Genomic DNA, 44448 nt, shown 5'->3' with positions numbered 1-44448 from the left:
CGGCCCGGCAACAGCGGCGCAATCCGCGCCCACTGCGCGTCCGTCAGTAAATAGTCCATGCTCAAACATAACTCCTACTGTTAACACTTCCTAGTCCTACCTACCGTTTCAGCCTCCTGAACGACCCCGACGATAATAAATTCGTGGATTGCGCCATTGCCGCCAATGCCGTGTGCATCGTCAGCCACGACCGCGACTTCCTACCGCTTCAGCATATTGAGTTTCCGAAGGTGGCGGTGGTGGATACAGAGGCGTTTCGTGAATTACTACAATTATAATTCGTCCTGCCATGAGATGCTTTCTGCTAGCCAGTTTCCTGCTTTTCATGCAACTGGTCGCCCAAAGCCAACCGCAACCAGCCTTGACTGTGACGGCGGAAGTTATAGGTGTAGGTCCTTATCAGTGTAACTATGGTGTAGACGGCTATGCAATTAAACTGTCTGTAAAAAACAATACACAAAATAGCCGACGGTTTTTCGTATACAATTGCTCTTGGCAAACTTCTTGGTCTACCGACACAGAAGATTGGTATTTATGGAGCGCAGGGTGCGATAAAAATATTCCGGAGGAAATTACACTGCTTGCGTCGCAGCAGATGATATTCCATGGTTTTCTTGCTGCTAGAAAATCGTTTGAAAGAGAGGCGAAAGGTATTGTTTCTGCCAAAGTGAAGTTTGCCTTTACTGAACTGTCTGATATGCTGGACTTGACTGACTTTAATAAAACTGATGAAAAGATAAAAAAAGGAACTTTGATAATGTATTGGAGCGAGGATATCCCCCTAATCTTCCACAATAATTCTTATCAGATACTGGCTCCGACTGTCAAATAAACTGCTCCTACTCATGCCCGAACGTCCCTACACCTACTACGATTTCACCATCAGCCTCTGCCCGCAGTGCTTGCGGCGCATCGAGGCCAAAATCGTCTTCGAAGACGGGAACGTGTACATGCTCAAGCGGTGCCCGGAGCACGGGCGGCAGAAGGTGCGGATTGCCACCGATGTGGAGTACTACAAGAGTATCCGCAACTACGTGAAGCCCAGCGAAACGCCGCTGCGCTTCGGTACGCCCACGCACTACGGCTGCCCCTACGACTGCGGCCTCTGCACCGACCACGAGCAGCACAGCTGCCTGACGGTGATTGAGATAACCGACCGCTGCAACCTCACCTGCCCCACGTGCTACGCCGAATCGAGCCCCACCCACGGCCGGCACCGCACCCTGGAGGAGGTGGAGGCCATGGTGGACCTGGTGGTGGCCAACGAGGGCGAGCCCGACGTGGTGCAAATCTCGGGCGGCGAGCCCACGCTGCACCCGCAGTTCTGGGAGATTTTGGACATGTGCAAGCGCAAGCCCATCAAGCACTTGATGGTGAATACCAACGGCGTGCGCCTGGCCAAAGACGAGGCTTTCGTGGCGCGGCTGGCTACCTATTCGGGGGCCTTCGAGGTGTACCTGCAGTTCGACTCGTTCCGCGAGCACGTGCTGCTGGCCATGCGCGGGCGCGACCTGCGCGAGGTGCGCCAGCAGGCCCTGGCCAATTTAAATAAATACAACCTGAGCACCACGCTGGTCGTGACGCTGCAAAAGGGCCTGAACGACGACGAGATGGGCGACATCATCGACTTCGCCCTGAAGCAGCGCTGCATCCGCGGCGTCACGTTTCAGCCCACCCAGGCCGCCGGCCGGCTCGACAATTTTAATCCCGAGACCGACTCGTTTTCGCTCACCGAAGTGCGTCAGGGCATCATCGCCCAAAGCCCGGTATTCACGGCCGCCGACCTGCTGCCCGTGCCCTGCAACCCCGACGCACTGGCCATGGCCTACGCTCTGAAAATCGACGGCGAAGTCATCCCCCTCACCCGCTACGTGGACCCCGCCGACCTGCTCACCAACGGCGGCAACACCATCGTGTACGAGCGCGACCCGCGCCTGCGCCAGCACATGCTCAAGCTGTTCAGCACGGCCAACACCGTGGATGCGGTGGTGCCCGAAATCAACCAGCTGCTGTGCTGCCTGCCCCAGGTATCGGCCCCCAATCTGGGCTACGATAATTTGTTCCGGATAATTATTCTGCAATTCATGGACGCCTGGAATTTCGACGTGCGGGCCGTGAAGAAATCCTGCGTGCACATCGTGAGCAAGGACCTGAAAATTATCCCGTTTGAGACCATGAACATCTTCTACCGCGACCCTGAGAAGCTGGCGCGGCTGGAAGAATTGCGGGCCGAGCGCACGGGTATTGTCTGATGCTGCGCCCGGGAGTTATCGCCGGAATTTAATTAATCAACCCAGCGCAAACCCGCCCAATGACCGAGCCCCAACCCCCAGCGCCTAATGGAAAATCGTCCAAAACGTGGCCAATAGCCGTTAATTTAGGCTTGTTGCTGCTCGTGGCGGTGCTGTCGCAGGGCGAGCCGGTGGTGATTTTTGGGGCCGTGGTGGGGCTGGCCGTAATCAACGGCATTGCGGCGCTTCTAATGGCCATGTCCGGTAAATTAAACTGGGTAGCGGCGTTCTTGCTGTCGGCGCTGCTGGTGTTTATAATCGGCCTGGGTATTTGCGGCCTGATGCTGTCGGGCTTGGGCAGTATGCATTAATTAATGCAGGTGTTGCGGGGCCCTGAATGAATACCGCGACGGTAAAAATTATCTTTTATTGCATCCATGCTAAATCCTGGCGCTGATCCTAGATTACCGGAATATGAACCCAACCGGCCTGATTCTACTAACCACATTCTACGCAATAATCTGTTAGGCGTATTAGCTGCCGCTGTGCTCTTAGGTTCTATGGCACGTAGCACGCAGGGTAGCAGTGCACTATTGTTTGCTGGTATGTATGGTGTGCAAGTGGTAGTAAACGCCCTTTTGGGGCTCAGACACTGGGATAAGCAACCGGCTCCCTATTTCTTGAGCGCGCTACTGGTGCTGCTTATTGGTTTTGGGGCGTGCAGCTTCATGCTTACGACCATCATCGGGTAATAGCCCCGCAGGCGCCGGCTGGCACTTGGGGCAAGTATAGGTGGCGCGGCCGCCCACGTAGGTTTTCTCGATCTTGGTTTTGGGGTGGCGCGGGCAAAAGGTGTGGGCATCAGAGCCCGGCGTGGCCGATTCGTCCCATTCGCGGGCGTGGATGAGGAAGGACTTGGGAAACAGCCGGTAGTTGGCTTCGTGGTTGATGGCGGTGGTTAACACGAGTTGAATGGCGGCGTGCAGGGCCCCCGCTTCCTTTTCGCTCAGTGAGCTGCCAATGCGCTCGGGGTGAATTTTGGCCTGGAACAGCACCTCGTCCACAATCCAGTTGCCGAGGCCGGCGGTGAGGCCCTGGTCGAGCAGCAGCGGCTTGACGAACACCCGGCGGCGGCTGAGTTTCTGGTGCAGCTCGGCGGCGGTGATTTGCAGCGCGTCGGGGCCGATTTTCTTGGCTTGCTGGTAGGCGGCCACGCTGTCGGCCAGGCGGATGCGGCCGAACTTGCGCGGGTCGATGAAGGCCAGCGTCAGGCCCGAGTCGCTCAGGTGCCAGGCCACGCGGGTGAAGCGCGGGGCGTCGGGGGCGTCGCGGTAGGCCCCGATGTCGCCGGTCATGCCGAAGTGCAGGGCCAGCACGCGGCCGTTGTCCAGCTCCAGGAAGCAGTTTTTGCCCAGACGGCGGGTGCCGGTGATGGTGCGGCCCAGCAGGCCGGCCCGCAGCTCGGCTTCGGGCAGGGCCAGCACGTGGGCGTCGTTCACGGCGAGGCCGGTAATGGTCTGGCCCACGGCCACTTCGTCGATGAAGCGGCGGTAGGTTTCGACTTCGGGTAGTTCGGGCATCTATTTCAATCGACAATTAACAATGAGCAATGAACAGGGAAGGCACCGCATTGTCTGAAACGAGGGTCTGCTGGCCCTTTGCCTATTATTCTTGGGAGGGGCCGTGCAGCTTGGCCACGCGCTGGCCCTGCTGGTTGTACACGTCGCCGCCGGCGGTGATGAACAGGCGGCGCTGCTGGCCGTCCACCAGTACGTAGGGAAAATCGGGGCTGTCGGTTCGGGTGAGGCGGCCCACCACTTCGGTGGTGTCGTCGGGGCCCGCGCGCACCACGTTCAGGCCGGTGGTGAGGTAGTAGCGCTGGCTGGGGTCGTTGCGGAAGGTGAGCTGGCCCACCAGGCGCACCGGCGTGGCGGGGGCCGCCGTTTCTTCAGCGGCTTCGTCGGCATTGCCTTCGCTTTCAGTCGAGCGGGCGGGGGCCGGGCGCGGGGCGGCCAGGGCCAGGGCCACGGGCGCGGCCGACGGGTCGGCGGCGGTGCGGCTGGCGGCAATCTGGGTTTCGGCGCGGGCCCAGCCCTTGCCGATGGCCGCCAGGCGCGGGGCCCGGCCGGGGTGGGTTTCCGAACCCTCTTCGTCGGCCACGGCCGCCAGGGCGGCCTGGGCCTGCGCCAGGCTGGCCCCGAGCTTGCGCAGCACGAAGCCCGAAAACTCGTCGGCTTCCAGCTCGTCGGCGGGGTTGGAGCCGCCGGCGCGCAGGGTGTGGCCGTTGAGGTGGTGGCCCATTTCGTGGGCCAGGATGCTGATACCGGCCCAGTCGGTGCGGCCGGCGCGGTTCACTTCGGCCAGGAAGGCGGGGTTGTAGAGCAGGTAGCGCTTGCCGCCGTACACCACGGCGGCGGCGTTGGCTACTTCCGCGGTGGCCCGCAGCTCGAAGCGCGGCTGCAGGCCCACCACGTCGGTGATTTCGCGGATGATGCCGGTGGGGGCGGGGGCCGCCGCCTGGGCCCGCGCCGGGCCGGACAGGGGCAGCGTCGCCGCCAGCAGCCCCAGGGCCGCGCGACGAAAAAAACGGGGAAGAAGCGTCATGGCGGAAAGAGAGAAAACCAAAGGATAAGCGCCTGCAACGGGGCAAATGCTGGGCCGAAAATGCCCGGCGCTGCCGGCCGGCCGGCCGGGCCCCGGGGCCCACTGCGCTAACGCAAACCGAGGGGCTTTTCGTTTATTTTCTGGCAGGAGAACCCGGGACGCGGCGGTGCGGGTAACATTTCCGTAATAGACCCCATGAAGTATCCCAAAACCCCCGCTATTTTCGTCAAAGGCAAGGATTTCCGGCTGGCCGACGTGGACCCCGACGCCAACGGCCCGTTTGCCGATAAATACGTGGACAAGGACGCGGCCGGGCCCCGCGTGGCGGCGCTGCGCCAGCGCCTGGCCGAACTCCAGGAAAAGCTGTACGCAGAGCACCGGCGCAGCCTGCTGCTGGTGTTCCAGGCGATGGACACGGGGGGCAAGGACGGGGCCATCGGCAACCTGCTCGCGGGCGTGAACCCGGCGGGCGTGCAGGTAGCGGCCTTCAAAGCGCCCACGCCCAAGGAGCTGGCCCACGATTTTCTGTGGCGCATCCACGCCCAAACCCCGGAGCAGGGCCACATCGGCGTGTTCAACCGCTCGCACTACGAGGACGTGCTGGTGACGCGCGTGCACGGCCTGGTCGATAAAAAAAAGGCCCACCAGCGCTTCGAGGCCATCAACAACTTCGAGCAGCTGCTGGTGCGCAACGGCACGGTCATCCTCAAGTTCTTCCTGCACATCTCCAAGAAAGAGCAGGCCGAGCGCCTCCAGGCCCGCCTCGACGACCCGGACAAGCGCTGGAAATTCGAGCCCGGCGACCTAAAAGAGCGCGCTCGCTGGGGCGATTACCAGGACGTGTACGAAGACGCCCTGCGCCACTGCTCCTCGCCCGAGGCACCGTGGTTTGCCGTGCCCGCCAACCACAAGTGGAGCCGCGACCTGGCCATTGCCGAAATCGTGGTGGCCACGCTGGAAGAAATGCACCCCGAGCCGCCCGCGGCCGACTTTGACGTGAAGGCCCAGGTAATCAAGTAGCCAGCGGGCCGCCCTGCTGGGCGCGACAAAGCACGACGGCCCGCCAGTGGTACCGCTTACCCGGTCACGCTCAGCGCCTCCTTGCGCTCGCCAATCTGCTGGCGCCACATGGCGTAGTACAGGCCCTTGCGGGCCACCAGCTCGTCGTGGCGGCCGGCTTCGGCCACGCGGCCGCGCTCCAGCACGAAGATGCGGTCGGCGTGCAGGACGGTGCTGAGGCGGTGGGCGATGAGCACGGTGATGTGCTGCTGCGAGCCCGACAGCTCGCGCACCGTGCGGCCGATTTCTTCTTCCGTGAGCGAGTCCAGGGCCGAGGTGGCCTCGTCGAACACGAGCAGGGTGGGGCGGCGCAGCAGGGCCCGGGCGATGCTGAGGCGCTGCTTCTCGCCGCCGCTCACTTTCACGCCGCCCTCGCCGAGCACCGTGTCGAGGCCCTGGGGGGCGCGGGCCAGCAGCGAGTCGGCCGCCGCTTCGTGCAGGGCTTTCAGGCATTCTTCGTCGGTGGCGTGGGGGGCCACGAAGCGCAGGTTCTCGCGGATGGTGCCGGCGAAGAGCTGGGTATCCTGCGTGACGAAACCGATTTGCTCGCGCAGCTCGTCAAGGTCCACCGCTGTGCTGGGCACGCCGTTGTAGCGGATGCGGCCGGTGAGGGGCGGGTAGAGGCCCACGAGCAGCTTCACGAGCGTGGTTTTGCCCGAGCCGCTGGGGCCCACGAAGGCAATGGTTTCGCCCAGCTTCACGCCGAAGGAGATGCCGTCGAGGGCCGGCACGTCGGCCGTGAGGTGCTTGAAGCGCACGTCCTCAAAGGCCAAGGTTTCAATCTTGTGGATTTCGACCGGGTGCAGGGGCTTCACGTCGCGCGGCGTGTCGAGAATCTTCTGGAAATTCACCAGCGAGGCCTCCGTTTCGCGGTACGTGCCGATGATGTTGCCCAGCTCTTGCAGGGGCCCAAAAATGGAGAACGAGTAGATGAAGAACGAGAAAAACTCGCCCAGCGTGATGCGCTGCTGCACCACCAAAAACAAGAGCATCAGCAGAATCACGTTGCGCAGCAGGTTCACGAACGTGCCCTGCACGAACGAGAGCGAGCGCAGGTAGCGCACCTTGCGCAGCTCGAGCTTCAGGATTTTCTCTGTGATGCCGTTCAGGCGCTGCGTTTCCTGCTGGGCCAGGCCGAGGCTTTTGATGAGCTCGATGTTGCGCAGGCTTTCGGTAGTGGAGCCGGCCAGGGCCGTGGTTTCGGCCACGATGGTCTTCTGAATCACCTTGATGCGCTTGCTCAGCACAAAGCTGAGGATGCCCAGCAGCGGAATGGTGAGGAAGTACCCGGCCGCGATGGGCCAGTACACGCTGGCCGCGTACCAGATGACGAACACGATGCCCACCAGGGCCGTGAACAGCACGTTGACGAAGCTCTGGATGAGCTTCTCGACGTCGGTGCGCACTTTTTGCAGCTTGCCCAGCGTCTCGCCCGAGCGCTGGTCCTCGAACACCTGGTAGGGCAGGTCGAGCGAGTGGCGCAGGCCGTCGGAGTACAAGTTGGCCCCCAGCCGCTGGGTGATGACGTTGACGTAGTAGTCCTGGAAGTTCTTGGCGATGCGCGACACCATGGCCACGCCCATGGCCGCCAAAATGAGGGGCCCCGCCAGGCGCATAAACGGCCCGAAGGCAAACGCCACGTGCGGCGCGCCGGCCTTGGGCACCACCCGGTCCACAATCTGGCGGAAAATGTAGGGGTCGAGCAGCGAGAAAACCTGGTTGACGGCGGCCAGCGCCAGGGCCAGGGCCAACAGGCCCCAGTAGCGCCGGAGGTAGCTAAAAAGTAATTGCATTCGGAATGGCCAGTGTCGCCCAGCGGCTTGCGGACGGTGAAAAGTGAGGGCCCCGGGGCGGGGCGGGATGCCCCCGCAAGGTACAATGCGGGCAAGGGCTCCGGGGCCCCAAGGCGGCGGCCCGGGTCAATGGTTCAGATGGGGCTACACGGGTGAGCTCTACCAACAACGTATTCAGGGAGCAAGTTTAAATATAATTAATCTAATAAAACTGTTCCTGGTGTTTCAGAATGCCGTGCCCCGGGGCAAGCGCTTTAAATATAGCATAAGCTGCTGACTTGAGGCAGGATACGGGATTAGTTTTAAATAGTGTTCTATTACGAAATAGAATCGCAGAAATAGTCTTAAGGCATTTTATTTATTACTATTTCGATTTTAGTTTAGGGCCTGGGTAGTAGCTTTGCCTGCCGCGAGCGGGTTCTGTCTCTGTTGTTTATTCGCCGGTCGGTTTAGCTAATCTTCTACAACCCTACCTATTCTTTCTTATGCAAAATTGTACTTATAAGGTGCCAGCTCGATCATTCAAAACGGCGCTGCTGCTGGCGGCCTTGCTGCCGGCGCTGGCCCAGGCGGAGGGCTCGAAGGACATCACGCCGGGCACCGGCAGCCGCGGCACGGCCGCGGGCGTAAACAACTACATCGGCTACTTGCAGCACGACGACAACGGCATCTCGGGCAACTTCCTCAAGCCCGAGGCCACGGCCGCCACCCTTGAGCGCCTCTACGTGCACCTGGAGCCCGGCGAAAAGCTGTACTATGGCCTGCGCCGCATCAACGCCGGCAACGCCAACGGCCGCCTGCGGCTGCAAGTGAAGTACGGCGCGGGCACTGGTACCCTGGGGGCCTCCACCATCCTCGAGCCGGCCACCGGCACCAACGCCAACGGCGCCACCCTGGCGGCGGCCCGGGGCGTGATTGCCACGCCCGAGCAGGCCGCGGTGGGGCCCATGTACACCGACGTGGCCGGCGCGGCCACGGCCCCCGTCGGCGGCTACAACCCGCTCGTGTTCGAAAACACCACCGGCGCCGCGCAGGAGGTGTGGGTCGAGTTTGAGCAGGTGAACGCGGCCGGCACCGTGGCTAAAAGCAAGGCGTGGTACGACTGCTGGGACTTCACGGTGCGCGACGACGCGAATGCCACCGTGGCCCGGCGCGGCGAGAAAAAAGGGCGGCTGTACTCGTCGGCGTGGTCGTTCACGGGGGCCGACTTCAACAACCAGTTTGCCACCACGTTCGTCCTCTACCCGCTCATCCCCAACCCGAACTTCAACAACGCCAACTTCTTCGTGAAGCAGGTGAGCTACTCGCGCATCAGCCCGTACGGCACGCTGCTGACGGCCAACGAGTTTGGCACCAGCGTAACCGGCGACTACAAGGCCCGGCGCAAGAGCCAGCCCGCCAGCGGGGCCAGCCTGGGCTACGCACAGTACAAGATGTTCGTGAACGACCCGGACAACACCGTGTACCCCTCAACGACGGCCCCCAACTCGCCGACCGTCACCACCGCCTGCTCGGGTACGGCCCCGAACCAGACCACTACCTTCACGCTGGCCATGGACCAGGCCGGGTTCGGCATCGTGTTCATCGACGGCAACAACAACCAGACCTATGAGGCGGCCGCCGACCGCGTGCTGGAACGCCAAACCACGGCTTCGGCCACGGCCAACACCTTCGTGTGGGACGGCACCACCGACACCGGTGCCCGGATGCCGGCGGGTACCATCAACCTGACGTTTTCCAGCGGGGTGGGGCCCGTCAACTTCCCGATGTACGACTGCGAGGTGGCCGCCGCCGCCGGCATCACGGTGCGCTCGGTGCGGCCAGGCAACAACAACGGCTTCATCGATTACCTGTTCTACGACGACACCAACCTGGACGCCAGCTTCTCCACGCCCATCCGCAACCCCATCGGCAACAACAGCGCCTCGGGGGCCCACAAGTGGGGCACCGCGGGCGTGTCGACGGGGGCCCTGTCGGGCGATACCAAAACGGTGAACTCCTACGCCGTGGGGCTGCTGGCCCAGGGCCATGCCTACAACGTGGCCTACAACGGCAGCGGGTGCGTGGCCGTGAGCGCCGTCGTGCTCGTTCAGCCGCTGCCCGTGGAGCTGGCCCGCTTCGGGGCGGCCCTGCAAAAGGGCGGGGTGCGCGTGAGCTGGGAAACCGCCTCGGAGCGCGACTGCGCCTACTTCGCCGTGGAGCGCAGCGCCGATGGCCGCGATTTTGCCGCCGTGGGCCAGGTGCCCGGCAGCGGCACCAGCGCCCAGCGGCGCGCCTACGCCTACCTCGACCCCGCGCCGCTGGCTGGCCAGTCGTACTACCGCCTGCGGCAGGTAGACTACAACGGCACCGCGCACCTGAGCCCCGTCGAAGCTGTGCTGAATACGACCCCCGGCGTGGCTACCCTCTACCCCAACCCCGCCACTGCCGCCGTAACCCTGCGCTTCGCCCAGCCCCTGGCGGGCCCCGTGGAGCTGCGGGTGCTCGACGGCACCGGCCGCGTGGTGTGGCACGAGCGCCGCGACCTGGCCGAGCCGGTGCAGGAGCTGCAAGTGCCCACAGCCCAATTGCCGGCCGCCGGCCTCTACCTCCTCACCGTGAGCGGCGGCGGCACCACCGGCGCGTACCGGTTTAGCAAGTAGCTGGTTGCAAGAGGTGCATGGCCCGTTGGGGCGGCGGGGCCCCCACGCGGGGCCCCGCCGCCCCAACGTTTTTTACAGGTTGCTCATGCGCTGGGCGGGCACCGCCCGGCGCAGCACAATCAGCACCAGCAGCAGCACAATGGCCGGCACGCCCTTGGCCAGCCCGCCCGGGATTTTGGTGGCGTGCATTACCACCGCGCCCGCCATGACGATGACGAGGCCCGCGGCGGCCAGCCACGTAAAGCGCGGCACCAGTAGCCCAATGCCGCCCAGCACTTCGGCCGAGGCAATGATGTAGGCCAGGGCCCCGGGCAGGCCCATGCCGCTGAACATGCCCACCGTGCCGGGCAGGTCCATGAACTTGTGGACGCCGGAGGCGATGAAGGCAAGGCCGAGCAGCACTTACAGAACCCAGGCGACGATGTTGCGGGCGGAGGCGGACATGGGAAGGCGGCGTTAGGGGTGAAGTTGGGAAGCCAAGTAACCACATGTTCCGCACATACTTGCCGCCGGTAGCGGTTGGGCCACGGCGGCCCGGGCGGTTTGCTTACTGCCAGCCGCCGCCCAGGGCCCGAACCAGGGCCACGGCGGCCCGCAGCTGGGTGGTTTGCGTTTGCACCACCAGGCGGGAAGCGTCGAGGGTTTGGCGGTCTGCATCGACCACAGCGAAGTAGTCGGACAAACCGCTGCGGTAGCGCTCCAGCGTGAGGCGGCCCGCCAGGCGCGCCGCCCGCAGGGCCCGCTGCTGGGCGGCCAGCTGGGCGGCCCCGGCGCGCACGTCGGCCAGGGCGGTTTCCACTTCCTCGAACGCCGTGAGGGCCGTGCCCTGGTACGTGGCTTCCGACTCGCGGCCCTGGGCCTGGGCCAGCTGCTCGGCCCCGCGCAGGCGGCCCCCGTCAAAAAGCGGGATGTTGAGGCCCCCGCCCACGTAGTACGTGTAGCCGTTGCTCACCTTGGGCAAATCGCCGAGGCTGGTGGTTTGGGGCCCTACGAAGCCGTTGAGCAGCAGGGTGGGCAGGCGGTTCAGGCGGGCCTGGTCGGCGCGGTAGTCGGCGGCGGCGAGCTGGCGCTCGGCGCGGCGCAGGTCGGGGCGGCGGGCCAGCAGGTTGGCGGGCAGCGAGTTGGGGATGGCGGGCAGCGGCACTTGCAGCTGCACGGGCGGGGCCGGCGGAGCGGCCGGGGCCCCTTTAACGGCGGGCAGGGCGCTTTGGTAGCTCACCGAGTCGGGGGCCAGCGAAGGCAGCGCGAAGCTGCTGGCCGGCCGGCCGACGAGGGTGGCCAGCGAGGCCACCAGTCCGGCGCGCTGGCGGCGCAGCTCCACGGCGCTGGCCTCCACGGTGGCCAGCTCGGTTTGGGCGCGGCGGAAGCCAATCTCGTTGTCCACGCCGGCCTTAAAACGAGCCTGCGTGAGGGCCACGTTGTAGCGGCGGGCCTGGCGGGCGCTGTCGAGCACCAGCAAGTCGGCGTCGAGGCCGCGCAGGCTGAAGTAGGCGTTGGCGGCGTCGGCCGATACGCTCAGGCGCACGGCCTGCTCATCGGCCTCGCTGGCCTGCTCGGTGGCCTGGGCCGCCTGGGCCCCGCGCCGGAGGCGGCCCCAGAGGTCCACCTCGTAGTTCACGTTCAGCGGCACGTAAAACTGATTTTGCTGCACGGCCACGGCCGGAATCAGGCTCGATTGCACCGGCCGCAGGGCCGAAAGCCGGGTGTTGTACACCGACGGGGCCAGGGCCACCACCGGCGCGCGCTGCGCTTCGGCCACGCGCAGCTGCGCCCGGGCCTGGGCAATGCGGGCCACCGCGGCCCGGGTTGTGAAGTTCTGAGCCGCGGCCCGGGCCTCCAGGCGCGTCAGGGTCGTGTCGTTGAACACCGCCCACCAGGCCGGTAGCGTGGGCGCCTGGGTAAGCTCGCGCCGGGTGCTGTCGTCCGTTACCGGGGCGGGCACCTCGGCCCGGCCCCGGCCCAGCGAATCCACAGGGGCCGTGTTCTTAAAAGCGCTGGGCACGGGCACGGCGGGCGGGGTGTAGCGGTAGCGCGTGGCCGCGCAGCCGCTCAGCAAGCCAATAAAAACGATAATCAGGTACTTCATGAATTGCAAAACTGCTGGTAAGATGCGGGCAACGGTGAGGCGGCCTGATAAGCGCTTGGGGTAAGGTTCTTTGGCCCCCAGAGTTGATGTGTTGGGTCATCGCCCTTGAAAACCTCACCCCCTAGCCCCCTCTCCAAAAAAGAGGGGGAACTAGCTCTAGCTCTAAAAAACTATCTTCTACAGCTTTAAAGCTAAAAATTAGTCCCTCCTCTTTTTTGGAGAGGGGGCTAGGGGGTGAGGTTTTCGAGGGCGACGACTAAACGTATCAACTCTACCCCCTGCCCAGCCCTGCAAGGGTCTCGTGAGGTTTCCCCCAAGGCCCTAATTCACTGTCAGCGGCGACGACACGCGGGGGGCGTCGGGGTCGTTGGGGCGGGGCTTGGCGGGGGCCGGGCCGGGCGGCTTGGGGGGCGCTTTGAAGGGGCGGGTGGTCACGGTTTCGCCCTCCGTTAGCGTTTCCAACGGGTTCAATACCAGCAGCTCGCCGCCCTTCAGGCCCTGCGTCACCTCCAATTGGGCCCCGAAGTCGCGGCCCGTGGTGACGGGGGCGTAGTGAATCTTTTTGTCGGCCACCACGGCCACGCGGCTGTCGGTGCCGCCGGGCACCAGGGCGTTGGCCGGGATGATGATGCTGGGGGCCGTGCGCGGCAGGTGAAAGCGCACCTGGGCGTAGCTGCCCGGCCGCAGCTTCCCGGTTGAGTTGGGCACCTGCACCTCCGTGAGCAGCGTGCGGGTGTCCGTGTTCAGGGCCCCGGCGTTGCGCACCACGCGCCCGGCAAACGAGCGGCCCGGAAACTCCGGCACCAGGAAATCAGCTTTCAACCCGTTTTTGATAGAGGGCGAGAAGTTTTGCGGCACTTGCACGAAAGCGCGCAACACGTCGGTTTGCTCCAGCTTAAACAGCTGCGAGCCCGGGGCGTTGCTGGTGCTCACTAGGGCCCCCACCTCCACGTTGCGCTGCGTGACGATGCCGCTGAACGGGGCCACCACGCGCCGGAACGCCTGCTGCGCCAGCACGCCCTGCACGGCCGCCTGCTGGGCCGCGAACTGGGCCCGGGCCGCATCCAGCTCCTGCCGCGAAATGGCCCCGGCCAGCTTCACCCCGGCCAAACGGTCGTAGCTGACGCGGGCCAGGCCCAGGTTGGCCCGGGCCTGGGCCAGCTGCTGGTCCAGCTCGGGGGTGGTGATTTCGGCCAGCAGCTGACCGGCCTTCACGTGCTGGCCAATGTCGGCGTGCCAGGCCTTCACGTAGCCGGCGGCTTGGGCGAAGAGGAACGTGGCGCGCCGCGACTGCGCATCGGCGGGCAGGGTGAGGGTGGTGGTGTCGGGGGCCGCTTTGGCGGGCACCACGGTCACGATGGGCGCGGCGGTGTTGTTTTGGTGGGCCTCTTGGTCGCGGGCCTTGTCCTGGCGGCGGCGGGGCAGGTAGCCCACCAAAAATAAGCCGGCAAATACGACCAGGGCCACGATGATAACCAGCCAGAACCGGCCGGAGGATTTGTTGTCAGACATTTTGGGGGTTTTGTATCTTGGCTGGGCGCGGCAGCTCTAGGAGCGCCTCACCCCCCGGCCCCCTCTCCGAAAAGGAGAGGGGGAGACGGACGATTATATAAATGGGATAATTTAAATCGTTGAACGCACCCCCTCTCCTTCTCGGAGAGGGGGCCGGGGGGTGAGGCGCTCCCCGAAATAATTACGCCGCCTTCATGCCCGGCTCTGCCACTGGCGTGGGCTTTTTCAAATACGAGAACATAATCGGCACGAAGAACAGCGTCGTGACCGTGGCCAGAATTAGCCCGCCGATTACGGCGCGGCCCAGGGGCGCGTTTTGCTCGCCGCCCTCACCCAGGCCCAACGACATGGGCAGCAGGCCGATAACCATGGCCAGGGCCGTCATCAGCACCGGGCGCAGGCGGGTGAAACCGGCGTCCAGGGCCGCGTCGAGTGGCAGCAGGTCGGGCTCTTCCTCCCGTCGCTCGTTGGCAAACGTCACCAGCAGAATGCTATTGGCCGTGGCCACCCCGATGCACATAATGGCCCCCATCAGGGCCGGCACGCTTAGGGTGGTGTGCGTCACGAACAGCATCCAGAGGATGCCGGCCAGGGCCCCCGGCAGGGCCGTGATGATGATGAGCGGGTCGAGCCAGCTCTGGAAGTTGATGACCATCAGCAGGTACACCAGCACGATGGCCCCGGCCAGGCCCAGCCCGAGGCCCACGAACGAGGTGCGCATGGAGTCGGCCTGGCCGCGCAGGGCCAGCGTGGTGCCCTTGGGCAGGTGCTTGCGCGCGTCGTCCATCACCCGGCGCACGTCGGTGGCCACGCCGCCCAGGTCGCGGCCGCTCACCCCGGCGTACACGTCCACGGTGCGCTGGATGTTGTAGTCCGACGCCACGGCCGCGGTGGAGGTGCGCCGCACGGTGGCGAAGTTGCTCAGCAGCTGGGCCTCGGGCTGGCCGGGGCCCGTCACGCCGATGGCCCCCAGCTGGTCGAGCGTGGCCACGTCGCGGGGCGGGGTCTGCACGGCCACGGCGTAGCTCACGCCGGTCACCGGGTTCAGCCACTGGTTGGGGCTGGTCTGGGTGCTGCTGCTCAGGCTCACGAGCACGTTATTGGCAATGTCGCGCTGGAGCAGGCCGGCCTGCTGGGCCCGCACTCGGTCAATGTCCACCCGCAACTGCGGCTGGTCCGTGGTCTGGTAAATGAAGTTGTCGACCACGCCCGGAATCTGGTGAATCTTGGCGTTTATCTCGCCCGCAATGCGCTGGTTGGCCGCGGTATTGCGCCCAATCACCTGGATGTCAATGGGGGCCGGCAGGCCGAAGTTCAGCGTCTGGTTTACGATGTCGGCCGGCTGGAAGAAAAACACCAGGTCGGGCTGCTCTTTGCGCAGGCGGCGGCGGATTTCGTTGATGTAGTCGCCCGTGGGGCCGTGGTCCTCCTTCATGCTCACCAGAATCTCGCCGTCGCCGGCTCCGGTGGTGGGGTTGTCGCTGAGCAGCAGGTTGATGGCCACCACCGGCAGGCCGATGTTGTCGAGGATGAGGTCCAGTTCCCTGGCCGGAACGACTTCCTTGATGACCTTTTCCACCTGCTTGAAGCGCACTTCCGTGTCCTCCACCCGCGTGCCGGTGGGCACCCGCACGTGCAGGCGCAGCTGCCCGGCGTCCACGGTCGGGAAGAAGTTCTGGCCAATGAGCGGGAACAGGCCCAGCGAGCCGACGAACAGCACCGCGAAGGCGGTAATCACCTTGGGCCGGTTGGCCAGGGCCCAGCTCAGCGCGTCCCCGTAGCCGGCCCGGAACTTCTCGAAGTGGTGCTCAAAAGCGGTGTGGATGCGCCACACGTAGCTGTCCTGAATGCCCTTGCCCTTTTCCCGCTCGGCGTCGGTAATCTCATTTTCGGCTTCCTCCTCGGGCGTGCCGCTGGGGTGGGCCTTCTCAAACTGCTCGCGGCGGATGTGCTCCAGGTCGCGTTCGGCCTGGCTCACGGGCTGGCCGCCGCGCAGGTGGGCGCTGGGCAGGTCAGCCTCCTCCTGAGCGTGGTAAATGGGCAACTCGTTGCGCAGCAGGAACATCACCAGCGTGGGCACCAGCGTCCGGCTGAGGACGTAGGAGGCCAGCATGGCAAAAATCACGGCCGTGGCCAGCGGCGCGAAGATGGCCGAGGCCACCCCGCCCAGGAAAAACACCGGCACGAACACGATGCAAATGGCCAACGTGGCCACCAGGGCCGGCGTGGCAATCTGCTGGGCCCCGTCCAAAATGGCCCGCTTGAGCAGCTTTTTCATGCCCATGTTGCGGTGGATGTTCTCAATTTCCACCGTCGCGTCGTCCACTAGGATGCCCACGGCCAGCGAGAGGCCCCCGAGCGTCATGATGTTGAGCGTCTGGCCCAGGATGTTCATGATGACGATGCTCACCAGGATGCTCAGCGGGATGCTGGTGGCGATGATGAGCGTGGAGCGCCACGAGCCCAGGAATAGCAGAATCATCAGGCCGGTGAGGGCCGCCGCGATGCAGGCCTCAATGACGACACCCTTGATGCTGGCCCGCACGAAAAACGACTGGTCGAACAAGAGCTTGATGTTCAGGCCGGGGGGCGCGTTGGCCTGGATGTTGGGCAGCGTCGCCTTGATTTTGTCGATGATGGCCAGCGTGCTCGCCGCCCCGCTTTTGAGGATGGGGATGATGGCCGTGCGGCGGCCGTTCTGGCGCACGATGTTGGTTTGCACGGCCGCGCCCTCGTGCACAAAGGCCACGTCGCGGACGTACACCGTGGTGCCGTTCACCACCTTCACGGGCAAGTCGTTGAGGCTGGCCACGGCCTCGGGGCTGGAGTTGAGCTTGACGTCGTATTCGCGGGTGCCGATTTTGGCCGAGCCGGCCGGAATGATCAGGTTCTGGGTCGTGATGGCGGTCACCACGTCGTCGCCGCTCAGGCCCCGGCCGGCCAGCTTGTCGGGGTCGAGGTCCACCATGATTTGCTTGGGCTTGCCGCCGTTGGGCAGCAGCACCGAGGCCCCCTGCACCACGGCCAGGCCCGGCCGGATGAAGGCGTTGGCCGCGTCGTAGAGGTCCGACTCGCCGAGCGTCTCGCTGCTGAGCGAGGTCTGGGCGATGGGCACGTTGGAGGCCGAGTAGCGGATGATGAGCGGCGGGGTGATGCCCGGGGGCAGCACGCGCAGCAGCGTCTGGGTGATGGCCGTGAGCTGGGCCACGCCGGCATCGGGGTTGGTGCCAGGCTGGAAGAACACCTTGATTAGCCCGACGCCCTTGAGGCTCTGGCTCTCGATGTGCTCGATGTTGCTGACGGTGGTCGTAAACGCCCGCTCGTTGGGCACCACGATGCGCTGGTTCATCTCCTCGGGCGAGATGCCGGCGTAGCCCCAGACAACGCCCACCACCGGAATCGGAATGTCAGGGAAAATATCCACCGCCATCGTTTTGATGGTCAGCACGCCCCCCACCAGGATGAGCAGCGCCATGACCACGAACGTGTAAGGGCGCGCCAGCGCCAGCCTAACTATCCACATAATATCAAGTGCCTGGTCATAAAAAATGTCTTCGCCACCAGCGCGTTTCAACCGCCCCTTGCGGCAAAAGGTTGCGCCCAACGACGGCCGCCGGCAGAGGGCGGTTGCGGGCCAGAGCCGCATAAAAGCTCCTAAGGGCCCGAAAAAAGGTTAATAGCGGCGGCGGAGGGACCTGCTTCATGCGGCATTCATTGCGCAAGGGTCGATTTATTTTACTTACGGCGGGACTTTTAAACTCAGTTTATACTCAGGATTGGCCGGGGCGGCGGGTCCGGCCTTCGGCCGCCAACTAACCACCGGGGGAAGTTTTCGGCCGGCCGGCCCGGGGCGCGTGCGCCCCGCGGGCCCCCCGGACTAGTCCGGGGGGGGGGCGGCTTCAAATTTTTGGCGCGGTATATTTGAAAGCGGGCGGCGGGCGTTGTCACCCACCAAAAATCAGCAAGTGCCGACGAGCACTTTGTCGCCCCGGAATCGGTTGAGCCGGGCACTGGGGCCGGGGCCCGGCCCGCCGCGTTTTTGTTCATCCATTCATTACCCAACCCGATGGTACTTACGTCCATGAAACGCTACTTTCGGGCCTGGGCCCTGCTGGGGCCGCTGGCCGCGCTGGCCGCCAGCGGCTGCAAAAAAGACGAGGCCGCCGGGGCCGACACGGGCAGCGTGTCGCTCGAAATGGCCGCCGTGGTGGGCACCGCGCCCCTGGCCTTCGACGGCACCAGCTACGCGAAGGCCGACGGCCAAACCTTCAAAGTGACCAAGTTCAAGTACCTGGTGTCGAACGTGAAGCTGACCCGGGCCGACGGCACCGTGTACGCCGCGCCCGAGAGCTACTACCTCGTGGACGCCGCCCAGCCGGCCACCGCCCACCTAGTGGTGCCCAACGTGCCGCTGGCCGCCTACACCGGCCTGAGCTTCGTGGTGGGCGTGGACCCGCTGCGCAACACAGCGGGGGCCCAAACCGGGGCCCTCGACCCCAACAACGACCTGTACTGGGACTGGACCGCCGGCTACGTGTTCCTAAAAATGGAGGGCACCTCGCCCCAGGCCCCCCACGCCGCCGCGGCCGCCGAGGGCGGCCTGCGCTTCCACATCGGCGACAACGGCACCCAACGCACCATCACCTTCACTACCCCGTTGGTGGTGGCGGCCGGCCACGCGCCCGCCCTCCACGTGCAAGCCAACGTGCAAGCCCTGTTCGACAACGCCGCCACCGCCAGCAAAAACGTTGATTTCAGCAAAATGTCCGACGTGATGGGCGGGGCCAACGCCCCCACCGTGGCCGATAACTACGCCGCCGGCATGTTCACCGTGAGCCGCGTTGACGCCAATTAAATCAATTAAAAAATTAGGAATGAAGAATTAAAGATGAGTGCTGCGCAACATGCTTTTCGGCCCGATTTTTAATTCTTGATTAATTTAATTTCCACGCCCATGAAGCAATTGTCTTCGCAGTGGCTGCGCCGGGGGCGCTGGCTGGTGGCGGCCGGCCTGGCGGGGATAATCGTGGCCGCCTGTAGCCACGACGGCGGCGGCACCGACCCGCCCCCCGCGCCCGCGCCGGGCGTGGCCGCGCCCACGGCTTACGCGCTGGTGCTGCCGAGCAACTTCCCGGCCAACCCCCTGCTGCCCACCGACAACCCGCTGACGGTGGAAGGCGTGGACCTGGGTCGGCACTTGTTTTATGAAAAGACGCTCTCGGTGGACAACACCGTGGCCTGCGCCTCGTGCCACCGCCAGGAGCTGGCCTTCACCGACGGGCTGGCCCACGCCGTGGGCGTGAACGGGGCCCAGCACCCGCGCAGCGCCATGTCGCTGAGCAACCTGCTCTGGGACCCGCTGCTGACCTGGGACGGCACCGCCGCGGGCCTGGAAGCGCAGGCCCGCACGCCCCTCACCAACGCCATCGAGATGCACCAAACGCTGGCCGCCAGCGTGGCCAAGCTCCAGGCGCAGCCCCGCTACCCGGCCTTGTTTGCCAAGGCCTTCGGGGCAGGGCCCGTTACGGAAGACAACCTGCTGAAGGCCCTGGCGCAGTTCGTGCGCACGCTGGTGTCGGGCAATTCGCACTACGACCAGTACCGGCGCGGCAACCGCGCCGCGCTCTCGGCCGACGAGGTGAATGGCTTGCAGCTGTTCATTACCCACCCCAGCCCGCCGCTGCGCGGCGGCAACTGCGCCGACTGCCACGCCGGCGACCTGCAAACCAACCACACCTTCGTCAACAACGGCCTCGACGCCGCCTTCACCGACCTGGGCCGCGCCACCGCCACGGGCCTGGCCGCCGACCAGGGCAAGTTTCGAATTCCCTCGCTGCGCAACATCGCCCTCACGGCCCCCTACATGCACGACGGCCGCTTCGCCACCCTCGACGACGTGCTGGCCCACTACAACGAGCACATCGCCTTCGGCAGCCCCAACCTCGACGCCAACATCCTCAACGGCACCAACAGCCCCCTGGGCCCCGGCCAACCCCTGGACCTGACCGACGCGGAGAAGAAACAAATCGTGCTGTTTCTGAAGACTTTGACCGACTCCACCTTCATTCAGGACCCGCGCTTCGGCCGGCCCACGGATTAGCGGCGGTCCCTGGCCGGGGCCCGAACGGGCGGGCCGCAGCGTAGAATAGTCATTGGCGATTCTTTATGACGCTTTTCTGGTGGCGGCGCGGCGGCGTGGGGCTCGGCCTGGTGTGGTTGGCCGCGTGCCAGCCGCAACCGACGGCCCAACATCCGGCCCTGGCCCGCGTGGTGCCCCGAGCGCAGGTGCTGGCCGACTTAACCTTGTTCCAGCGCGTCAAGGAAGCGGCCCACGCCGGCATTTACAAGTACCGCACCCGGGCCCAGATGGACAGCGCCTTTGCCGCCGCCCGCGCCCAGGCCACGGACAGCATGACCGTGACCGACGTGTACCGGCTGGTGGTGCGCGTCACGGATTTTGAAGGCAGCCTGCACAACGACACGTTCCTGCCCGCTGCCGTGCGCGCCGAAATGCGGGCCGCTCCCGCGTTTTTTCCTTATCCGGTGAAGCTCATCGCGGGCCAGCTGGTGCTGAACGCGGCGCGGGCCCCCGTGCCGCTGGGAGCCGCTATTGCCAGCATCAACGGCATTCCGGCCCGGCGGCTGGTGCGCGAGCTGGGCCGCTACTACACCACCGACGGGCTGAACACCACCGGCAAAACGGTGGGCCTGGCGGCCAATTTCCCCGAATACTACCGGCTGGAATACGGCCCGGCGGCCGCCTTCGCGGTGCGCTACACGTTGCCAACCGGCCCGGACACCCTGACGCGTACGCTGCCGGCCGTGCCGTACCGGGCCTACCAGCAGGCCTTCGACACCCGGCATTCCAAACCTTTCGACAACGCGTTTTTTGCCGGTGCCCCCCGGAAGTACACGTTCCGGCTGCTGCCCGGCCGGCCGGCGGCAGTGCTGACGGTCAACACGTTCGACATCGGCGAGGAGGGCACGGCGGGGCACAAGCGGTACGAAGCCTTCCTGGACTCGTGCTTCGGGCTGCTGCGCCGCTCGCCGGCCATCACCGACCTGCTGGTGGACGTGCGGGCCAACGGCGGGGGCGACGACAACAACGACATGCTCACCTTTTCTTACCTGGCCCCCGCGCCGTTCCGGGAAAACAAGGGCTCTACCGTCGGCTTCCGGCGGGTGCCGTACCGCCGGTACCTCAGCTTCGAAAAAGACACCGCCGAGCGCGCCGCGGCCGTGCGGGAAAAAGAGGACGAGCTGCGCACCGACTTCGCCGTGGGCCCCGACGGCCAGCCGCACCAAACCGCCCAGAGCAACCCGGTTTTTCAGCCGCGCGCGAACCGATTCCGGGGCCGTTTGTACCTGCTCATCAGCCCGCGCGTGGCCTCGGCCGGCTCCATGTTCGCGGCCATGGTGCGCGGCCGCACCGCCGCCGTGGTCATCGGCGAGGAAACAATGGGCGGCTACTACGGCCACACCGGCCACGGCGAGCTGGAATATACCCTGCCCAACACCGGCATCCGCACCAGCTTTTACTGGGTGGACTTGCAGCAGGACGTGCCGCGCCGCGCCCGCCAGCCGTTCGGGCGGGGCGTGCTGCCCGACTACCTGGTGGCACAGTCCCGCGCCGATTTCCTGGCCAACCGCGACCCGCAGCGGGCCTGCGCGCTGTGGCTGCTGGCGGCCAAGGCGGCCGGTGCCCGGTAACGTTTGCGCTACGCCCCGGCGCTTTCCACCCACACCGGCACCCCCGATAGCGCCGCGTTGCCGGTGAGGGCGTCGAGGCGTGTCTCGTCGGTGAGGTCGTTGAGGCTGGGCCCGGGGTGCCGGGCGGCCACGTCGAGGCGGGTGCCGGGGCGCTGGTGGTCGTAGCCGTGGGGCATACTGGCCACGCCGGGCATCATGTTCTCCGTCAGCTCCACGGGTAGCTCCACGGTGCCCACCCGGGAGCGCACGCGCACCAGCTGGCCTTCGGCGAGGTGGCGGGCGGCGGCATCGGCGGGGTGCAGGTGCAGGGTGCAGCGGTTGCGGCCCTTGACGAGGCGCGGCGCGTTGTGCATCCACGAGTTGTTGCTGCGCAGCTCGCGGCGGCCCACCAGCAGCAGCTGGCCGGCGGCGAGGGCGGGTGGCGCGGCCAGGGCCCCCCGGGCCCGGCCGAGGTCGGCCAGGAAGAGGGGCGGGGCCAGGTCGATGCGCTGGCCGGCGGTGCGCAGCGCCTGCGGCAGCCGCGGTTGCAGGGGCCCCAGGTCCACGCCGTGGGGCGCGGCGCGCAGGGCGTCCAGCGAAAGGCCCTGCTGGCCGTAGGCCCCGTAGCGCAGGCCCAGGTCGATTTTGGCTTCGGGGTTTTCGGGCACGGGGGCCGCGGCCGGGCCGGCGGGGGCGTCGGGGCCCAGGCGCTGGCGCAGGCCCTCGAATATCTCCCAGTCGTAGCGCGCCCCGTCGCCCTTGGCAAAGAGCGGCTCCGAGTAGCGGGCCGTGTTGCGGATGGCCAGGGCGTGGAACGCCACGTCGTAGTGGGCCGTTTCGAGGCCCGTGGCGGGCGGCAGGATGTAGTGGGCGTGGCGGGTGGTTTCGTTGAGGTAGATGTCGACGCTCACCATGAACTCCAGGCCGGCCAGGGCCGCGTCGAGCTGGCGGCCGTTGGGCGTGCTCAGCACGGGGTTGCCGCAGCTCGTCACCAGGGCCCGCAGCTGGCCGGGGCCCGGCGTGAGCATCTCCTCGGCCAGGCAGGCCACCGGCAGCTCGCCCATGAACTCGGCCGCGCCGCGCACCCGGCTCCGAAACCGGTCGTGGCGGTCGTAGGCCTGGGGCTTGCCCAGCACGTCGAGGGCCGGGGTGGCGAACATGGCCCCGCCCGGCGCGTCGAGGCGGCCGGTGAGGATGTTGAGCACGCTCACCAGCCACAGGCACAGGCCCCCGAACTCCTGCACCGACACGCCCACCCGGCCGTAGCACACGCCCCGCTCGGCCGCGGCCAGCTCGCGCGCCAGCTGCCGAATTGTGGCCGCCTCCAGCCCGGTGGTGGCCGCCACGCGCTCCGGCGTGAACCCGGCCACGGCGGCCGCCAGGGCCCCCAGGCCGTCGGTGAAATCGGCGAGGCGGCCCAGGTGCACCAAGTCGTCGGCGAACAGCACCTGCGCCATCGCCAGCAGCAAAAACACGTCGGTGCCGGGCCGGATAAAGTGGTGGGCGTCGGCGCGGGCGGCGGTTTCGGTGCGGCGCGGGTCCACGACCACCACCTTGCCGCCGCGCGCCTGGATGGCCCGGAGGCGGGTGGCCACGTCGGGGGCCGTCATCAGGCTGCCGTTGGACACCAGCGGGTTGCCGCCCAGGATCAGCCAGTGGTCGGTGCGGTCGAGGTCGGGCACGGGCAGCAGCAGCGGGTGGCCGAAGAGCTGCCAGGCCGCGAAGTGGTGCGGCAGCTGGTCGACCGACGAAGCCGAAAACAAGCTGCGCGAGCCCAGGGCCCGCAAAAAGCCCGGGGCCGCCAGCTGGGTGCCCGAGTTGTGCACGCTCGGGTTGCCCGCGTACCAGGCCGTGGCGTGGGGCCCGTGTTGGGCGCGCACGGCGCGCAAGCGGGCGGCCACCTCGTCGAGGGCCTGCTCCCAGCCGATTTCCGCCCAGCCGGCGGCGGTGCGCTTCAGGGGCCGGCGTAGGCGGTTGGGGTCCTCGTAAATATCTTGCAGCCCAACGGCTTTTGGGCAGATGTGGCCCCGGCTGAACGGGTCCTGGCGGTCGCCGGCAATGCTGAGCACGCGCCCGTGCTGGTGCTTGATTTCGAGGCCGCAAATGGCCTCGCACAGGTTGCAGGCGCGGTAGTGGGTCTGAACGTCCATGCTGGGGCAAGCGGGTAGGAATGGGGCCGAAAAGGTAAGGCTTTTTGGTGCGGCACGGGGGAATTAGCCCGGTTTCACCAACCAGAACCGCGAGGCCCAGCAACATAATATTTTGTCAGTGCCACTAAGTAAAAAGAGCCTATTTCGCGCTGACACGGCTCCCTGGCTGGGGCCCCGGCCGGGCCCGGTGGCGGCGAAACCCCCTGGGTCCCATAAATTGCCGCCTCATTCAGCCCCAATCTCTCCCCATGCCAACCCTAACTACCGAGCGCCTGCGCGCCGGCGTGCTGCACGGCGACGAAGTGCAACAGCTGTTCCAACGCGCCAAGGCCGAGGGCTACGCCCTGCCCGCCGTGAACGTGACCGGCACCGACACCGTGAACGGCGTGCTCGAAGCAGCCCGCGACCTGAACTCGCCCGTCATGATTCAGTTCTCGAACGGCGGGGCCCAGTTCTTCGCTGGCAAAGCGGTGCCCAACGACAAGCAGCAGGCCAGCATTGCCGGCGGCATTTCGGGGGCCCAGCACGTGCACGCCATGGCCGCACTCTACGACGTGCCGGTGGTGCTGCACACCGACCACGCCGCCAAGAAACTATTGCCCTGGATCGATGGCCTGCTCGACGCCGGCGAGAAGCATTTCGCGCAGTACGGCCAGCCGCTGTACAGCTCGCACATGCTCGACTTGTCGGAAGAGCCCATTGAGGAGAACATTGAGATTTGCGCCAAGTACCTGGCGCGCATGGCCAAAATGGGCATGACGCTGGAAATTGAGCTGGGCGTGACCGGCGGCGAGGAAGACGGCGTGGACAACTCCGACGTCGATTCGAGTAAGCTCTACACCCAGCCTTCGGAGGTGGCCTACGCCTACGAGGAGCTGAGCAAAATCAGCCCGCGCTTCACCATTGCGGCGGCGTTTGGCAACGTGCACGGCGTGTACAAGCCCGGCAACGTGAAGCTGGAGCCCAAAATCCTGCACAACTCGCAGGAGTTCCTGCGCGAGAAGCACGGCATTGAGGCGGCGCTGCCTATTGATTTCGTGTTCCACGGCGGTTCGGGCTCGAGCCAGGCGGAAATCCGCGAGGCCATCAGCTACGGGGCCATCAAGATGAACATCGACACCGACTTGCAGTGGGCGCTGTGGGAAGGCATCCGCAACTACTACGTGAAAAACGAGGCCTATTTGCAAGGCCAGATGGGCAACCCCGGCGGGCCCGACGCGCCCAACAAGAAGTACTACGACCCCCGCGTGTGGCTGCGCGAAGGCGAGAAAACCTTCGTCACGCGCCTCAAGCAGGCCTTTGAAGATTTGAACGCCGTGAACCGCCGCGGCTAATCGCTGATTTTCGCTGATTAACCGTGATTTCGCTGATTTTTTAGGTTAGCAGGTTGCGGCAGCGAAGCCGGGCTAAAAGAACGTCATGCTGAGCTTGCCGAAGCATCTCTCCCGCTTACTAATTCTTTTGTTTAGTAAGCGGGAGAGATGCTTCGGCAAGCTCAGCATGACGTTCTTTTAATATAGTGATTAGGGAAAAGCTAATTTATTAACCAGCACGTATGCGCAAAATCTTTATTCTCCTGCTGGCCCTGGGGCCCTTCGCCCACGCCCGCGCCCAGGCCTTCACGCCGGCCGAAGTGGCCCGCTGGCAGCAGCAGGCCCGGCGGGTAGCCGTGACGCGCGACACCTGGGGCGTGCCCCACATCAATGGCAAAACCGACGCCGACGCGGTGTTTGGGGTGCTCTACACGCAGTGCGAAGATGATTTTGCGCGGGTGGAGGACAACTACCTCACCGCCCTGGGCCGCCGGGCCGAGGTGGACGGCGAGGCGTCGCTCTACGAGGACCTGCGGGCCCGGCTGTTCATGGACAGCACGCGGGCCCTGGCCGTGTACGGCCGCAGCCCGGCGTGGATGAAGAGCCTGCTGAACGCCTTCGCCGCCGGTACCAACTACTACCTGGCCACCCACCCGGCCGTGCACCCGCGCCGCATCCGCCGTTTCCAGCCCTGGATGCCGCTGCTCTTCAGCGAGGGCAGCATCGGGGGCAACGTGAGCGTGGTGCCGGCCGACCGCATAAAGGCGTTTTACGGGCAGCAGAAGCCGACTTCCTGGCAGCGGCCCCCGGCCGCCGCCGACGGGTTCGACGGCAGCTCGGTGGGCTCGAACGGGTTTGCCATCGCGCCGGCCCGCAGCGCCTCGGGCCACGCCCTGCTGCTGATTAACCCGCATACCTCGTTCTACTTCCGCTCGGAAGTGCAGATGACCAGCGCCGCCGGCCTCAACGCCTACGGGGCCGTGACGTGGGGGCAGTTCTTCATCTACCAGGGCTTCAACGTCAAGTGCGGCTGGATGCACACCTCCAGCCAGGCCGATTCGATGGACGAGTACCTGGAAACGGTGACGGAAAAGGACGGCAAATACTATTATCAGTACGACGGCAAAACGCTGCCCGTGCGCACCGGCTCGGTCGTGCTGGCTTATTTGAAAGACGGGCAGCTGCTGCGCCGCAAGTTCACGACCTACTACACACCCCACGGCCCCGTGGTGGGCCAGCAGGGTACCAAGTGGGTGACGGTGAAGATGATGGACGCCCCGCTGGCGGCCCTGGAGCAGTCGTACCTGCGCACCAAGGCCACCGGCTACGCCAGCTTCAAGGAAGTGATGCGGCTGAACGGCAACGCTTCGAACAACACGGTGTTTGCCGATGCGCAGGGCACCATTGCCTACTGGCACGGCAACTTCATGCCCCGCCGCCCCGCCGGCCCCGACTGGAGCCAGCCCGTGGACGGCAGCACCCGGGCCACCGAGTGGCAGGGCCTGCACCCGGTGGAAGACCTCGTGCAGGTGCGCAACCCCGCCAGCGGCTTCATTCAGAACTGCAACTCGACGCCCTTCACCGTATCGGGCCCCGGCAGCAGCCCCGACCAGGCCAAGTACCCCGCTTACATGGCCCCCGACGCCGAAAACTACCGCGGCGTAAACGCCGTGCGGGTGCTGAGCCGGCGCAAGTCCTTCACGCTCGACACGCTCATCGCCGCGGCCGACGACCCGCACCTGGCCGGCTTCGAGCAGCTGCTGCCCGCCGCCCTGCGCGACTGCCAGCTGCTGGTGGACGCGGCCAGCGACACGCCGCTGCCCGCCGACGTGGCCGCCGCCCTGCCCGTGCTCCGCGCCTGGAACCTGAACTACAGCGCCACCTCGGTGGCCCAAACGGTGGCCATCTACTGGGCCGAGCGGATGCAGCGGCTGGCCCGCCCCCGCGTGCCGGCCGGCCAAACGCTGGATTACATCGCCTTCACCCGGTTCGTCGTCGACCACGTCACGCCCGAGGAAAAAGTAGCGGCCCTGGGCGAAACCCTGGCCGGGCTCACCCGCGACTTCGGCCGCTGGGACGTGGCCTGGGGCGAGGTGAACCGCTACCAGCGCCTGACCGGCAAAATCGACGAAACCTACGACGACGCGCAGCCCAGCCTGCCGGTGGCCTTCACCTCGTCGGCCTGGGGCTCGCTGGCGGCGTTTGGGGCCCGGCCGGCTCCAAATACCAAAAAGCGCTACGGCTACGTGGGCAACAGCTTCGTGGCGGTGGTCGAGTTCGGGCCCCGGGTGGTGGCCCGCTCGGTCGTCACCGGCGGCCAGGACAGCTGCCCCGACGCTCCCCACTTCACCGACCAGGCCCCCCTCTACACCCAAGGCAAGTTCAAGGACGTGTGGTTTTACCCGGAGGACGTGGCCCAGCACGTGGCGCGGCAGTATCACCCCGGCGAGTAGCGCGCTGCGGCTTCCCAGCTGGCCCGGGCTGCCGGCTTTTTCGCCGGCTGCCCGGTAATCGCCAGGGCCCCCAGGGCCCCCAAATGATTCAACGATTAGCGGGCAGCCGGCGAAAAAGCCGGCAGCCCGCCCCGCCTAATTCCACCACGCGCTTGTGCAATCCTAACCTTGCTCCCATGAAGCTCTCGAAGCTGCTGTGCTACTGTCTGCTGGCCGTGCTGCCCCAGGCGGCCCGCGCCCAGGCCCCCGCGCCGCCCGTGCCCGCCGCCACGCTGCTGCGGCCCGCCGCCGTGTTCGATGGGCAGGACCTGCACCCGGGCTGGGCCGTGCTGGTGGAGAACGGCAAAATCACGGCCGCCGGGCCCGCCGCGCAGCTCGCCGCGCCCGCCGGCGCACGCACCCTGGAGCTGCCCGGCCTCACGCTGCTGCCCGGCCTCATCGAGGGGCACTCGCACCTGCTGCTGCATCCCTACAACGAAACCCCTTGGGACGACCAGGTGCTGAAGGAGCCCCTGGCCCTGCGCGTGGCCCGCGCTACCGTGGCCGCCCAGCGCACGCTGCTGGCCGGCTTCACCACCGCCCGCGACCTGGGCACGGAGGGCGCGGGCTACGCCGACGTGGGCCTCAAGCAGGCCATTGACGAGGGCATCGTGCCCGGGCCGCGGCTGCTGGTGGCCACCCGGGCCCTGGTGGCCACCGGCAGCTACGGCCCCCGCCTGGCCGCCGTGGACGACCTGCCCCAGGGGGCCCAGGAGGCCGACGGCGTGGACGGCATCATCCGGGCGGTGCGCGAGCAGATTGGCCACGGGGCCGACGTGGTGAAGGTGTACGCCGACTACCGCTGGGGCCCCGGCGGCACCGCCGCGCCCACGTTTTCGCAGGAAGAATTGACGCTGATTGTGCAAACCGCCCGCTCCACGGGCCGGGGCGTGGTGGCCCACGCCAGCACCGCCGAGGGCATGCGCCGCGCCGTGCTGGCCGGCGTCGAAACCATCGAGCACGGCGACGGCGGCACGCCCGAGGTGTTCCGCCTGATGAAGCAGCGCGGCGTGGCCCTGTGCCCCACCGTGGCCGCCACCGACGCCATTTCGCGCTACCGCGGCTGGAACAAAGCGCAGGGCCCCGTGCCCGAGCGGGTGCTGGCCAAGCACCGCGCCGTGCAGGCGGCCGTGCAAGCCGGCGTCACGCTGGTGATGGGCGGCGACGTGGGCGTGTTCCCGCACGGCGACAACGCCCTGGAGCTGGAGCTGCTGGTGCAGGACTACGGCCTGGCCCCGCTGCAAGTGCTGCGGGCCGCCACCGCCGGCAACGCCCGGGTGTTCCACCTCGCCGACCGCGGCCGCGTGGCCCCTGGCCTGCTCGCCGACCTCGTGGCCGTGGCCGGCGACCCCACCCAGCACGTGGAGGCCCTACGCCAAGTGCGGCTGGTGATGAAAGGCGGCGTGCTCTACCGGCTGCCGTAGGGGCGGGCCCGCCACCCGCCGCCGAAGGGTTGCCACCGGCTCTGCTGCCGGCGGCCCGCCGGTATTACCAAATGATTAAGATAGATTTTTGACAGAATTGCACGGCACTTTTGCGTTTGCAAACGCAGGCGCGGCGGCCCTGCTGGCCTGCTACTCCTTCACCTTTTCCGTTTTCCTATGAACCGTTTGCTGCTGCCCCTGCTGCTGGGGGCCTCCTGCGTGGCCCAGGCCCAAATGGCCCAGGCCCAAACCGCCGCCAAGGCCACCCCCGCGCCCGACTACCGCGTGGCCACCACCTGGGCGGTGGGCGGCGAAGGCGGCTGGGACTACATCTACGTGGACCACGCCGGCGGGCGCGTGTTCGCCTCGCACGGCGCGCAGGTGGACGTGCTCGACCTGAAGGACGGGCACAAGGTGGGCACCATCCCCAACACCCAGGGCGTGCACGGCATCGCCGTGGCCCCGGCCCACGGCTTCATCACCTGCGGCCGCACCAACTCGGTGCTGGTGTTCGACCCCAAAACCCTGGCCGTGACGGGCTCCGTGCCCACCGGGGCCAAGCCCGACGCGGTGCTCTACGACGCCTTCTCCAACCGCGTGTTTGCCTTCAACAACGACGGCACCACGGCCACCGTGCTCGACGCGGGCACCGGCGCCGCGGCCGGCACCGCCGAGCTGGGCGGGGCCCCCGAAGCGGCTGTGAGCGACGGCAAGGGCACCATCTTCGTCAACCTCGAAGACAAGAACGAAATCGTGGCCTTCGACGCCAAAACCCTGAAGGAGAAGCACCGCTGGCCCCTGGTCACCGGCGAAGGCCCCACCGGCCTGGCCATCGACCGGGCGCACCGCCGCTTGTTCAGCGCGTGCCACAACGAAAAAATGGTGGTGCTCGACGCCGACAACGGCCAGGTGGTGGCCACGCTGCCCATCGGCAGCGGCGTCGACGGCGCGGTGTTCGACGACGGCCGGCAGGTGGCCGTCAGCTCCAACGGCAGCGGCACGATTACGGTGGTGAAGGAAGACAGCCCCACCAGCTTCCGCGTGGCCCAGACGCTGGCCACCGCCCGCGGGGCCCGCACCAGCGCCCTCGACGAAGCCACCCACCGCATCTACCTGCCCACGGCCGACTACGGCCCCGCCCCGGCCCCCACGGCCGCGGAGCCCCGCCCCCGGCAGAGCATCTTGCCCAACTCGTTTCGGGTGGTAGTAGTGGAGTAAACGGCCTGCTTGAAATAGCGAAACGCCCCGCTCCGGCAGTACCGGAACGGGGCGTTTTAGTTGAATTCAGAGCGGTTTTTGGCGGCACTCCGGCCCCTGTTCCTACCTCGGCGGCGCGGCGGTTTCGGCGGCAGCGGGCTGCTCCCGCTGCGCTTCGGCCCGCGGCTGAGGCACCTCGCCCTCACCGGCGGGCCAGCCTTCGCGCTGGCTTTTGCGGTTGCCGTCGGTGGCCTCGGTCTGGTCGTGATACAGGATTTGCTGGGTGGGAAACGGCAGGTCGATGCCGTGGGCGGTGAGCGTGTTTTTGATGGCCTCCAGCACCCGGTCCTGGGCAGCCATTACGTCGGCGCGGCGCGGCGGGTTTATCCACCAGCGGGCGCGGACGTTGACGCTGCTGCCGGCCAAGTCCACCACCAGGGCTTCGGGCGCGGGGTCGGTCAGCACGCCGTCCACCCCGCGCATGGCCTCGATGATGAGCTGGCGGGCCTTGCCGATGTCGTCGCCGTAGCCGATGCCGACGTCGTATTGCAGGCGGCGCATGTCGTAGGCCGTGTTCACCGTCACGGCGTTGATGAACAGTTCGGCGTTGGGGATGACCACCCGCCGGCCGTCGTAGGTTTTGATGGTCGTGGCCCGCGTCTGAATCGTTTCGACGGTGCCCTCAAAGTCCTTGTAGGCAATCTGGTCGTTGATTTTGAAGGGTTCGGTGAGCAGCAGCAGCACCCCGGCCAGGAAGTTCTGAAAGATGTCCTTGAAGGCAAAGCCGATGGCCACGCCGCCCACGCCCAGGGCGCTGAGCAGGCTGGCGGGCGTGAAGCCGGGCACGATGATGGTGACCGTAATTAGCACGCCCAGGATCAGCGCCGCCACGTAAGAGAGCCGGCTCAGCAGCAGCTTCAGGCTCACGCTCTGCTCCCGGTTTTCCAGCAGCCGCTCCACCAGCGACTGCACGCCCCGGGCCACGAAAATGAACACGACGAACACCACCAGGCCGAACAGCAGGTTGGGCAGCAGGGCCATAAAATCGCGGCCCATCTGGTTGATTTTCTGCCAGGCAATTGAGAAATCCATGCGGTCGGGAAATGAGGTTCGGAGGTAGGGGAGCGGCCGGAATCAACGCCAGCTTGCTTGCCCGGACCAGGTAACAAGCAATGGGTTGAAAAACAGCCCGTTTTAAGCGGAATGGCTGCCCCCCGAGCCTTTTAGCCGATACGTGGCCAAAAGGTTCTACTTTTCTTGCTGATTGCAGCGAAGCTTCTTCGCCGGTCCGGCCGGTCCGGATTGGCCAGCCGTACCCCGCGCTCGTCCCGGCGGCCGCTTTCGCGCCCGCTGCTTCTCTGCGTTGTGCATGCGAAAACGCTTTACCCTCGGGCCGTTGGCCCTGGGCATGCCCGCCGCGGCCCAATCTCCCTGCTCCGCGTCCCCGCCCGCCAACAGCATTCGCTACCGGGCCCCTCGCCTGCGGGCGGCCCCAACGCCAACGAAGCGCTTCGCTACAAGAACATAGTAGATCGAAGGTGCTAATCTACTGGTTATTAGCACACTCATTAATAGCTCGGCCCGCCACCGGCGTGGCTACCACGACTGGAACGGGGAAGCTAATTTTCGCTACGCCGGCTAGCACACGCAGGGCGAAGGTGAAGGCTACCGCAAGCAACGACCGCCTTCACCCGGTACCACTTGCGGCTGCGACCGTGGGGCCTGTTCCTGCGCTCGGCACGACGGCTTTTTAGTTTTGGCTGGGGTGAGGCCCAGGGCCGCGCCACGTTCGGGCAAAAACCGGCGCGGCGCCGGCAGCTACTGCGTTTTCGCCTGGGTTTTTACGCCCTTCAAGTTTTGTTTGGCCCCGTCGAGCTGCTGCTTTAGCGCGTCGAGCTTCTTCTTCTCGACGTCGGCCTGGTCTTGCTGGTTGTCTACGGCTTTCTCCCGGTTTTTCACCACTTTTTTCTGGTCGTCGAATGCCTTTTTCTGCGCATCGACCTGCTGCTGGAGGTCAACCACTTTTTGGGCTTGGGCGGCCACGGCGGGGTTACTGGATGTCAGGTCGTCGCCGGCAGAATGGCCCAGCGAGCAGCCGCTCAGCGCCAGTCCAACAACGGTAAAACGGGCAAGGGAAGGGAAAGTGTTCATGGCGGAAGGCGTGAATTAAAAAATTAATACTGAATTAAGCACAACAAGCTCAACGGGAAATACAACTTACAGTTGCTAAAAACTACTAATCTTAAACCGGTAGCGGGGGCCACGCCTCACCGTTTTGCTGGGCGGGCCGCCGGGGCATCGGACGTGACGAGCAACTGCACGGGCTGCCGGCCACCGGCCCGCACGCGCAGCCAGGCGGCCAGGCGCTGCTGCTCGGCGGCGGGCAGGGCCTGGCGCACGCGCAAGGCCACCACCACCGCGGTATCGGCGCGTAGTGAGTCGGCGGCGGGCTGCACCAGGCGGCTTAGGCCGAGCTGGCGCACGGCGGGGTGCTCGGCCCGCACCTCGCGCAGCAGCGCGGCGGCCGGGGGCAGGCCCGGTGCGGCAATGCTGTCGGCGTGGGCCACCCGCTGCTGGAGCTCCACCAGGCGGCCCTCGTAGCTCACCAGCGTTTGCTGCTGGCGGCTGCGCACGTCGGCGAGCACGCTGGCGCGCAGGGCCCGGGCGTCGGCCGAGTCCACGCGGGCCAAGCCCTGGCGCACGGTGAGCAGGGCCCCGGCCAGGCGGTATTTCGGCAGCTTGGCGCGGGCGGCCCGCAGCTGGGCCGGGGCGAGGCGCTGGCCGGCCAGCAGCACGTTGAGGGTGCGCGGCCCGGCCGCGAGGCGGCTGGTGACGACGTAAGTACCGGGCAGGTTCAGCTGCTCGTCCACGAAGCGCTGGGCGTTGTGGGTAAAGGCATCGTTGCGCACGATGCCGGTGGCCAGGTACACGCTCGGCGCGGCCGTGATAAAGGCCAGCGTCCAGACGATGGTTTTGACGCGCCGGGCGCGCTGCGACGATTCGAAATCGTGGTGCGGCAGGGGCAGAACTTGAATTACCAAGAACGTGGAAACGCTGATGAACACGCAGTTAATCGAAAATAAATACAGCGCCCCGCCAAAATAGGCCCAGTGCGCGGTGGCCAGCCCGTAGCCGGCCGTGCACAGCGGCGGCATGAGGGCCGTGGCAATGGCCACGCCGGGAATGACGTTGCCGTGCTCGCGGCGGGTGAGGCCCACGGCCCCGGCCGCCCCGCCGAAGAGGGCAATGAGCACGTCCCAGGTCGTGGGCTGGGTACGGGCCAGCAGCTCGGAGCCCGCATCGGTCAGGGGCGTGAGGCGGAAATAAATCGCCGACACGGCCAGGCTAATCACGGTGGCGGTGAGCAGGCTTTTGGCCCCGCGCCGGATGAGGCCCAGCTCCATCGTGGCCGCTCCGTAGCCGATGCCCACGATGGGCCCCATGAGCGGCGAGATGAGCATGGCCCCGATGATGACGGCCGTGGAGTTCACGTTCAGCCCCACCGAAGCCACCAGGATGGCAAAAATCAAGACCCACAAGTTGGTGCCCTGAAAAGGAATGCCGGCCTCGACGTCGGCCCGGATTTCGGCCGGGTCGGCCATGTCGTCGGTAAGCAGGAAGCGGGTACGCAGGAAGCGCCAGAAAGTGGCCAGCATAGGGTAATGGATAGTACGGACTTAGGTAGCCGCCGGCTCGGCCCGCAGCCACTCGGCGGCGGGCCGCGTCTCCTCAAAAAAAGCCGTGGCAACGGCCCGCCGCAGCTGCTCGGCCACGGCGGGCGTGTGCAGGCGGTGCGCGGGCGCCAAAGCGGGCACCGCGGCGTAGTGCCCCAGGTGGGTGTCTTCGATGACGGCCGGCCGCCAGGTAGCGAGCAGCCAGTCGCGGTCAACGGCTGCCGGCGCAGCGGGCACGGCGCGGTGGCCGGCCAGGATGCCACGCCGCGGGTAGCGGCGCAGCAGGTTGTGCGCGTGGACGTAGAGCGCCCGAAACTCCGGCCCGGTCATGGGTTCCCCCGACCAGCGCAGGCGCAGGTAGCCGTCGTCGGGCACGTAATCGACCGAACCAACGGCGTTGGAGAAATAACGGTGGGCGGGGCGCATGGGAAGCAATCGGGGAAGCAACGCGGGGCAATTTGCCCGGTCAAACGGGTAGGCGAGTGGCCCGCCCGGCAGTTGCTTCAACGTAAGCCCCTGAATAACGGCCGAAAACAGCGCCACGGCAAACGCCATCGGTACGAAAACCTTGGGGGGCAGGCTGGGGGGCAGGCCCAGCCAAGGCCAACGAAATGCCCCGCGCAACATTCGGGTTGTCAAAAAAATCAAGGGACGCAAGCGCTGGTGCGGCCTGCCGCTGCCCTGGCCGCGGGCCCGTTGCGCTGCCAGCAACAGGCCCCACAATGGGCCCGCGGCCGGGAGGCAGCATCCGGGAGCGGGCCGGGCAGGGCCGCGACGGGCCCTTTCTAAGGCAATACTTCGTTCTTTTGCGGCCCGTCGGCCCGCGCAGACGGGAGCTGAACCGCCCGGTCCCGCATGCCATGAAGCACCTCTTTTTGCTGGCCCTTGGCCTGTGGCCCGCCCTCGCCGGGTGGGCCCAAACGACCACCGCCCCGCGGCCGGCGGTGTACAACGTGCGGGCGTTCGGGGCCCGGGGCGACGGCAAAGCCCTGGACAGCCCCGCCATCAACCGGGCCATTGCGGCGGCGGCCCGGGCCGGCGGGGGCACGTTGCAGCTGCCGGCCGGTACCTACCTGTGCGGCAGCATCCGCCTGCAAAGCAATATTCAGCTTGATGTTGGGGCCGGGGCTACTATTCTGGGGGCCCCTCAGGCGCTGCACGCTTACGACCCGGCCGAGGCGTTTGCGGGCACGGCCTACCAGGACGGCGGCCACACGTACTTCCACAACAGCCTGCTTTGGGGCGAAAACCTTGTTAACGTGTCCATCACCGGGCGGGGCCGCATCGACGGCGGGGGCCTCACCATGCTTGATAAAGAGCACCTGGGCAACCCCACCGGCGGCTCCATTGGCCTGGGCGACAAGGCCCTGGCCCTGAAGCGGTGCCGCAACGTGCTGATTCGGGACGTGACCATGACCCGCGGCGGCCACTTCGCCGTGCTGCTCACCGGCTGCGACCTGGTGACGCTCGACAACCTCACCATCGACACCAACCGCGACGGCATCGACCTGGATTGCTGCACGAACACGATGGTGAGCAACTGCCGCGTGAACTCGCCCCACGACGACGCCATCTGCCCGAAAAGCTCCTACGCCCTGGGCCGGCCCCAGCTCACCGAAAACCTGCTGATTACCAACTGCGCCGTGTCGGGCTTCGAGGAAGGCACGCTGCTCGACGGCCGCCGCATCCCGGCGAAAGTGGGCTGGTCGAGCGGCCGCATCAAGTTCGGCACCGAGTCGAACGGCGGCTTCCGCAACTGCGTGGTGAGCAACTGCACCTTCGACAGCTGCAACGGCCTGGCCCTGGAGGAAGTGGACGGCGGCACGCTGGAAAACATCAGCGTCTCGAACCTGACCATGCGCAACGTGTCGCACTACCCGATTTACATTGCCCTGGGCAGCCGCAACCGGGGCCCGGCCGGCACCCCCACGGGCGCGGTGCGCAACGTGTCCATCGCCAATGTGGTGGCCACCATGCGCGACTCGCTCAGCGGCATCCAGCTCACGGGCGTGCCGGGCCACCCGCTGGAGGGCATCCGGCTGGCCAATATCCGCGTGGTGTACACCGGCGGGGGCGCGGCGGCGCAGGCCCAGCGGCCGTTTCCGGAGCTGGCCTCCCTCGAAACGCAGTACCCCGAGCCGCACCTGCTGGGCCCCACCCCGGCCTACGGCCTCTACGCCCGCCACGTGCGCGACCTGGAGCTGCTCAACATCGCCTTCGAGCTGCGGCGGCCCGACGGCCGCCCGTCCATCGTGGCCGAGGATGTGGACGAGCTGGACATCGACCATTTCCGCGCGCCCGCCGCCACGGGCCCTGAGGCCGCCCGGCTGGCCGGCGTCAAAACGCTGCGGGTGCAGAACGCCCCGGGGCTGGTGGCGGGGGCGAAGTGAGTTGTTTGTTGTCGCCGGAACCTCACCCCCGGCCCCTCTCCAAAAGAGAGGGGTGCGTTCAACGATTTGATAACGTCAGGTACTGGCACCCCTCTCCGCAGGAGAGGGGCCGGGGGTGAGGTTCCGGCGACAACGACCATTCAAGGCCCTGCCCCATGCCACCAGCGTCAGCCGGCGGCCACGGCCCGCTCGTGCCGGCGCTGGAGGCGGGCCGCCAGGGGCCCGATGGTGAGGCCCTGCCCCAGGATGGAGCACACCACCACCACGTAGGTGATGCCCAGCAGCAGCTCGCGCGGCATGGAGGGCGGCAGGCTCAGGGCCAGGGCCACCGAGATGCCCCCGCGCAGCCCGCCCCAGGTGAGCACGGCCAGGTTGAAGTCGGTGAACTCGCGGCGCGTGCGCAGAAAGCTGAGCGGGATGCTCACCGACACGAGCCGGGCCAGCAGCACCAGCGCCACCGTGGCCAGCCCCGCCGCGATGTATATCCCCTTGATGTTGAGCACCAGCATTTCCAGGCCCATCAGGGCGAAGAGCAGCGCGTTGAGCACCCCGTCAATCAGCTCCCAGAACTTGTCCACGTAGTCCTCGCTCGTGTCCGACATGGAACGCCGGCTCTGCTGGCCCCCGGCCACGAGGCCGGCCACCACCATCGCCAGGGGCCCGGAGGTGTCGAGCGCCGCCGCCAGGGCCGAGCCGCCCATCACCAGGGCCAGCGTGAGCAGCACCTCCACCACGTAGTTGTCCACGCCGCGCAGCAGCAGGTACACGGCGTAGCCCAGCCCGGCCCCCAGCGCCAGGCCGCCCACGCCCTCTTGCAGCAGCAGGCCCAGCACCCGGCCGGGGCCCACGGTTTCGGCCCCGCCGGGCACGGCCACGGCCAGCACCGTGGCGAACACCACCACGCCCACCCCGTCGTTGAAGAGGGACTCGCCCACGATGTTGGTTTCCAGGGCCCGGGGCAGATCCACTTTGGTGAGGATGCCCAGCACGGCCACGGGGTCGGTGGGCGAGATGAGGCCGCCGAACAGCAGGCAGTAGATGAAATCGAGCGGCAGCCCGAACAGCGGCAGCACCAGGTACAGGCCGCAGGCCACCATCACGGTCGAGATGAGCGTGCCCACCGTGGCCAGCAGCAGCACCGGCACCCGTTGCAGGCTCAGGCTGCGGGTATCGAGCTGCATGGCCCCGGCGAAGAGCAAAAAGCTGAGCATGTACTGCATCAGCACGGTGTGGAAATCGAGGGCCCGCACCACCTCCACCACCCGCAGCACCGCCGGCACCCCCAGCCGCCCCAGCCCCACCAGCACCAGCGACGAGAGCAGCGTGAGCGCCATGAGCCCGATGGTGGCCGGCAGGCGCAGATACCGGTGGTTGATATAGGCAAACAAGGCCACCACCACCACCACCAGCGAAAACTGAGAATATAATTCCATGTCTTTTCTTTAGCTGTTAGCTTTTAGCTGTTGGCTGTTAGCTTTTTTGGGTAAATGACAGCAATATGTGGCGGAGCCTGTACGCCCAAGCTGTGCCTGGCCTCGTGTAAGCTGCCCCGCGGGCCCTGGGGCAAAACCAAGCACAGCTTGGTGATACAGGCTCCGCCAGCGAACCTTAAAAAAGCTAACGGCTAATAGCTAATAGCTAATAGCTCGTTATCTAACCCACCGGCAGCGTGAAGCAGAACTCGCTGCCCGCGCCCGGGGCGCTTTCCACCCACAGCCGGCCGCCCTGGGTGGTCACGAATTCGCGGGCGATGCTCAGGCCCAGGCCCGCCCCGCCGGCGTGGCCCGCGTCGGGCAGCTGGGCGAAGCGTTGGAAGATGCGCTCGTGGTACTCGGGGGCGATGCCGCGGCCCCGGTCGCGCACGGACAGCCGCACGAAGTCGCCGTCGCGCACGGCCCGCACCACGATGGTTTCGCCCGGCGGCGAGTAGCGAATGGCGTTGGCCAGCAGGTTCACGAGCACCCAGGTGGTTTTTTCCACGTCGGCCCGCACCGGGGGCAGGTCGGCGGGCAGGTCGGCCCGCACGGTCAGGCCGTGCTGGTCGAGCTGGGCCTGCACGGTGGCCGTGGCGAAGCCCACCACGGCCGGCACCGGCGTGGACTGTGCCTCGAACTGCACCCCGGTCCCGGCGTTGAGGCGGGCCACGTCGGTCAGCTCGTCGGCCAGGCGCAGCAGGCGCTGGGTGTGGTGGGCGATGCCGTCGGCCACGCGCTGGCGCTCGGGGGCGGCCACCTCGTCGGGGCGCAGGGCCAGCAGGCGGGCGTTGATGTCGGCCAGGGGCGTTTTCAGCTCGTGGGCCACCGTGAGCAGGAAGTTCGACTTCTCCTGGTCCAGCTTCTGGAAGTCCGACACGTTGCGCAGGGTCAGGATTTGGCCCACGGATTCCGTCTGCTTGGTGGTTTCGTTAAATGCCTCCAGCTCCTGCACGGCCAGGCGGTAAAAAGTATCCTCGCCATTGCGGGGGATGGTGAGCACCGGGCCCCCGGAGCGGGCCTCATTTGCGTCGGCGCGGGCCCCATCGAGCGGGGCCAGCATGGCCTGGAACAGGGGGCTTTCGACGGCCACCTCGGCGGCGGAGTGGTCGAGCAAGGCCTCGGCGGGCAGGCCCAGCAGGTCGCAGGCCACGGGGTTGGCCAGGATGATGCGGCGCTGGCCGTCGAGCAGCACCAGGCCTTCGTCGAGGCCGTTGACGATGCTGTGGGCCCGGTTGCGCTCGGCGCGGAAGTCGGCCGTGGTGGCGTTGCGGTAGTCGTTGAGCTGCACCAGCATGCGGTTGAAGGCCCGGCCCACGCGCCCGAACTCGTCGTCGTTCTCAATGAAAATGGGGGCGCTGTAGTTCTCGTCGGTGGCGTGGGCCAGGCCCTGCATGAGCCGGTGCAGCGGCCCCACGGCCGACTCGGGCACGCTGAGCACGAACATGAGGGCGACGAGGGCCGCGAGGACCGTGAAGGCCAGCAGGTAGCGCCGGGCCTGCAGGGCGGTTCGGCTGGCCCGCACGTTTTTAGCGGTCAGGGCCGCCGTGTTCAGGCGAATCATGCGGTGGGTCTGGGCCCGCAGCTGGCCGAACGGGGGCGGGCCCTGCTGGCGGCCAAAAGCGGCACTGGCGGCCGTGAGGCTGTCCACCAGCTGCTGCTCGCCGGGCTCCGACACGTTGCGGGCCTCCTGGGCCAGGGCCCGCCGGAAGTGGGCGAGGCCGGCCGCGTCGGCGGGTTGGGTTTCCAGCCGGTCGAGGGCTTGCAGCATCTGCTGGCCCAGCTCCACGGAGTAGAAATTGGCCGTTAGCGCGTCGCGGGAGCTGGTTTCCAGCCGTTGCAGCGAGTAGTAGGCGTAGGCCCCCATGCCCAGCAGCAGCAGCAGCAGGGCCAGGAAGCCGGCAGTAATCTTGGTTTTAAGGTTCATCGGTAATAGTGGCCGGGCCCGGGCCCGTGCGCCCGCTTCCGCGCCAAGCCGGGCCGTAGCCGCCGGCTTGTACGTTAATTGTTGACGGGTAGCTGCCCGGCCCGGGCCGCTGGGGACCGGGCCAAAATTAGCTACCCATCTCACATTTCGGCCCCAAAGCCGCTGTATTATTGCACTGTAAGATGCGCAGCCCGTCCCCATGAAAGCTAAATACTCCCTCGTTTTATTTGCGCTCGGCCTGGGTTTCGACTTCGTGGGGGCCCTATTCAAAGTGATGCACTGGGCCGGGGCCGACTTGCTGTTAGTAGCCGGGCTGACGTTTAAAATCGTCGGGGGACTGCTCTTCCTCTACAAGCTGCTGCGCCACCCCCGGGTTCGGGAGTTTCTAAACAGCTAGCCCGGTCGCTACCGTCGGCTGCTTCCCCCCGCCATACGCCAACCTCAGCAGGCTGGGCAGCACCACCAGCAGCAGGGGCAGGGCCAGCAATAGGCCCCCGATGACGGCGATGGCCAGCGGCTGGTGCAGCTGGGCCCCGGCCCCGATGCCCAGCGCCAGCGGCAGCAGCGCCGCGATGGCCGAGAGGGCCGTCATCAGCTTGGGACGCAGGCGGGCGGCGATGGCGTAGCCGATGGCCGCCTCCACGGGCTGGCCCTCGGCGAGAATCTCGAAAAACTGCTGGAAGGTGAAAATGGCGTTTTCGCCGATGATGCCCACCACCATGATGAGGCCGGTGTAGGAGCCCACGTTCAGCGGCGTATGGGTCAGAAACAGGGCCAGGCTGCCTCCGGCGGGCCCCAGGATGGCCACCAGCAGTATCAGCCCGGCGGCTTTCAGGTCCCGGAACAGGAACAGGCCCACCGCGAACACCAGCAGGCAGGCCGTGCCCAGAATCGTGAGCAGCTCCTGAAACGACTGCTGCTGCTCGGCGTAGGAACCGCCGTACTGGATGAAGTAGCCGGGCGGCAGGGGCACGCTTTTTTCCAGCTTTTGGCGGATTTCGCGCATGGCCCCGCCCAGGTCGCGGCCGTCGAGGCGGGCCGTGACGGCGGTCATGGCTTGCAGGTTTTCGCGCTCCAGCTCGGCGTCGCCGGCCGTCACGCCCACCGTGGCCAGCTCGTCGAGGCGGCGGCGCTGGCCGTTGGGCAGGAAAATGGGCTCGGTGCGCATCTGGGCCAGGGTGGCCCGGGCGGCGTTGGGGTAGCGCAGCCGGATGTTGAGCAGCTGCTCGCCCTCCAGCACGCTGCCGGCCGTGGTGCCGGCCAGCTGGGTTTGCAGCTGGGTCTGGAAGTCGGTGGCGGTGAGGCCGAACTGGGCCAGGCGGCGCGGGTCGGGGCGCACGTCCACGGCGGGCCCCATGCGCACGATGCCGTCGAACACGTCGGCCGTGCCGGCCACTTTCCGCACCTCGTCGGCCACCCGGCCCGCCAGGGCGTAGCGCTTGGGCGCGTCGGGCCCAAATACTTTGATTTCAATGGGCTGCACGGTGCTCATCAAGTCGCCCAGCATGTCGCCAATCACCTGGCCGAAGTCGATGGTGAGGGCCGGCTGGGTGGCTTCGATGCGCTGGCGCAGGTCGGCAATGACTTCCTCGGTGCTGCGCTGGCGGCTGGTTTTGAGGCGGATGAGGTAGTCGCCGCGGTTGGGCTCGGTGATGAAAAAGCCCATTTGGGTGCCGGTGCGGCGCGAGTAGCTGGCCACCTCGGGCACCTTCACGATGAGCTTTTCGGCCTGGCGCAGCATCCGGTCGGTTTCCTCGATGCTGGTGCCGGGCGGCGAGTTGTAGTCGAGCACGATGGCCCCCTCGTCCATGTCGGGCAAAAAGCCGGTGGCCAGGCGCGGGATGATTAAAACCATGCTGCCGATGAGAACCACGATGCCGATGATGGAATAGGCCGGGTGCCGGATGACGGAGCGCACCCAGGGGATTTCGTGGTGGTGGGTTTTTGAGCTGCTAGCTGTTAGCTGCTGGCTGTTAGCTTTGTTCTTATTGGCGCTGTCGGCTTCATCTGGCGATGAGCTAACAGCTAACAGCTTGGAGCTAGCAGCTTTCCCAGACAGCAGCAAATAAATCACCGGCAGGCCCAGCCAGGCCACGAAAAACGAGCACAGCAGCGCCACCACCATTGTGGTGGCCAGCACCTTGAAGTAGGCCCCGGCCACGCCGCCGAGCAGCGCGAAAGGCAGAAATATCACAATCGTGCTCAGCGACGAGCCCACCAGCGCGGGCAGCAGGTGGCCCACCGAGCGGCGCACCACCTCGCCGGGGGCGGCCCCGGGGTGGTCCTCGCCCACGCGGTGCAGCTGCTCCACCATCACCACGGCGTCGTCAATCATCAGCCCGATGGCGGCGGCAATGGCCCCCAGCGTCATGATGTTGAACGAGTAGCCGAGCCCGAAGTAAAGCACCGCCACGGTGAGGGCCAGCGCCACCGGAATGGCCCCCAAAATGGTGAGCGTGGCCCGCACCGAGCGCAGAAACAGGGCTGTGACCACCAGCGCCAGCGCCAGGCCAATCCAGAGCGCGTCCTGCACCGACTTCACGACTTCGGCCACGAAATCGGCCTGGTCGTAGTAGGGGGCCATTTTCACGCCGCGGGGCAGGCCCGCTTGCAGGGCGGCCACCTTGGCCCGCACGCCGTCCGACACCAGCACCACGTTGGCGTCGGGCTGGCGCAGGATGGACACCAGCACCGCGTCGCTGCCGTTGGCGTTGATGCGGATGTACTCCTGCTGCTCGCCCAGGCCCACGGTGGCCACGTCGGCGAGGCGCACGATGCGGTGGCCGTCGTTGCGCAGCACGATGTTTTCGAGGTCTTCTTTTTGCAGGATGGTGGCGTCCGTCACCGTCAGGTAGAGGCGGCGGTAATCGGAGAGGTAGCCGTTGCTCTGCACGAAGTTGGTGGCCGTGAGGGCCTTCGTGATGTCGTCGGGCCCCAGGCCGAGGGCGGCCATCTGGTCGGGCAGCAGCTGCACCTGGTACTCTTTGGTGCGCCCGCCCTGGATTTGCACCGACGACACGCCGTCGACCTGCGACAAAAACGGCTTAATGGTGTACAGGGCCAGCTTGCGCAGCTCCAGGGCCGAGCGCCCCGGGGCCTCCAGCGTGTAGCCCATCACCGGCAGGATGGCCGGGTTCATGCGCTCAACGGAAATCTGCACGGTGGGCGGCAGGTCGGCCCGAATCTGGTTCAGGCGCGACTCAATCAGGGTTTGGCTGGTGGCCACGTTGGCGCTCCAGTCCAGGAAGGCCGAGATTTCGCAGCTGCCGCGGCTGGTGGTGCTGCGCAGCAGCTTCAGGCCCGGCACCCGCTTGATGGCGTCCTCCATGGGCTTGGTCACGGTCACCATCATGCGGTCCACGGGCTCCAGGCCGTTTTCGGCAATCACCTTCACTTTCGGAAACGTGACCTCCGGGAACAAGGCCACGTTGATGCGCCGGTAGGCCACCGTGCCCAGGGCCAGGGCCAGCACCAGCAGCACCGCAATGGGCGCTTTGTAGGCTTGGAAAGGGGAAGTCATGTTTTTAGCTGTTGGCTATTAGCTGTTGGCGGTTAGCTTTCGATTAACGGCTGTTTTTTTAAGCTGAGGCGGTTACAGGGAATAAATCACAACTGAAAAGGCTAACAGCTTATTTACTGATGTTACGCACTCAATTGGCGAAGTTGCAGATACATGGCTTTGAGGCCGACGGTGTAGAGTTGGGCCTTGAGGCGAAAATGCCCGATGCCGCACTTGAGTTTGAGCACTTCGAGCTTGGTGTAGGCCAGCACGGCGGCCAGGAAGTGGGTGGTTTGCGTGGCCAGGGTTTTGGTGGGTGCTTTTCCCATGGAAGCATTCTGTTTGAGCGACTTATGGTATTCTTCCACTTTCCACCGTCTTTGGTAAATCGTGGTCAGGCGGGCCTGGTCCAGGTCGGTGTCACTGCTGACCAGATACAGGATGCCCTGGCTACCGTCTTGGTTTGTAAAGACTTGTCTGGTGACGAGCACGGCCTCTTGGACCGCCCGCAAAAAGACGCGCAGGGGCTGCGTATCCGGAAAGACCAGCGTCTGCACGGCCTGAAATTGGCCCTGGGCCCGTGCCGCTTCGCTCAGGGCCACGGTGCGGCTGCTTTCCAGGGCAAAAATAAAGTGGTGGCCCAGGGCCCGCACCAGGGTCATGTTCTCGGCCGAGGCGTACCAGCTGTCGGCCAGCAGGTAGCGGTAGGCTACCTGCTGCTGGGCCACGCGCAGCATTTGTTGCACGTATTCGTTCTTGGTGAAGGGACTTTGATAGCTGGTTTTCTGCGTTTTGGGGTGAAAGACCGACACGGTTTTGCGCACCAGCTCGACGGCGATGGGCAGGGCCAGGTCCCCGGCCTGGTAGAGCAGGGTGACGAAGTTGAGGCCCTTGACGTAGCGCTGCTGGCTGTGGTCCCAGTGGGTGCAAATCAGTTCGTTGGCATCCGTATGCGCCTTTTCCAGCACCGAATCGTCTACGATGAGGACGGCAAAATCCTCGGCGGGCCGACGGGCTTCGGCCTGGCGAATCAGCGCTTTGGCCTGCCGCCATACCTCGGCCGCGCCCAGCGGGGTGCTGCTCAACCAGCGCGTGATATGGTCATGGCTCAGCGACCCCTCCAGCAGCCGCGACAAGCCCGTGGCCGTCGTCGGACCCGTCGAACTCAGCAAATAATCCGTGTACAAGTCCAGCGTGCAACTAGGAAGTGTTAACAGTAGGAGTTATGTTTGAGCATGGACTATTTACTGACGGACGCGCAGTGGGCGCGGATTGCGCCGCTGTTGCCGGGCCG

General features: G+C 66.3%; 31 protein-coding genes. 15 read left to right on the top strand and 16 right to left on the bottom strand.

What is annotated here, in order from left to right; genetic code table 11:
• The first annotated feature begins 77 nt into the window (after nucleotides 1-77).
• From HNP98_RS22515 to HNP98_RS20395, 4 genes are all read left to right on the top strand, one after another.
• Nucleotides 78-278 carry a PIN domain-containing protein gene (locus HNP98_RS22515; protein WP_173812038.1) on the top strand — a complete coding sequence of 67 codons (201 nt, stop codon included), beginning with the start codon at nucleotides 78-80 and terminating at the stop codon, nucleotides 276-278.
• A 47-nt stretch (nucleotides 279-325) separates the two neighbouring features.
• On the top strand, nucleotides 326-832 hold the full coding sequence (locus tag HNP98_RS20405) for a hypothetical protein (protein ID WP_173812035.1): 507 nt from the start codon (nucleotides 326-328) through the stop codon (nucleotides 830-832).
• A 13-nt stretch (nucleotides 833-845) separates the two neighbouring features.
• On the top strand, nucleotides 846-2252 hold the full coding sequence (locus tag HNP98_RS20400; RefSeq protein WP_173812034.1) for a radical SAM protein: 1407 nt from the start codon (nucleotides 846-848) through the stop codon (nucleotides 2250-2252).
• Nucleotides 2253-2383: 131 nt separating this feature from the next.
• Nucleotides 2384-2602, top strand: coding sequence for a hypothetical protein (locus HNP98_RS20395; RefSeq protein WP_173812033.1), 219 nt, complete (start codon nucleotides 2384-2386; stop codon nucleotides 2600-2602).
• Nucleotides 2603-2920: 318 nt separating this feature from the next.
• On the opposite strand, the gene mutM is transcribed toward HNP98_RS20395, so the two are convergent.
• Both mutM and HNP98_RS20385 read right to left on the bottom strand, forming a co-directional pair.
• Complete coding sequence (gene mutM / locus HNP98_RS20390) at nucleotides 2921-3811, bottom strand: DNA-formamidopyrimidine glycosylase (RefSeq protein WP_173812032.1); 891 nt, start codon at nucleotides 3809-3811, stop codon at nucleotides 2921-2923.
• A gap of 85 nt (nucleotides 3812-3896) precedes the next feature.
• Nucleotides 3897-4835 (bottom strand): M48 family metalloprotease, encoded by a 939-nt coding sequence (locus HNP98_RS20385; RefSeq protein WP_173812031.1) that lies wholly within the window; start codon nucleotides 4833-4835, stop codon nucleotides 3897-3899.
• 195 nt (nucleotides 4836-5030) lie between these two features.
• Here HNP98_RS20385 and HNP98_RS20380 point away from each other — a divergent pair, with 195 nt between their 5' ends.
• On the top strand, nucleotides 5031-5855 hold the full coding sequence (locus HNP98_RS20380) for a polyphosphate kinase 2 family protein (RefSeq protein ID WP_173812030.1): 825 nt from the start codon (nucleotides 5031-5033) through the stop codon (nucleotides 5853-5855).
• 56 nt (nucleotides 5856-5911) lie between these two features.
• On the opposite strand, the gene HNP98_RS20375 is transcribed toward HNP98_RS20380, so the two are convergent.
• A complete protein-coding gene (locus HNP98_RS20375) occupies nucleotides 5912-7687 on the bottom strand; it encodes an ABC transporter ATP-binding protein (RefSeq protein ID WP_173812029.1) in 1776 nt (591 codons plus the stop codon).
• Between the two features lie 485 nt (nucleotides 7688-8172).
• On the opposite strand from HNP98_RS20375, the gene HNP98_RS20370 reads away from it, so the two are divergent.
• A complete protein-coding gene (locus HNP98_RS20370) occupies nucleotides 8173-10329 on the top strand; it encodes a T9SS type A sorting domain-containing protein (protein WP_173812028.1) in 2157 nt (718 codons plus the stop codon).
• Between the two features lie 72 nt (nucleotides 10330-10401).
• Here HNP98_RS20370 and HNP98_RS20365 read toward each other — a convergent pair whose 3' ends face one another.
• From HNP98_RS20365 to HNP98_RS20350, 4 genes are all read right to left on the bottom strand, one after another.
• Entirely contained in the window at nucleotides 10402-10731 is a 330-nt protein-coding gene (locus tag HNP98_RS20365; RefSeq protein WP_217425856.1) for a DoxX family protein, read from the bottom strand.
• 145 nt (nucleotides 10732-10876) lie between these two features.
• Nucleotides 10877-12415 (bottom strand): TolC family protein, encoded by a 1539-nt coding sequence (locus HNP98_RS20360; protein WP_173812027.1) that lies wholly within the window; start codon nucleotides 12413-12415, stop codon nucleotides 10877-10879.
• A 321-nt stretch (nucleotides 12416-12736) separates the two neighbouring features.
• The gene (locus HNP98_RS20355; protein ID WP_173812026.1) at nucleotides 12737-13927 is read right to left on the bottom strand and encodes an efflux RND transporter periplasmic adaptor subunit; all 1191 of its coding nucleotides are present in this window, start codon (nucleotides 13925-13927) and stop codon (nucleotides 12737-12739) included.
• A 181-nt stretch (nucleotides 13928-14108) separates the two neighbouring features.
• A complete protein-coding gene (locus HNP98_RS20350) occupies nucleotides 14109-17450 on the bottom strand; it encodes an efflux RND transporter permease subunit (protein WP_173812025.1) in 3342 nt (1113 codons plus the stop codon).
• A gap of 558 nt (nucleotides 17451-18008) precedes the next feature.
• On the opposite strand from HNP98_RS20350, the gene HNP98_RS20345 reads away from it, so the two are divergent.
• The 3 genes from HNP98_RS20345 to HNP98_RS20335 all read left to right on the top strand — a co-directional run bounded on the left by HNP98_RS20345 (nucleotide 18009) and on the right by HNP98_RS20335 (nucleotide 21637).
• A complete protein-coding gene (locus tag HNP98_RS20345; RefSeq protein ID WP_173812024.1) occupies nucleotides 18009-18782 on the top strand; it encodes an MbnP family protein in 774 nt (257 codons plus the stop codon).
• A 99-nt stretch (nucleotides 18783-18881) separates the two neighbouring features.
• The gene (locus HNP98_RS20340; protein WP_173812023.1) at nucleotides 18882-20027 is read left to right on the top strand and encodes a cytochrome-c peroxidase; all 1146 of its coding nucleotides are present in this window, start codon (nucleotides 18882-18884) and stop codon (nucleotides 20025-20027) included.
• Nucleotides 20028-20092: 65 nt separating this feature from the next.
• The gene (locus HNP98_RS20335; protein ID WP_173812022.1) at nucleotides 20093-21637 is read left to right on the top strand and encodes a S41 family peptidase; all 1545 of its coding nucleotides are present in this window, start codon (nucleotides 20093-20095) and stop codon (nucleotides 21635-21637) included.
• Nucleotides 21638-21645: 8 nt separating this feature from the next.
• Here the strand turns inward: HNP98_RS20335 and HNP98_RS20330 are convergent, their stop codons facing one another.
• Nucleotides 21646-23766, bottom strand: a complete 2121-nt coding sequence (locus HNP98_RS20330; RefSeq protein WP_173812021.1) for a molybdopterin oxidoreductase family protein — start codon at nucleotides 23764-23766, stop codon at nucleotides 21646-21648.
• A 248-nt stretch (nucleotides 23767-24014) separates the two neighbouring features.
• On the opposite strand from HNP98_RS20330, the gene fbaA reads away from it, so the two are divergent.
• The 4 genes from fbaA (at nucleotide 24015) to HNP98_RS20310 (ending at nucleotide 30213) form a co-directional block, all read left to right on the top strand.
• The gene (gene fbaA / locus HNP98_RS20325) at nucleotides 24015-25100 is read left to right on the top strand and encodes a class II fructose-bisphosphate aldolase (RefSeq protein WP_173812020.1); all 1086 of its coding nucleotides are present in this window, start codon (nucleotides 24015-24017) and stop codon (nucleotides 25098-25100) included.
• 221 nt (nucleotides 25101-25321) lie between these two features.
• A complete protein-coding gene (locus HNP98_RS20320; RefSeq protein ID WP_173812019.1) occupies nucleotides 25322-27532 on the top strand; it encodes a penicillin acylase family protein in 2211 nt (736 codons plus the stop codon).
• A gap of 176 nt (nucleotides 27533-27708) precedes the next feature.
• Nucleotides 27709-28995: a metal-dependent hydrolase family protein gene (locus tag HNP98_RS20315; RefSeq protein ID WP_173812018.1), complete on the top strand. Its 1287-nt coding sequence runs from the start codon at nucleotides 27709-27711 to the stop codon at nucleotides 28993-28995.
• A 177-nt stretch (nucleotides 28996-29172) separates the two neighbouring features.
• Entirely contained in the window at nucleotides 29173-30213 is a 1041-nt protein-coding gene (locus HNP98_RS20310; RefSeq protein WP_173812017.1) for a YncE family protein, read from the top strand.
• Nucleotides 30214-30315: 102 nt separating this feature from the next.
• Here the strand turns inward: HNP98_RS20310 and HNP98_RS20305 are convergent, their stop codons facing one another.
• The 4 genes from HNP98_RS20305 to HNP98_RS20290 all read right to left on the bottom strand — a co-directional run bounded on the left by HNP98_RS20305 (nucleotide 30316) and on the right by HNP98_RS20290 (nucleotide 34292).
• Nucleotides 30316-31284 carry a mechanosensitive ion channel family protein gene (locus tag HNP98_RS20305; protein WP_173812016.1) on the bottom strand — a complete coding sequence of 323 codons (969 nt, stop codon included), beginning with the start codon at nucleotides 31282-31284 and terminating at the stop codon, nucleotides 30316-30318.
• Nucleotides 31285-32010: 726 nt separating this feature from the next.
• A complete protein-coding gene (locus HNP98_RS20300; protein WP_173812015.1) occupies nucleotides 32011-32343 on the bottom strand; it encodes a hypothetical protein in 333 nt (110 codons plus the stop codon).
• A gap of 116 nt (nucleotides 32344-32459) precedes the next feature.
• The gene (locus HNP98_RS20295) at nucleotides 32460-33848 is read right to left on the bottom strand and encodes a DUF389 domain-containing protein (RefSeq protein WP_217425855.1); all 1389 of its coding nucleotides are present in this window, start codon (nucleotides 33846-33848) and stop codon (nucleotides 32460-32462) included.
• A gap of 21 nt (nucleotides 33849-33869) precedes the next feature.
• Nucleotides 33870-34292, bottom strand: a complete 423-nt coding sequence (locus HNP98_RS20290; RefSeq protein WP_173812014.1) for a hypothetical protein — start codon at nucleotides 34290-34292, stop codon at nucleotides 33870-33872.
• Nucleotides 34293-34726: 434 nt separating this feature from the next.
• On the opposite strand from HNP98_RS20290, the gene HNP98_RS21635 reads away from it, so the two are divergent.
• Entirely contained in the window at nucleotides 34727-36256 is a 1530-nt protein-coding gene (locus HNP98_RS21635; protein ID WP_217425854.1) for a rhamnogalacturonidase, read from the top strand.
• Nucleotides 36257-36423: 167 nt separating this feature from the next.
• On the opposite strand, the gene HNP98_RS20280 is transcribed toward HNP98_RS21635, so the two are convergent.
• Both HNP98_RS20280 and HNP98_RS20275 read right to left on the bottom strand, forming a co-directional pair.
• Nucleotides 36424-37689 (bottom strand): cation:proton antiporter, encoded by a 1266-nt coding sequence (locus tag HNP98_RS20280; RefSeq protein WP_173812013.1) that lies wholly within the window; start codon nucleotides 37687-37689, stop codon nucleotides 36424-36426.
• Nucleotides 37690-37909: 220 nt separating this feature from the next.
• Nucleotides 37910-39655, bottom strand: a complete 1746-nt coding sequence (locus HNP98_RS20275; protein WP_173812012.1) for a sensor histidine kinase — start codon at nucleotides 39653-39655, stop codon at nucleotides 37910-37912.
• Between the two features lie 199 nt (nucleotides 39656-39854).
• Between HNP98_RS20275 and HNP98_RS20270 the strand changes: the two genes are divergently transcribed.
• Nucleotides 39855-40052 (top strand): GldL-related protein, encoded by a 198-nt coding sequence (locus tag HNP98_RS20270; protein ID WP_173812011.1) that lies wholly within the window; start codon nucleotides 39855-39857, stop codon nucleotides 40050-40052.
• On the opposite strand, the gene HNP98_RS20265 is transcribed toward HNP98_RS20270, so the two are convergent.
• The gene (locus HNP98_RS20265) at nucleotides 40041-43175 is read right to left on the bottom strand and encodes an efflux RND transporter permease subunit (protein WP_173812010.1); all 3135 of its coding nucleotides are present in this window, start codon (nucleotides 43173-43175) and stop codon (nucleotides 40041-40043) included. The two genes, HNP98_RS20270 and HNP98_RS20265, sit on opposite strands and share 12 nt — an antisense overlap.
• A gap of 122 nt (nucleotides 43176-43297) precedes the next feature.
• The gene (locus HNP98_RS20260) at nucleotides 43298-44371 is read right to left on the bottom strand and encodes an IS701 family transposase (RefSeq protein ID WP_449552298.1); all 1074 of its coding nucleotides are present in this window, start codon (nucleotides 44369-44371) and stop codon (nucleotides 43298-43300) included.
• Nucleotides 44372-44448: the final 77 nt, after the last annotated feature.

It is taken from the genome of Hymenobacter caeli, from assembly GCF_013294115.1.
GTDB classification, from domain to species: domain Bacteria; phylum Bacteroidota; class Bacteroidia; order Cytophagales; family Hymenobacteraceae; genus Hymenobacter; species Hymenobacter caeli.
The sequence above is the reverse complement of the archived record's forward strand: the minus strand, read 5'-3'. Positions and strand labels throughout refer to the sequence as shown.

What these genes read in the sequence shown, in the direction of transcription:
- HNP98_RS21635 (WP_217425854.1), top strand. Translation starts at nt 34,727, where the DNA reads ATGAAGCACCTCTTTTTGCTGGCCCTTGGCCTGTGGCCCGCCCTCGCC.
- fbaA (WP_173812020.1), top strand. Translation starts at nt 24,015, where the DNA reads ATGCCAACCCTAACTACCGAGCGCCTGCGCGCCGGCGTGCTGCACGGC.
- HNP98_RS20380 (WP_173812030.1), top strand. Translation starts at nt 5,031, where the DNA reads ATGAAGTATCCCAAAACCCCCGCTATTTTCGTCAAAGGCAAGGATTTC.
- HNP98_RS20350 (WP_173812025.1), bottom strand. Translation starts at nt 17,450, where the DNA reads ATGTGGATAGTTAGGCTGGCGCTGGCGCGCCCTTACACGTTCGTGGTC.
- HNP98_RS20345 (WP_173812024.1), top strand. Translation starts at nt 18,009, where the DNA reads ATGAAACGCTACTTTCGGGCCTGGGCCCTGCTGGGGCCGCTGGCCGCG.
- mutM (WP_173812032.1), bottom strand. Translation starts at nt 3,811, where the DNA reads ATGCCCGAACTACCCGAAGTCGAAACCTACCGCCGCTTCATCGACGAA.
- HNP98_RS20370 (WP_173812028.1), top strand. Translation starts at nt 8,173, where the DNA reads ATGCAAAATTGTACTTATAAGGTGCCAGCTCGATCATTCAAAACGGCG.
- HNP98_RS20400 (WP_173812034.1), top strand. Translation starts at nt 846, where the DNA reads ATGCCCGAACGTCCCTACACCTACTACGATTTCACCATCAGCCTCTGC.
- HNP98_RS20355 (WP_173812026.1), bottom strand. Translation starts at nt 13,927, where the DNA reads ATGTCTGACAACAAATCCTCCGGCCGGTTCTGGCTGGTTATCATCGTG.
- HNP98_RS20280 (WP_173812013.1), bottom strand. Translation starts at nt 37,689, where the DNA reads ATGGAATTATATTCTCAGTTTTCGCTGGTGGTGGTGGTGGTGGCCTTG.
- HNP98_RS20315 (WP_173812018.1), top strand. Translation starts at nt 27,709, where the DNA reads ATGAAGCTCTCGAAGCTGCTGTGCTACTGTCTGCTGGCCGTGCTGCCC.
- HNP98_RS20295 (WP_217425855.1), bottom strand. Translation starts at nt 33,848, where the DNA reads ATGCTGGCCACTTTCTGGCGCTTCCTGCGTACCCGCTTCCTGCTTACC.
- HNP98_RS20270 (WP_173812011.1), top strand. Translation starts at nt 39,855, where the DNA reads ATGAAAGCTAAATACTCCCTCGTTTTATTTGCGCTCGGCCTGGGTTTC.
- HNP98_RS20310 (WP_173812017.1), top strand. Translation starts at nt 29,173, where the DNA reads ATGAACCGTTTGCTGCTGCCCCTGCTGCTGGGGGCCTCCTGCGTGGCC.
- HNP98_RS20360 (WP_173812027.1), bottom strand. Translation starts at nt 12,415, where the DNA reads ATGAAGTACCTGATTATCGTTTTTATTGGCTTGCTGAGCGGCTGCGCG.
- HNP98_RS20335 (WP_173812022.1), top strand. Translation starts at nt 20,093, where the DNA reads ATGACGCTTTTCTGGTGGCGGCGCGGCGGCGTGGGGCTCGGCCTGGTG.
- HNP98_RS20375 (WP_173812029.1), bottom strand. Translation starts at nt 7,687, where the DNA reads ATGCAATTACTTTTTAGCTACCTCCGGCGCTACTGGGGCCTGTTGGCC.
- HNP98_RS20340 (WP_173812023.1), top strand. Translation starts at nt 18,882, where the DNA reads ATGAAGCAATTGTCTTCGCAGTGGCTGCGCCGGGGGCGCTGGCTGGTG.
- HNP98_RS20275 (WP_173812012.1), bottom strand. Translation starts at nt 39,655, where the DNA reads ATGAACCTTAAAACCAAGATTACTGCCGGCTTCCTGGCCCTGCTGCTG.
- HNP98_RS20305 (WP_173812016.1), bottom strand. Translation starts at nt 31,284, where the DNA reads ATGGATTTCTCAATTGCCTGGCAGAAAATCAACCAGATGGGCCGCGAT.
- HNP98_RS20330 (WP_173812021.1), bottom strand. Translation starts at nt 23,766, where the DNA reads ATGGACGTTCAGACCCACTACCGCGCCTGCAACCTGTGCGAGGCCATT.
- HNP98_RS20385 (WP_173812031.1), bottom strand. Translation starts at nt 4,835, where the DNA reads ATGACGCTTCTTCCCCGTTTTTTTCGTCGCGCGGCCCTGGGGCTGCTG.
- HNP98_RS20290 (WP_173812014.1), bottom strand. Translation starts at nt 34,292, where the DNA reads ATGCGCCCCGCCCACCGTTATTTCTCCAACGCCGTTGGTTCGGTCGAT.
- HNP98_RS20405 (WP_173812035.1), top strand. Translation starts at nt 326, where the DNA reads ATGCAACTGGTCGCCCAAAGCCAACCGCAACCAGCCTTGACTGTGACG.
- HNP98_RS20265 (WP_173812010.1), bottom strand. Translation starts at nt 43,175, where the DNA reads ATGACTTCCCCTTTCCAAGCCTACAAAGCGCCCATTGCGGTGCTGCTG.
- HNP98_RS20300 (WP_173812015.1), bottom strand. Translation starts at nt 32,343, where the DNA reads ATGAACACTTTCCCTTCCCTTGCCCGTTTTACCGTTGTTGGACTGGCG.
- HNP98_RS20320 (WP_173812019.1), top strand. Translation starts at nt 25,322, where the DNA reads ATGCGCAAAATCTTTATTCTCCTGCTGGCCCTGGGGCCCTTCGCCCAC.